The organism is Alcanivorax sp. VBW004 (assembly GCF_009718865.1).
GTDB lineage: Bacteria > Pseudomonadota > Gammaproteobacteria > Pseudomonadales > Alcanivoracaceae > Alcanivorax.
Genome location: NZ_WNHC01000001.1, coordinates 1,975,984 through 2,031,848, shown reverse-complemented (window position 1 = coordinate 2,031,848; position 55,865 = coordinate 1,975,984). Strand labels below are relative to the sequence as shown.

Genomic DNA, 55,865 nt, shown 5'->3' with positions numbered 1-55,865 from the left:
TCCCCAACAACAGCGCCGTTGGCCGGGTGTAATCCACCTCCCGGTAGGGAATTGCATCATCGGACAAATGCGCCGCCAGCACCTGCACGCCCTGGCCCTGCAATTCACGGATCACGTCGGTGCTTTCATCACGCTTGTGTACCTGTACCCAACGCTGTGATCCCATGGCCGTGCCGGCGGCCATACGCGCCCGGTTTTTGGGTAACACTGCATGCACATCGAGAATCCCCACCGCGTCGCAGGTACGCACAATGGCAGCAATATTATGGGGTTTGTGTACGCCATCCATGATCACAGTCAGGTCAGGCTGGCGGCGGTCCAGGGTCTCGCAAATGCGGCGGTAACGTTCCGGGGTCATGGCTTTTCCTCGTAGCAGGCCGCGGATTGTATAGGGCGCAGCCCGGATGGCAAAACTTCAGCCCCTCGCTCTGTACCGGCGGCTGCCACTGTTGTCCCCATGACTGTTACGCCAGACTGACGCCAAACGACCGGGCGCGGGCACTTTGGACACTGCCACTCCCCTGCCCAATCCGCTAGGCTTGTGGGCCTGAAAAAACACTCTCTGGAGGCTCCATGACTCAACCCTCATCACGCCGCCTGCCCCTGGACGGGGTACGCGTTATCGAACTGGGACAGCTACTCGCCGGGCCTTTTACCGGCACCCTGCTGGCCTACTTCGGCGCCGATGTGGTGAAAGTGGAACCCCCCGGTGGCGACCCGATTCGCGGTTGGCGCAAACTGGATGAGGACGGCACCTCGTTCTGGTGGCGCAGCCTGGGACGCAACAAGAAGTCGGTCACCCTGGATCTGAAAACCGACCAGGGCAAGGCGCTGGCTCGCAGGTTGATGGTGGGTGCCGATGTGGTCATCGAGAACTTCCGCCCGGGCACCATGGAAACCTGGGGACTGGGCCCGGACAGCTTTGCCACTGACAACCCGGGGCTGATTTATACCCGCATTTCCGGCTACGGCCAGACCGGCCCCTACGCCAGCAAACCCGGCTACGCCTCGGTGTGCGAAGGCATTGGCGGCCTGCGCTACGTGAACGGCTTTCCCGGCGAGCGCCCGGTGCGCCCCAACCTCTCATTGGGCGACACCATTGCCGGACTGCACGCAGCGCTGGGCATTTTGCTCGCACTGTTCGAGCGACAAAACAGCCAGCAAGGCCAGGTTGTCGATGTGGCCTTGTACGAGTCCGTGTTCAATCTTCTCGAGGGAGTCATACCGGAATTCGACGGGGCCGGAGTCATTCGTGAACCCGCCGGCTCCACCGTCACCGGCATTGTGCCCACCAATACCTACCGCTGCGCCGATCGCAAGTTCGTGGTGATCGGCGGCAATGGCGATTCCATTTTCAAACGCTTGATGACCGCCGCCGGCCGCCCCGATATGGCCGAGGATTCCGCCATGGCTAACAACGCCGGTCGCGTGGAGCACGAAGAGGCTATCGACGCCGCGCTGGACAGCTGGTGCCGCAGCCTGCCCAGCGATGAAATCCTGGCCATTCTCGAAGAAGCCCGAGTGCCATCCGGCCCCATCTATTCCGTAGCCGACATGATGCAGGACCCACACTTCCAGGCCCGCGGCCTGTTCCAGCAGGTGGAAATCAACGGCAAACCGCTCAAGGTCCCTGCCATTACGCCACGGCTGGCCGACACCCCCGGCGAAACCCGCTGGCCCGGTGGCGAGGTGGGCAGCCATAACCACGCCGTGCTCCGTGATGAGCTGGGATTGAGTGACGCAGAATTTGCAGACCTGCAGGCACAGGGCATTATTGGCTAACGCCCACGGCATTATTGACGGCGACATAGCCACAGCGTTAAAAATAAAAAACGTCATCGAAAGCAGGACATCACCATGACCCAGATTCTCTGGATTGGCGTGTGCGTTGTTGCGGTGGGCTTGCCAGGGCCTGTTAACACTACCGAGATGACACCTGTTGAGCCCCAAAAGCCGTCAATCTAGGCATGAGGAGTGATGTTTGGTGGCTCCAAATGAGTGACGAATAACAACGAGTGACGGCTTTTGGGGCTCAACCCAAAGGGCTGGTCCCTTTTTCCGCCCAGCAGCGCCATCCGTTGTTTATGTAGAATGACTACACGGCACACCGGCTGACACCACTGGACGAAAAAATGCATCCAGCAGGCGTTATCTCGGTAGTGTTAACAGGCCCTAGCCTCCGGCCTGTATTTTCATCTCCGGCGCCAGGCTCTCGGTTCCGACCCCATCCTGATCGGGAGTTGCTACCTCAGCGGCGCCGGCCTGTTGGCCGGCAACATCGTGCTGCCGCTGTTCTAATCCGCTTGCTGGCGCCCGGCACCGAATGCCTGATGAGAAAGGCCAAAAGCCTGGAATCGGCTCATCACCCCATTCCGCGGTGAGCCCACTTTTCAGCCCTCTCCAGAGCCATGGCCCCGTCGGGCACTGAGCTGCATATACAGATTATGCATGACACGCTGGGCGATCAGCCGAGCGCGGTCGGTCATCGGCCCGGCAAAGCGCCCCTCCAGATTCGCCATAAAATGGCCCAGCCACCGCTCGTGATGCTCCCCGGTAAGCGGCTCGCGATCATCCAGTGCCCGGTGTTTTGCCATCATATGGCGCTGATAGTCCTGCTCACCCAACAACATTTTGTACCAATATTGGCAGATGGTGGGCAGGTGCTGTTGCAGATCAATCCCCGCCACCTCCAGAAACACCGGCGCCATGACCGGATCCTTCAGCAAGCGCTGATAAAACCCGTGCACCATGGCGTCAATATTTTCCCGGCAATCCAGGTCAGGCAGGTCACTATCCTTGGCGAGCGATTCACCCGGCCGAAAAATCCCAACCGCGGTCATTACTCCCTCCGCGTGTCAGCGTGAAGCGTGGTGCGTGATGCGTCTCCTGCTACCACTCAATCCGCCCGATGAGGATATCCTTGAACATGACAAAGTCACCGGCGAGGCTATACCAAGGGTGCTTGAAGGTAGCTGGGCGGTTTTTTTCAAAAACATAGTGTCCCACCCAGGCGAAGCCATAGCCCACCACCGGTAACAGCAACAGCCCCCACAGGTTGCCGGTCATGAACACACCGGCCAGCACGCCAAACAGGCCCAGGGTGCCGAAGAAGTGCAGCCGGCGACAGGTGGGGTTGCCATGCTCCTGGAGGTAATAGGGATAAAACTCCGCGAAGCTCTGAAAGTCAGATTGCTTGATGGTCTCCATGGGACCTCCTGTTAAATGCTCTTGTTCTCAGTATTAAGCTTGCCACAGCGCTCAGCCCCATTCTTGTAACCAGCGGCTGACGGGTAAACATTCCGTTCCAGTGTAACGCAATGGCAGGGTTTCAACGGGTCAATTTATTGTGATTTGACGCCAATCGGATGGCACAGCCAGCCATTGCAGTCCCCCCTTGATCATGGACAATGGCGTACTTTCACAATAAATATAGTGTCGACCTTTATACTCGGCGCCCTGCACTCCCCATTTTTTTGCGAGACTTTTATGGCCCTTCGCCCGCGTGTACGCCGCCTGATCAGCAAGCATGGCAACCCCATTCCCCGCAGCCTCGACGGGCTGATTCAGCACGGTGATGAAGCGCCACTGGACAAGACCGGCATGGGCTCCGAACAGGTTGAGTCTATCTGGCGAGCCACACGCAAGCTCTATCGCAGCGGCATGAGCCCGGCGATCAGCCTCTGCCTGCGCCGCCACGGCGAGATCATGCTAAACCGCAGCATCGGCTATGCCGACCCGACCACCCAGCGCATCATGACACCGGATACCCCCGTATGCCTGTTCTCTGCTTCCAAAGTGGTCAGCGCCATGCTGGTACATCATCTGGTGGAACAGGGTCAACTTGATCTGGACGACCCCGTGACCCGCTACCTGCCCGCTTACGGGCAGAACGGCAAGGGCCGTACCACGCTGCGCCACCTGCTTACCCATCAGGCCGGAATTCCCCGCCCGCAGGAACCGGTGGAAGCCGACATTCTCTATCGGCCCCAGGAGATTATCGACATCCTCTGCGCCGCCAAGCCCAGCGGATTCAATACCCAAGCCTACCACGCGATAACCGCCGGTTTCATTCTTGGCGCCGTGGTGGAAGCCGTAACCGGAGAATCGCTGAACGCCACCCTCGACCGGGTCATTCGCCAGCCCATGGGAATGAAGTATTTCACCTTCGGGAACACCGGCGCCGAACGGGCCGTCGATGTATCCACCGGGCTCCCCCTGAAACTGGTGGACCTGTTCCTCAGCTACGCGGTGGGCGGCAGTATCGATGAAGTCGTGGAAGTGACCAACGACGACCGTTTCCAGGAAGCCACCGTACCGGCAGGCAACCTGTATGCCACCGCAGAAGAAGCCAGCCGCTTTTTCCAGATGCTGCTGAACGGCGGCCGCTATGGCGACCAGCAGATTTTCCAGCCAGACACCGTGGCTCGCGCCCTGGAGCCAGCCTACCATCGCCCCCGCTTCGACCGGACGCTGATGCTGCCACTGAACTTCTCCAACGGCTTTATGCTCGGCAACCGGGGCATGGGCATGTTCGGCCCCGGCGCCCCAAAATCCTTCGGGCATTTGGGCTTTATCAGCATTTACTGCTGGGCGGATCCGCAACGGGCGTTAAGCGGCGCCCTGCTGACCACGGGCAAAGGCGTGATTGGCCCGCACCTGCCGGCCCTGTTTGGCTTGCAGCACACCATCAACCGGCATACCAAGTTACGCTGAACGCCTGACGCCTGACGATCGCGAGCCTGCACGAGGGGAACAGACAGTTTCGAACTACGAGTTTCGAAAGGCAAAACCAGCCGCCTAATTCATGGGGTAGGGTTTTGATCTTCGAAACTCGTTACTCGCAACTCGCTTCTGCTATTTCGCTGTCGCTCGGATCACTTGCAGCCAAGCTCCTACAGCGGCTTCGCCCCCCGCGTTTGCGCAAGGGATCTCCGCCTAAAGCATCGCGGTGGAACCACCGCTCCTAGAGGGCGTACCGGCTTTCACGGGTTTTACGTGTTGCGTGAAGCGTGGTGCGTGCAGCGGCTCATTCCGGCACCGGCATGCCCCGCTGACACTGGGTGCAGGTCACCACCATATCCAGATGCTGCCGGCGGCCCTCCTCGCTCACCGCCCAGGGGCGGTTAATAAAGGGCGGCTGGTGACGAACGTGCTGGCGGTGGCCGCAGGACAGTAACATGACCCAATCCCCCACCTCGTCCTGTTCAAACCCGTTGACCGTTACCTGAAAAGACATGCGTGCCTCCTCTGTCAGTCTTCCCGTCATGCGCTCGGCATTCGCATATGACACCCAAAAAAAATGCCCGCATCAGCGGGCATTTTTAGGGATCAACAGAACGGGATCAAGCCAGTTTAAGACGCTTGCGTTCCGCCGACAGGGCAATAAACAGGCTGACGCACATCAACAACAACACGATGGTGAACGGCAACCCGGTTGTGACAGCCCCTGATTGCAGAGCCTTCAGGGCTTCCTTGCCACCGCCATACAGCAGTACACCCGCAATCAGGCCTTCCATAACGGCCCAGAAAATGCGCTGAGGCACCGGTGCATCCACCTTGCCACCCGCCGTAATGGAGTCGATCACCAGAGAGCCGGAGTCCGACGAGGTCACGAAGAAAATCAGGACCAGTGCAATCGCCATAAAGGAAATGATGCCGGTCCACGGCAGATGCGCCAGCATCTGGAACATGGCCAGCGATGCATCACTCACCCCGTTGGCCAGTTCACCCACGCCGTTGATGGATTGCTCCAGCCCTGTGCCACCAAAGGTGCTCATCCAGATAATGGTAATCACCGTGGGCACCAACAACACCGCCACAATGAACTCACGCACGGTACGTCCCTTGGAAATGCGGGCAATGAACATCCCCACAAACGGTGACCAGGAAATCCACCAGGCCCAATAGAACACGGTCCAGCCATGCATCCACTCACTGTCTTCACGGCCAAACCAGGTACTCAGCGGAATGATATTACTGATGTAATCCACCGCAGTGGTGCCAAAGCCGGTGATGATCAGCATGGTAGGCCCGGCAACAATCACGAAAAGCAGTAAAAAGACAGCCAGGCTCATATTGATGTTACTGAGCAGCTTCACGCCGCCATCCAGACCGCGCACCACCGAAAGCACCGCGACAGCAGTAACACCGACAATAATACCGACCTGAACATTGATCGCATTGGGCGTATCAAACAGGAAATGCAGGCCACCGGCAGCTTGCTGAGCACCCAGACCCAGCGACGTCGCCAGACCGAAAATGGTGGCCAGCACCGCCAGGATATCGATGATATGGCCCGGCCAGCCCCAGCACCGTTCACCCAGTAGCGGGTAGAACGCAGAGCGGATCGTCAGGGGCATGCCCTTGTTATAAGTGAAGAAGGCCAACGACAACGCCACTACGGCGTAAATCGCCCAGGGGTGCAGCCCCCAGTGATACATGGTCGCCCCCATGGCCGTATGCCGCGCCGCTTCCGACCCGGCTTCCACCGCCAGCGGCGTGCCGTACCACTGGCCATTCAGGTAGGCCACCGGCTCCGCCACACTCCAGAACATGAGACCAATCCCCATGCCCGCCGCAAACAACATGGCGAACCAGGAAAGCGTGGAAAATTCCGGTTTGGCACTCTGCCCACCCAGGCGGATTTTACCCAGCGGCAGCACCGCCAGCAGCAGGCAGAACAATACAAAGAAATTGCCACTGACCATGAACAGCCAGTCGAAATGCTCAATCGCCCAGCCCTTGGAGCCATTCAGCAAGGCGTTGGCCTGTTCCGGGAAGATCAGCGTGCCAATCACAAAAGTAAGAATCAGTACAGCACTGATAAAGAAGACAGGATTGTGCATGTCCATTCCCATGACCTGCACATTGTCCTGGCCGACGTCATAGTCGGTCTCGTAATCAATTTTCATTTAAGCTCCGTATTCCGTCTTGCTTCGAGGGGCAGATTATCTGCCTTTCAGCCAGTCGGTCCGGACGATGCGAGGAGACCGGGTTGGGCTCCTCTATAGCTTCACAGCCAGACATCACCTGAACGCGAAGCGACCCTTCTGGTCGCAGCCTTGATCAGATCGTCAACAATACAAATACGCTGCAATCCCTTGGACAAGGGAGCCATACGGGGCCCCGGTAACGTTTGGCGTCGCCAATAACGATGCTTTCATCAGTCTCTCCCTTCTTTGTCGTCTTTAAACAGACTAAATAGTGGTCGACCAATGTCAAATACCTCTCTGTGGCTATGCACCAGCACGCACAAAGTTCGGATCAGCAGAGAGCAAGACATCAGTCAGGGGTTGGCCGGGAAGAATCCAGCCAGGGCATGGGCGCAGTCAGCCCAGAGAGGAGGTGTTACACGTAGGTGGTTTCAGTAATCTCGACACCGGGTCGTCGTTCCTTTCGCCACAAAAGAGCGCGCATGGTAGCACATCGTGACGATGCCTGCCTTTTCCCCGCGTATCCCTGCAGGCACCAGCGGCAGAGATAACCATAAAAAAACGGAGCCGAAGGCTCCGTTTTTTTATTACGCCTGAAGCGATCAGGACATGTTGGACAGGATCGCGCCTTTCACCGCATCCAGATCCGCATCGATGGTGACCATGCGGCTGTCCTGGCACTGGGCAATGGCGGTATCCGGGTCTTTCAGGCCGTTACCCGTCAAGGTGCAGACGATGGTAGAGCCTTCCGGAATCTTGCCGGCCTTGATGTCGCGCATGGCGCCACCGATGGAGGCCGCAGAGGCGGGCTCACAGAAGATCCCTTCTTTCTCGGCCAACAATTTCTGTGCTGTCAGGATTTCGTGATCGCTAAGCTCGTCGAACCAGCCTTTGGATTCTTCCTGCAGTTTCCAGGCCTTGTCCCAGGACTGCGGGTTGCCGATACGAATGGCCGTTGCCACGGTTTCCGGATCGCTCACTCGCTCGCCACGCATGAACGGCGCGGCACCTTCGGCCTGGTAACCCACCATTTTCGGGGCGGCATTGACGATGCCAGACTTGTGGTATTCGCTGTAACCCATCCAGTGCGCGGTGATATTACCGGCATTGCCCACCGGCAGGCAGTGGTAATCCGGGGCGCGGCCCAGCTCTTCGACGATTTCGAAAGCGGCGGATTTCTGCCCCTGCAGACGGTACGGGTTAACCGAGTTCACGATGGTCACCGGCGCCTTCTCGGCCACCTGTTTCACCAGTTCCATGCCCTGGTCGAAATTACCACGGATCTGCATGATCACCGCACCGTACATCATTGCCTGGGCCAGCTTGCCCATGGCAATTTTGCCTTCCGGAATCAGTACAAAAGCGGTAATCCCGGCACGGGCGGCATAGGCAGCAGCGGCCGCAGACGTGTTGCCGGTGGAGGCACAGATGATGGCATTGCTGCCTTCTTCCACGGCCTTGGTCACCGCCATGGTCATGCCCCGGTCCTTGAAGGAACCGGTGGGATTAAGGCCTTCGTATTTGACGTAGATATCCACGTCCTTGCCCAGCAGCTTGGGGATATTCTTCAAGCGAATCAGCGGGGTATTCCCCTCGCCCAGGCTGATGATCGGCGTGTCATCATTCACCGGCAGGTGGTCACGGTAACGGTTGATCAGGCCGGTGTAACGGTCACGAAAAGGCATGGTTTTGGTCTCTCTTCATTAGCTTACACGCAACACGCTAACACGCATCACGGTTTTGGCGTGCAGGCGTGCTGCGTGCAGCCTGCAAGCGTTATTTATTTAGGCATCAAGCGTCTCTACCCTGATACGCATTATATCGCTATTCACGGCTTCAAGGGCACCGATCTTGGCGAGCGCGGCGCTCATGTCCCCTTCGCGCACCACGTGGGTCATCATCACGATGGGCACCAAGCCCTGGTCCACTTCACGCTGTACCAGTGCATCAATGCTGACATTGTTATCACTGAGGATGCGAGTCACGTCGGCCAGCACGCCGGTCTTGTCCTGCACGTGCAGGCGCAGGTAGAAGCTGCAGGACACGTCATCGATGGTCAGAATCGGCTCATCGGACATCTGGTCGGTGTGGAAGCCCAGATACGGTACACGCTCGTCGTGGTCCACGGTCAGTGCGCGGCCCAGTTCAATGATGTCAGCCACGACAGCGGAAGCCGTCGGCTCGGCACCAGCGCCGGCGCCGTAGAACAGGGTCGGCCCCACCGCATCGCCATCGATCATGATGGCGTTCATCACGCCATTCACGGCAGACAGCATGGTTTCCTTGGGAATCAGGGTCGGGTGCACACGCAGCTCGATGCCGTTACCGGTGTCCTTGGCAATCCCCAGGTGTTTGATGCGGTAACCGAAATGCGCGGCGCTGGCCACGTCTTCGGTGGTAATCCGGCTGATCCCCTCGGTGTAGACCTTGGAAAACTGCAGCGGAATACCGAACGCAATGGAGGCCAGAATGGTCAGCTTGTGGGCTGCATCAATACCTTCTACGTCGAAGGTGGGGTCCGCTTCCGCGTAACCCAGCGCTTGCGCTTCTGCCAACACGTCATCAAAGGCCCGGCCACCCTCTTCCATTTCGGTGAGGATGAAGTTGCCGGTGCCATTGATAATGCCCGCCAGCCAGTTCACATGGTTCGCGGCCAGGCCTTCACCCAGTGATTTGAGGATCGGGATCCCGCCGGCCACAGAGGCTTCGAACGCCACGTCCACGCCATTATCCTGGGCCGCCTGGAAGATTTCGTTGCCGTGCTCGGCGATCAGCGCCTTGTTGGCGGTGACCACGTGCTTGCCGTTCTTGATAGCGGTAAGTACCAACTCACGTGCAGTATCAATGCCGCCAATGAGCTCTACCAGAATGTCGATATCCGGGTCTGTCGCCACCGCAAAAATATCGCGGGAAAGACGAATATCACTGGTATCACAGGCCGCATTGTCGCGGCGGGCACCGATATGGGTAATTTCAATCGGACACCCCACGCGGCGGGCAATATCCCGCGCGTTACGCTTCAGTACATTCACGGTGCCTGAACCCACCGTGCCCAGACCAGCAATACCCACCTTCACCGACTTCACGTCATTTCCTCTCTTTATGCAGGGGCGCACAAGGCGCAGCCTGTTAGCCCAGCAGCCCATCCTGACGGAACATCTTCTTGATGCCGCGCATGGCCTGCCGGGTACGTTGTTCGTTCTCGATCAGCGCAAAACGCACATGATCGTCACCATAGTCGCCAAAACCAATGCCCGGCGACACTGCTACACCCGCTTCGGTGAGCAGCTTCTTGGAAAACTCCAGCGAGCCCATGGCCCGATAGGCTTCGGGGATTTCAGCCCAGACAAACATGGTGGCACGGGGTTTTTCCACCGGCCAGCCAATGTCGCCCAGCCCTTCCACCAGCACATCCCGGCGCTGGCGATACATCTCGCAGATCTCGGCAACGCAACTCTGGTCCCCTTCCAGCGCGGCAATGGCCGCCACCTGAATCGGGGTAAAGGTGCCGTAATCCATGTATGACTTGATGCGTGCCAAGGCGTGGATCAGCTCTTTATTGCCGCAGCAGAAGCCCACCCGCCACCCGGGCATGTTGTAGCTCTTGGACAGGGAAAAGAACTCCACCGCCACATCCTTGGCGCCTTCCACCTGCAGAATGGAGGGGGCCTTGTAGCCATCGAACACGATGTCCGCGTAGGCGATATCGTGCACCACCCAGATCTGGTGCTCACGGGCAATGGCCACCACTTTCTCGAAGAAATCCAGCTCCACACACTGGGCCGTGGGATTGCCGGGGAAATTCAGCACCAGCATTTTCGGCTTGGGCCAGGATTCCTTGATCGCCCGTTCCAGCTCCACAAAGAAATCCACCCCTTTCACCATGGGTACGTGGCGAATATCCGCATTGGAAATCACGAACCCATAGGGGTGAATCGGGTAGCTGGGGTTCGGCACCAGCACGGTGTCCCCGGGGCCCATGGTCGCCAGTGCCAGATGCGCCAGGCCTTCCTTGGAACCAATGGTGACAATGGCCTCGGATTCCGGATCCAGCTCCACGTCATAACGGCGCTGGTACCAGTCCGTCATGGCCTTGCGCAAGCGAGGGATCCCCCGGGACTGTGAATAACGGTGGGTATCGCCCCGCTGAGCGGTTTCTGTCAGCTTATCGACAATATGTTTTGGCGTGGGCTGATCCGGATTGCCCATGCTGAAATCGATAATATCCTCACCCCGCGCTCGCGCTGCCGCCTTCATCTCTCCAACAATGTTGAAGACATAGGGCGGCAAACGACGGATTCGCTGGAAATCGGTTTCCACGACAGCACCTTGGGTAGGAGTAAAAGAAGGCCGACACATTAACGGCGCAACCCCGCGTCGTCAATGTGCCGGCACCGTGTTTACGGCAGCAAAGCACCGTAATACGGGGGATACAGGCGAATCAGTCCAGCCGCTTGAGCATATCTTCAGGGGTCAAATAGCCACCCAGCTGCCTGCCTTCGGTGGTGTAGATCGCCGGTGTACCGCGAACCCCGAATGTCAGGCCCAGCTCATATTGCTCATCAACCGGCTTGGCACACTCGCCCAGCTCTGCATTGTTGATCTTGTCATTGAGTTTGGCATCCGACAGCGCCTGCTGGCGGTCTTGCGCACACCAGATATGACGCATGGAAGCCGCTGCCTTGGTGGTCGGGCCACCGCGGGGGAAGGCCAGGTAGTGGACCGTCACGCCGGACGCCATGTATTCGTCGATATGACGATGCAGCTTGCGGCAATACCCGCAGGTAATGTCGGTGAACACGTACACTTCCACTTTCTCGTCTTCAGCAGCGTAAGTGATCATGTCGTCCTTGTTCAGCGTCTTGATACCTTCAGCGCGAACCTTTTCCAGGCGCTGCTCCGCCGGGTTGACCACCTCTCCGTCTTTCAGCTCAAGCAACTTGCCGATCATGATAAAACGGCCGTCTTCGCTCATGTAAACGGTTTCACTCCCGTTTACTTCCAGCGCCAGCATGCCCGCCATGGGCGCAGCACGCACATCACTGACTTCAACAGCAGGAAAGGCTTTCTCGAAAGCCGCTTTCGCCTGTTCACCATCGATCTCGGCGTTACCCTTGGCGCTTTCAGAACTGGCGCCACATGCGGTCATCAGCCCCAACAATACAAACAGCAAAACCTTTTTCATTGTGTCGTTACTCCTTCTCTTACCTGTGAGAACCCGCCAGCTGGCTCAGGTTCCCGATCGGGGGTGATGTTTCTGGTAGACGTCTTGTAACCGCTGTTGTGCCACATGGGTGTAGATCTGGGTCGTCGACAGATCCGAGTGCCCCAGCAGCAGCTGTACCACCCGCAAATCCGCGCCGTGATTCAACAGGTGCGTGGCAAATGCATGCCGCAGTGTATGGGGAGAGAGCTTTTTTTGCACCCCCGCGACCACTGCCAACTGCTTGATTCGATGCCAGAATGTCTGCCGTGTCATACAGGTGCCACGGCGGCTGGGAAAGAGCAGCTCCTGATTGCCACCCTGCTGATCCGCGGCCAGCAATTGGGGGCGCCCCTCCTGCGCATAGCGGCCCAGCCAGTGCAGCGCCTCTTCCCCCAGCGGCACCAGTCGCTCCTTGTCGCCTTTGCCGATCACCCGGATCAGCCCCTGGCGCGGATTGATCTGGCTCTGGGTCAATGTCACCAGTTCAGTCACCCGCAGGCCCGTGGCATAAAGCACCTCCAGCATGGCACGGTCACGCAGGCCCAGCGGCGTGGACAGGTCCGGCGCCGCCAGCAGGGCTTCCACATCCGCTTCGCTCAGGGTCTTTGGCAACGGCCTGCCCAGCTTGGGTCGCTCGATCAGCAGTGCCGGATCCTCCGCAATGCGGCCTTCCCGCTTGAGCCAGCGGTAAAAGCTTTTCACCGCCGACAGCTGCCGGGCAACGGAGCGTGCACTAAGGCCTTGCTGGTGGCGGGCGGCAAGGAACTCCAGTAATTGATACCGTTCGCAGGCCAGCAAAGTCGCCTGTTGATGCTGCAACCAGACAGCGAGCTGGCTAATGTCCCGGCGATAATTGGACAGGCTGTGCTCACTCAGGCCTTTCTCCAGCCACTGCTGGTCCAGCCAGCTATCAATCAGCCGACCATGCGCATCCGTTGGTTGCCCGTCCGTTTCCGTTCCCATTACGTCATGAAGCCTTATTCAAAGAGAAAAAACAATGAGTTACCCAGCATCAGCGCCTTTCCGCCCCTGCCGCTCTTTTACCAAATATTACGCATAGCGCCGACGTCATTAACGACAAACACCGCGATTTAGGGCAACAATGGAGACCAGCAAAATTTCAAGAAATCGTCACCAAGGAGAGGAATCGTGGGAATTTTATCCTGGATTGTATTCGGCCTGATCGCCGGCATCATCGCTAAATGGATTATGCCGGGGAAGGACCCGGGCGGCTTTATTGTTACTACTCTGATCGGTATCGCTGGTGCCGTGGTCGGCGGCTGGCTGGGCTCTATTACCGGCCTGGGCGGTTCCGTCAGCGGTTTCAGCCTGGGCAGCTTCATCACCGCCATCGTCGGCGCGCTGGTGCTGCTGGCCCTGTACCGGATGGTGAAGAAAGGCTAGAAGCCTGATGCCAATGATGGAACCGTAGGGCGGAAATACCCTGTCGGAGATGGGCTCACGCCCATTTCCGACCTACGACGCAGCGGGAGACGTCTTGCGTGAGGCAGCCGCAAAGCGACCAACAAAAAAGCCGCTTCCCGAAAGGAAGCGGCTTTTTTGTTGGAGCAATCTACCGGGCCAGAGGTTGATTTCGCATGCCCTACAGCAAAGGCTAAACCAACATTCGCTCGCGGTAGAAGGAATCCGCAATCTACCGGATTTTTTCTTTGATCCGTGCGGACTTACCAGAGCGATCACGCAGATAGTAAAGCTTGGCGCGGCTCACATCACCACGACGGTTCACCTGGATGGAATCGATCAGCGGGCTATGCAGCTGGAATACACGCTCAACGCCCACACCGTGAGAGATTTTGCGCACGGTAAATGCAGAGTTCAGGCCACGGTTACGACGAGCGATAACCACACCCTGGAACGCCTGCAGACGCTCACGGGTACCTTCCTTTACTTTCACTTGCACGGTAACAGTGTCACCGGCGCCGAATTCCGGTACTTCGGTTTTCAGCTGGGCATTTTCGATGCCCTGGATAATAAGGTTCTTGCCACTCATGGCAGTGCTCCTAATCAGAGTTTTTTGCTGTATGCGACGACTGCTCGGCGATGTATTCGTCCAGCAGTTGTTGCTCTTCGTTGCTCAAGCCCCGCGCCCGGCGGGCCTCCAGCAGGTCCGGACGCTGTTGCCAGGTCCGTCCCAACGCCTGCTTAAGGCGCCAGCGGCGAATCAGCTCGTGATTGCCACTGAGCAGTACCGGTGGCACTGCCTGCTCGCCATACACCTCCGGGCGGGTGTAATGCGGGCAATCGAGCAGGTTTTCGAAGTCACCCGAAAAAGAGTCCTGCTCGGCGGAATCCTTGTGACCCAGCACTCCGGGAATCAATCGGCTGACCGCATCGATCAGCACCAGCGCCGGCAGTTCGCCGCCGCTTAGCACGTAGTCGCCGATGGATATCTGCTCATCCACCTCAGCATCAAGCAACCGCTCGTCTACGCCCTCGTAACGCCCCGCCAACAAGATCAGGCCGGGCTGCTCCGCCAACGCCGCGGCCTTGGCCTGGGTCAGCGGCTGCCCTTGCGGGGACAGATAAACCACTTTCGCTGCCGGGTTGGCAGTGCGTGCAGCCTGCAGGGCTTTCGCCAAGGGCTCCACTTTCATCACCATGCCGGGGCCGCCACCAAAAGGGCGATCGTCCACGGTGCGGTGGCGGTCTTCAGTGAAATCCCGAGGATTCACCGTTTCCACCTGCAGCTGGCCGTTTTCCACGGCCCGCCGGGTCACGCCGAAGTCAGTAATCGCCTGCGCCATCTCCGGAAACAGTGTTACCAGAGTGACGGCAAACGGAGGCTTCGTCGCCATCATTTAAAAGTCCGGGTCCCAATCCACTGTCATCTGCCCTTCTGCAAGGCTGATGGCAGTAATCACGTCATCCGGTAGCCAGGGAATCAGCCGTTCACGCCGATCCAAGCTATTGCTGTCACCGCGAACCACGACAACGTCGTTGGCACCGGTTTCCAGCATTCGCGTCACCTTGCCCAGGTCCATGCCATTCACATGTTTTACCCGCAGGCCAATCAGGTCACGCCAGTAGTACTCGCCTTGCCCGGATTGTGGCAGCAAATCAGCGGGTACGCCGATCTCCTGCCCCACCAGGGCCGCTGCCGCTTCCCGGTCGGTAATCCCTTCCAGTTGCGCAATCAGGCCTTTCCCCTGAGGGCGGAATCCGGTCACTTTCACCGGTTTCCACTCTCCACCTGAAGGCTGACCACTTGAATGCGGGCCACCCTGTTTCAGGTGCCAGGGCTGGTACTGCTGGAGGTTGTCCATCGGATCGGTATGGGAATACACCTTTACCCATCCTTTGACGCCGTGCACCCCGAGGATGCGGCCGACGACCTCCAGCCTGGAGGACGCGCCCTCTTCAGAAGAGGATTGTCCTCGCTCTGCCATCAGGCTGCCTTACGGGCCTGCTTGGCGAGGGTCTTAACACGGTCAGACAGCTGTGCACCCTTGGCAACCCAGGCATCCAGGCTTTCCAGGTTCAGCTTGAGAGGGATTTCACCGCCACGGGCGATGGGGTTGTAGAAACCCAGTTGCTCAATGAAACGACCATCACGTGAGTAACGGCTATCAGCAACAACGATGCTATAGAACGGACGCTTCTTGGAACCGCCACGAGCGAGACGAATAACTACCATGGTTTACGTACCTTTTTATCAATCCGGTTTCCCGGCCGGACTATCGGGAAAGACAGCCAGACCATCGTATCCGCTTGAAAGCCACCCGTGAAAAGCACGGAGAGGCCGCGAAGGGCGCGAATTATACAGGGAGATGCACCACGCAACAAGCTCCACGCAACACGGTTTCACAGCAGCGACCCCAAACGCAACGCGGGCAGAGAGGTGGAATCCCACCCGCTCTGCCCGCGTTGTTGCGTGAAGCATGCCGCGTGATGCGTGCGCAGCCTCACATCGGCGGCATGCCGCCTGGGCCGCCCATGCCGCCCGGGGGCATGCCGCCACCCGGACCACCCTGGCCGCCACCGCCCATCATGCCTTCCATGCCTCGCATCATGTTCTTCATGCCACCCTTGGTGCGCATCTTCTTCATCATCTTGGCCATCATCTTCTGCTGCTTGATGAGGCGGTTCAGGTCCTGAATCTCCAGGCCGGCACCGGCGACAATGCGTTTCTTCCGGGAGCCCTTAAGCAGATCCGGGTTACGGCGCTCTTTGGGGGTCATGGAATCAATCAGGGCTTCCATGTGCTTCATCTGTTTCATGGCGGCCGGATCCTGGGCCGCTTCCATCATCCCGCCCATGCCCGGCAACTTGTCGAGCAGGCCGGCCATGCCGCCCATATTACGCATCTGCTGGAACTGGTCCTTGAGATCCTCGAAGTCCATCGCCTTGCCTTTCTTGAACTTCTTGGCGATTTTTTCGGCTTTCTTCTTGTCCAGCTTGCGCTCGGCTTCTTCCACCAGGGAGAGCACGTCGCCCATGCCGAGAATCCGGCTGGCGATACGATCCGGGTGAAACGGCTCCAGGGCGTCGGTCTTCTCACCCATACCGATGAACTTGATCGGCTTGCCGGTGAGCTGACGCACAGACAGCGCCGCACCACCGCGGGAATCACCGTCGGCCTTGGTGAGGATCACACCGGTGAGCGGCAGCGCTTCATTAAAGGCCTGGGCGGTGTTGGCCGCATCCTGACCGGTCATGGCGTCCACCACGAACAGGGTTTCCACCGGGCTGATGGCCCCGTGCAGGCGCTTGATCTCGCTCATCATGTCTTCGTCGACATGCAGACGGCCCGCGGTATCGACGATCAGCACGTCCATATAACGACGGCGGGCTTCTTCCAGCGCCGCATTGGCAATATCCACCGGGTCCTGGTCGCCGGTGGACGGGAAGAAGTTGGTCTCCACTTCCCCCGCCAGGGTTTTCAGCTGCTCGATAGCCGCCGGGCGGTAGACGTCAGCGGACACCACCATGACTTTCTTCTTCTCACGCTCCTGCAGGAAACGCGCAAGCTTGGCCACAGAGGTGGTTTTACCGGCACCCTGCAGGCCCGCCATCAGAATAATGGCCGGCGGCTTGGTGGCCAGATCCAGGGCGTCGTTGGCATCGCCCATGGTGTGAACCAGCTCGTCGTTGACGATCTTCACAAACGCCTGGCCCGGGTTCAGGCTCTGCAGCACTTCCTGCCCCAGGGCCTTTTCCTTTACCTGCTCGACAAACTCTTTCACCACCGGCAAGGCCACATCGGCCTCCAGCAGTGCCTTGCGCACTTCGCGCAGGGTGTCGCGGATATTGTCTTCGGTCAGGGAACCCTGACCTGCCAGGCTTTTAAGCGACGATCCCAACCGATCGGTGAGATTCTCGAACATGGGTCTACCTCCAAATGCACCATGTCTGCGGCCGGGCGTGCCTGCCGCAGTGACAGGGGCGCGATTATAGCCCTCCTTGGGCACCAACGTCATGGGCCCCGGCCGCAGTCTTCCCTTTCACGGCACAAAATGAGAATGATTGTTGATAGATAACTGGCGGCTATGCCAGACTTCAGCGGGCTTGGCCCGCCATTTTATGCTGGGCGCCTACTTCGGATAACAACGACTTATGAACTTTTCCGTGATCAACGGCTTCGCGGCGTTTGTTTTGTATCTCGCCGCCTGCCTGATCCTCTATCGGCAATTTCGCGGCCAGACAGTCCCGTCCCGGGCCAGCATTCTGATCCCCGGCACCCTGGCCGTTATCGCCCATGCCGCCAGCCTGTGGCAGGTGATGATCACCACCAGCGGACTGCAACTGGGGCTGTTCCCCGTCGCCTCCGCCGTGGCCATGACCGGGGCCGCCGTGGTCGTCGTGTCCAGCCTGTATCGCCCGTTCGAGTGGATTTCAGCGCTCGTCTATCCCTTTGCCGCGTGCACCATTCCCGCCATGCTGTGGGTCAGCACCGGTTACACCGCCCACCCGCTGGCCCACGGCCTGGGCGTACATGTCCTGTTTTCCATCGTTGCCTACGCCGTGTTGGCCCTGGCCGCCTGCCAGGCGATTCTGCTCTGGATTCAGGACCGTCAACTCAAGAGCGGCCATATCCGTGGCGTCATGCGGCTTTTCCCGCCGATCCAGGTGATGGAATCCATGCTGTTCGAGGCAATCTGGCTGGGCGAAATCCTGCTCACCGTTGCCATCTTCAGCGGCTTCCTCTACGTGGACAATCTGTTTGCCCAACACCTGATGCACAAAACCGTGCTGACCCTGGTGTCCTGGGTGGTGTTCGCCATCCTGCTGGCGGGACGCTACGTCCGTGGCTGGCGAGGGCGTACCGCCATTCGCTTTACGCTCAGCGGTTTTGCCGTATTACTGGTGGCCTTCTTCGGCAGCCAACTGGTTCTGGAATTCATCCTGAAACGCTAACGCGCTTAACGTTAAAAGAGCCCAAACGCGGCCTCCAGCCTTTGAGTGACCCCCAACCCTGGGCCCGCGTTTCAACTTTTAACTTTCAACTCGCTCCTGCTCTCCTTGACACCCTAACCCCCCGGCCCGAACAATAGCGGGCCGACTGGCGGATAAACGATATTTCCTTTGGATACCTACTCTGACGGGTGGCTGATTGGCGCCCTGATTATTCTGATTCTGGCCTCTGCCTTCTTCTCCAGCAGTGAAACCGGCATGGTGGCTATTAACCGCTACCGCCTTCGACATCTTGCCCGTCAGGGACAAAAAGCGGCCAGCCGGGTTGAAGCCCTGCTCAAACGCACGGACCGGCTGCTCTCCGTGATCCTCATCGGCAACAACTTCGTCAATAATTTTGCTGCCACCGTGGCTGCGATTCTGGCGATTCGCTGGCTGGGCGACAGCGGTGCCGCCGTGGCCCCGGTGGTAATCACCATCATCATGCTGGTCTTCGCGGAAATCACGCCAAAGACCTACGCCGCCATGCGCCCGGAGCGAGTCGCGTTTCCTGCCAGCCTGGTGCTCAAGCCGTTGCAGGTACTGTTGGCGCCACTGGTGTGGATGGTTAACGGCGTCAGCAGCATGCTGCTGCGTCTGGGTGGCATTCGCCCCAATGAACAGGACGACGATCACCTGAGCCCGGAAGAGCTTCGCACTGTGGTGAATGAAGCCGGCGGACTGATTCCCGAAAATCACCAGAAAATGCTGCTTAACATCCTCGATCTGGAAACCGTGACCGTGGAGGACATCATGGTCCCGCGTAACGAGATGGTTGGCATTGATCTGGATGACGACATGCACGAAATCCTTACCACCTTGCGCGCCAGCCAACATACCCGGCTGCCGGTCTTCAATGGCGATCCCAACAACATGATCGGCCTGCTGCACCTGCGCAAACTCAGCCGCTTGCTGCTCAAGGAAGACATCAACAAGGCTGAACTGATGCAGTACACGGTGGAGCCCTACTTCGTACCGGAAGCCACCTCCCTGCACCAGCAGCTGATCAACTTCCAGAATGCCAAACGCCGCATCGGCATTGTCGTGGATGAGTATGGCGACGTGCAGGGCCTGGTCACCCTGGAGGATATTCTCGAAGAGATTGTCGGCGAGTTCACCACCGATCTGGCCGCCACCAGCCAGGACATCCACCCCCAGGACGATGGCAGCTTCGTGATCGACGGCTCCTCCACCCTGCGTGACATTAATCGTGCGCTGCACTGGGAGCTGCCCACCGATGGCCCGAAAACCCTGAACGGCCTGATTCTGGAATACCTTCAGGATATCCCCGACGCCAACATTTCGGTGAAAATCGACCAGTACCTGATCGAAATTCTGCAGGTGAAAGACAATATGGTGAAGGCGGTAAGAGCCAGGAAAGCAGAGCAAGTTGACAGTTGATAGTGGACAGCTGACAGCGCCGCATCCCTGGTTATCTTAAAATCCAAACGAAAGAGGCCGCTTCCAAAGCATGGAGGCGGCCTCTTTCGTTTCAATCCAAACCACAGCTTATCGAGACGCTGTCAGCTGCCCACTATCAGCTGTTTTCAAACCCGATCCGCGATCGGCGACCCAACCCAGGCGAGAATATCGGCCTCGTAGCGTTTCACCAACGCACGCCCTTCGGCGATGGCTTCCTTGGCACGGTGAAAATCCATCAGCGCGAAGTCTTCCAGCATTGGCACCAGCGTCACTTCAGGCGGATCGCCAGCCATACGCGAGCGGGTAATGCGGTCCTGCATGATATTGATGCTGGACGCCACCACATCGAAAAAGCCCGGATCCTGACCGTCTCCTGAAGCGAAGTAATCCATCATTTTCTGCCAGATACTGCGCTCTTCAGCGGTGCCTTCTTCTCCCTCTGCCTGGCTGCGGGTGTCCCGGGACAGGTGGGCGCCCACCAACTGGGCATTGAGATTCACCGCGATCACCACATCTGCGCCCATGGCGCGAGCGGCAGAAACAGGAACCGGATTCACCAGGCCACCATCGAGCATCCAGCGCCCCTGCATCTTCACTGGAGAAAACAGCCCCGGCAAGGCACAGGATGCCCGCGCGGCATCCAGCATCCGCCCTTTGGTTATCCAGACTTCACGGCCACTTTTCATGTCTGTGGCCACGGTGACCAGCTTCTTGTCCAGGGTCTCGATTTCCGGGTTTTCATGGTGGTCCTGAAAAAAGCTGAACAGCTTCTCCCCTTTCACCATGCCGCCGGAAAAGCTGATATCCAGCAGACCAAACACATCCTTGACCGTGAGGGATTCCACCCAGTCGGCAAAGGCATTGAGCGTGCCGGTCACATAGGCGCCCCCTACCAATGCGCCAATGGATGTTCCGGCCACCACCTGTGGCTGCACACCGATTTCTTCCAGCGCCTGGATGATCCCGATATGCGCCCAGCCGCGGGCGGAACCACTGCCTAACGCCAACCCGACAACGGGCCGCACCGGCTCCTGGCTACCAATCTGTGTTGTCATGGCTTTTTCTCCTTGCGCACCACACAGGGGGCCGGCTCGCCGTTCATTCGCTGATCAATACGGCGAAACACCTCTCGCTTTTCATCATCCGAGAGCAAGCCCCAGATGGAAATTTCCCCGCCGGTACGGAAGCAGCCCACACAGATATCCTCTTCATCCAGTGCGCAGATCGATACACACGGCGACACCAGTTGCCTGTCAGTCATGGAACCGTTCGTCCACCTCCAGGTGTTGATCGAATTCTTTGGCATGGGCCACGTAATGCATGCTGCCCATGGTCAGCATGGCCTTGTGCCCTTCACCAATTTCCTTCACCACCTTGGCCGGCGATCCCATCACCAGGGAGTTGTCTGGAATTTTCATTCCTTCCGGCACCAGCGAATTGGCGCCGATAATGCAGTTATTGCCAATCACGGCTTTATTGAGCACCACCGCATTGATACCGATAAGGCTGTTATCGCCCACGGTGCAGCCATGCAGCATGACCTTGTGGCCCACGGTCACGTCGCGGCCCAGTTTCATGGGTACGCCCGGGTCCACATGCAGCACAGCACCGTCCTGAATATTGGTGTTTTCGCCGATTTCGATCACATCGTTGTCGGCCCGCAATACCGCGTTGAACCAGATGCTGCTGTTGGCTTCCATGATCACCGAACCAATGACGGTGGCATTGTCTGCAATCCAGTGGCCACTACCACGCTGCTCCAGGCGGCGCTCACCGATCTTGTAAATCATTCGACTCCCCTTTGTTTTCTCTTGCCAGGCAGAGCGTGACCGGCCGAAGGCTAGCCCTTCACCTCAAACTCAATGCCCGCATCATAGACGTGGTTGATCAAATCCAGAATCATGAAGGCCGTCAGGCCCCAAATGCGTTTGTCTTCATAGTAATAGCTGGGAATACGGAACTGGCGACCAAACACATCAATGGGGCTGGACAGCTCCGGAACCTCATCCAGAAAGAACTGCAGGGGCACCTGGAAGATGGTATCGATTTCGCCAGGCTCGGCTTGCAGCTGTGCCTCCGGGCGAACGATGCCCACAAAAGGCGTTACCTTCATACCATACCGGGAAGCCAGCGGAGACAACTGCCCCAATACATCCACGTAATCCGGCGACAATCCCACCTCTTCCTGACTTTCACGCAAGGCTGTCATCAGCAGGTTTTTATCGCCCGGATCCCGCTTTCCACCCGGGAAGGCCACCTCACCGGCATGGGTCGGCATGGAATTGGAACGCACCGTCAGGATGACCCGGGGCTCCGGCACATCGACCAACGGCATCAGAACGGCGGCCTCGGGCAACGCCAGGGGCAATTCTGTGCGTCTGTAATCAGGCAAACGCTGCCTGAGCTGCTCAAGCACACCCTTCTCCAATTCTGAAATTCAAACGGTAGTTTGAACAGCCCGGGCGCCCTGGGCAAGCCTTGTCAAAGCCCATCGCCGACCACCGGTCACAAACTCGCCCTCCTTTCCTGACGCGGCAAGACATTGGCTTACACCAAACGAACTAACTGCCAACAGGCTCTCAAACCCTTGCTCTACAAGCATTCCGCGGTTTTTTCTGAAAACCGCCCGGCCCAAAAACGCAATCTCTCCGCTTTTTATTACCCCACCGACTAGTCACGGCCTGAAAAATTCAGCACCGATGGCGAATGTCACTGCAGGAAAAATCGCGCAAGACTGAGTGCGTGAGGTTCAATTATCAGGGATGAAAATGATGACAGGGCAAACCATAGCCCACCTTGTTCTTGCAGGACTCTTGTTGATTCTGGGAACACAGGCGAACGCTACCGACCTTTCATTTTTCGATGAAATTCCCGCCGGCAATAGCGCGGACATTGCCCAGGACGGTGCGGATCTCAATGCCTCCATAACCCAGCAGGGAAAAAACACCGGCACCCTCCAACAGGAAGGCCTCAGCCATACCGCTTCACTTCAGCAAAAGGGTTACGCCAACCAGGCTGACATCATTCAGCACGGCACGGCGCAACAAGCGGACATCACCCAGCTCGGCTGGGAAAACCTGGCAGTGGTAAGCCAATACGGCACAGGCAACAACGCCTCTCTCTTCCAGAAAGGCAGCCACAACACAATCTCGCTCGATCAAAACGGCGATTACAACCGCGCCACCATTGCCCAATACGGGGTCGGCAATAACGCCGATGTGGCGCAATACGGTAACGCCAACGCTGTTTCGGTTACCCAGATCGGGGCCGGACTCCACGTCTCCATTCAGCAATGGGATTGAAATGGACGACGTTATTTTGCCTAAGACCTAGCCTAAACCTTGAGGAGATACACCCATGAAAACCTTGAAACCGCTTGCCGCTGCCATTCTGGCAACCCTGGCAACTGCATCCTGGGCTGCGAACAATTCAGCCACCACCAACCAGACCGGCGCCGGCAACACCGCCAGCACTGTGCAAAGCAGCACCGACGATGCGGTTGCCACGGTTGATCAAACCGGCAACAACAACAGCGCCGACGTCAGCCAGGCCAACAGCGTCAACATGATGACTGCCGACATCGACACCGTAGGTGACGACAACGCTGCCACCATCACCCAGGATGACAGCTGGTTCGCCACTGCCACGGTTGAGCAGGACGGCACCCTTAACACCGCCACCATCACCCAGGTTGCCATTTCCGACAACACCAATGGCACCATTCAGCAAATCGCAGGTAACGAAGACTCCGTTGCCAGCATCACTCAGACATCCGCCTTCTCCAGCGACGCAACCATCGTTCAAAGTGCCAGCCTGAACGCGGATGCTTCCATCACTCAAACCGGCGTCGACCATCTCGCCAACATCACCCAGAACAATCTGATTGGGTCTACGGCCACGGTTAACCAGTCCAACGTCAACAACACCGCCGACGTGCTGCAGGATGATTCCTGGTTTGCCACCGCTACCGTAGACCAGACCGGTGCAGACAACATTGCCAGCATCAGCCAAGTGGCCATTTCCGACAATGCCACCGCCAGCATCACCCAAAGTGGCGATAACAACAACGGCCTGATCAGCCAGGATTTCTCGTTCAACTCTGACGCAATGATTGATCAGTACGGCACCAACGGCGATGCGGATATCATCCAGGACGAATCCACTAGCAGCTATGCAGAAATCGTTCAGGGTGGCGACGCCAACATTGCACAGGTTGACCAGGGACTGGGCGACCGTAATACCGCCTATGTGAACCAGTCAGGCACAGCCAATGATGCGGAAGTGGACCAATCCGGCTCCGACAACCTGGCTAACGTGGACCAACACGGCAACGCCAACGTAGCAGTGGCACACTCCCACGGCGGCAACAGCGTTATCGATGTGGACCAGCTGGGTGACAACAACCTGGCCAACGTAGAGCAGGACGCCATTTCAGAATACGGCATCGCAACCATTACCCAGCCTGGCTCTGACAACGAAGCCTTTATTACCCAGTTCGGCATTGGCGCCTCAGGCAATGAAAACGTGGCCACCATCCTGCAGGAAGCCACGCTGGACTCAGCCACCATCACCCAGATGGGCGGCGGCGGTAACAACGCCTTTATCCACCAGAACTGATCACCCCGTGATCACGTCGGGGCCACACTGTGGCCCCGACCTCGTTGTGCCCACCCATAATACCAACGCCTAACCCGGGGGCCGGACCCAAGAGGACAATGTCATGGCGCTGCCGCCTGCACTGCGGATGATTTTTCCCGCGCTTATGCTGCCCCCCTGTCTTCTGCTTGCAGACAGCAGCACCCCGCAAATTAAACAACACAGCAATATTAATACCGCCAGCCTCTATCAACAGAGCAGCACCGCCAGCCTTGCAATCATTCGGCAATCCCTAAGCCATGACGCCAATGCCATAATCAGCCAGCAACACAGCCACCGCAATGACGCCAACATTGATCAGACGCAGTCTCATCATAGCGAGGCACGCATATCACAAGACCACACCGATAGCGCCACAGGCAGCATCCAACAGAATCAGTCACCGTCCTCTCGAGCTGATATAGAGCAGTCAAACGGGTCGGATATCGACGCGAGCATCGCACAGTACGGCACGGGTAACGACGCGCTGACAGCGCAGAGTCATATGGACAGCCGGGCATCCATTGAACAGCACAGCCCGCTTCGCGATATCGAGGGAAGCACCGCAACAATCCTGCAATCAGCGGGCAATAGTTCGGGGAAAATCATCCAGTTTGGAGTGGGCAATCATGCAACGGTACATCAGTTCTAATCGGCAACGGTGCCTCGGCACCCTCACCCGCGCAGCGGGGCTTACCCTGTTACTCATCGGAGCAGCGACACCCATGGCCGCCCATTCTTCACCCTGCACTGTGGACATCATTGCCACTGCTGAAAAACAGCAACACCGTTTCCACCTGCTGCTCCAATGCGAGGCAGCCGACAGCAATCTTCATTATGAAATCGGCATTGAGAAAAAAGGGCCCAACGGAAGCAGCCGCACCCGTCAATCCGGTCATCTTTCAGCGCATGCAGGAAAAAATCAGGCTGGGAATATCGCCATCAACATCATGCCAACAGATACCGTTACGGCCACCGCCACCATCCGTCGGGGTGACACGCTAATGGCCAATACCACGAGCATCTTTGCGCCTGGTTCGCTTTAGTCACCAACTCATCGTTCCTAGCAACAGATAGGCAAGTCTGCAGCAATCCGCCCCGGCTAACCGGCGGTGTTTTATTAGCGATCACGCCGGCCAGAGGTTTCTAATGTCTCGCCCCTCAAGGCCAGGCCGTACTGCTGAATCACCTCGGAATCCATATCAGCGGGGTTCTCAAGCTGCCAGTTGCCGTCCATAACCCCCTTGACGATAAGGTGTGCCACTGCGGCTTCGATCGCCAGTTTGACACATTGCTGAACCGGCTCGTTGGTGGTGACCCCGGCTTCGGTTTCCAGTAATTCCTTGAAGTCGATATACCGGTACACACCGACCTGCAGCTCTTTACTATAGATAGTCTTGCGTGTTGAGACCGTGTTGATGATCCGCCCTGTGCGCACATCAACAGCCCGCAGATTCACTGTTACCTGGTCCGTTCGGTATTGCTCCGATGCGCCGACCCCCAGATAACGCGCGCCCAGCCCACCGGTCTTGATATTGGACTCATAGGCAACAATGCCACCCTGAAAAAGAATGTCCGAGGAAAACAGGTCAGGGACATCCGCCACGCGCACGCCTTCCTTCTGGCGCTTTTCTACCACGGCACGGGCAATCTTGCGCTCAGTCAGCAGGTCTTGCAGTCCTTCCCGTTCCAGAGTGAGGAACCAACCAGAGCGATTAAGGGCATCAATAAGAAACGCCGCAGCGCCCTGGGTGACCGCCGTGGAAAATGACGAAGACGGCGCCGGCCGATATTGCCCGGTCAAATCCCGAAAGCTGTATACCGAGGCCATGATTCGACCTTTGGGGGGCGGCATGCTTTCAAGATCCAGAGCCACATCGGATTTTTTCACCAGCTCAGGGGCTTCCGGCTCCAGAGGCGGAGTCACACACCCAACCAACAACAGGATCGGCAAGACCAGCATCACTAGCCCGCAACGGTTGTAACGATTCATCCTTGAGTTTCCCAGCGTAGAGCGTCTAAAAGGTATCAGGGACCAGGCCATCGACCGCAATCTGGGTGACTTCGCCGGTATTGATGTCTTCAATAATGATGGACAACACACCCTGGTCATCGATGATGTTAATAGCAAAATCATCGGTCACGATGCTGCCTTCGTTGCCCGCCCCCACATCCGCCAGCAGCTGGCTCAATAGCCGGGACTGCAACGAGGATGTCAGGCGATCCAGATCAGAAGGCCTTTCATACGCAGACGAAGACGCTTCCGGATCCTTGTAATCGTTTTGCGCCTGGGCATTGCCCAGCAGGTGGGAACCGTTAAGGGGGTTGCCTCCAAAGTTTGGATTGACCGGCTGGTAAATCAGCTCACTGGCCGCAACAGGGCCAGCAACAAGAACAAACAGACAATAAAGCGTTTTCATTAGTAGCCGTCCTTGGCCAGATCAGGGTTGCCTACCAGAGTATCCAGCACTTTCATGCGCCGGACCCTGAATTCAATGGATTGCACCATCTGCTGTACCCGAGCATCTTCCCAGTTGGACGCAAACGACAACACAAAGCGCTCCAGCGTCGTATCGTCCGATTTCACTGTAATAATGCTGCCACTGCGGGCGGAGGGTTGCTCATAAATGCTGATACTGAAAGGCGAGTCGGGAAACAGGTAATGACGTTGATAGGCAAACTGCTGATAAAACCGTTTGCCGATAGGGGTAATCGTCTGATCGACAACCACCCCCATGTCTTTTTCATTCAGGGCGGCCGCTGTCCCGGAAAATGCGAGGAGACTGCAGATGAATGGCACCCACGCCAATCGCAGCCCACACACAGCTACTCTCCGCTCTCTTCCAGGTGGTTCTCATGCACCCAGCGCATCACACCCACCCGATTCTTCACGCCCACCTTCCGGTAAAGGCTTTGCAAATGAGCCTTCACCGTATGCGTACTCAGGCAAAGGGCATCAGCGATTTCATGGTTACTCATGCCACGCACCACATGATCCAGCATCTGCCGTTCACGACTGGTGAGGCTTTCAAAGACATGCCCGCAACTGGTTGGGGTTTTGCGGTGACGGACCAGGTAATCCATGTAACTGCGCGGGAACCAGCTGCGCCCCTTGCAAACCACATCCAGCGCCTTGGAAATAAGGGCGTCGTTGTCCTGCTGATAAATAACGCCTTTAACCACCGGCCAGTTAAGCAGGAAAAAAATATTATCGCCCCGATCAGCATTAACTAGGATAACCCTGCAAAGGGGCATATTTTCCTGGACACGGCCAAGCAACTTTTCCATTTCCGGAGTCGAAAAGTCCAGCACATTAATAAGCACCAGATCATCCTGGATATGATCACAAAAGAGATCATCACGGCTGATTGCGGTGCAGGATACGCCTCGCTGGTTCTCAATGGATTTTGCTAAAAGCCGGATTGCAAGATTGTTGCAATGTGAAACCACCAAATAGGTTTTGCTTTCGTCACGCGCCCCGTGCGCCATCGACACATCCATATCAATGTCCCTTTCCCCAAGTTCATGGCCAATGGACCACGAAATATCGCTCCCTTCACGTTACCAACACAGACATTATCAACCTGGTCTGTCGGCAGGCTGGCATCTGCCAACCGGGATCGTTAGTCTATGTCCACCATTTTCCAGTAGCACTAGTTCTATCGGCTATATTTTAAAATATGTAAAATGGTGATGTTTGTCACAAAAAATATCACTTTATTTTTATATTCACTATTGCCATATCATTCATACCCAAAGTGGGCAATTACCTTTGTGGCGTTATTTTGGGGGCTTTTCATACCGCTTATAGTGAGTTTTCCATGAAATTCTGTAGCCATTGCGGCAATCCCAACCTGCAATTCAGTATTCCGGAAGGAGATAATCGCCCCCGTTACTGGTGCCCGGATTGCGAAACGATCCATTACCAGAATCCCAAGATCGTGGTGGGCGCCGTGCCAATATGGGAAGGAAAAGTGCTGCTCTGCAAGCGGGCCATCGAACCGCGCAAAGGCTATTGGACGCTACCTGCTGGCTACATGGAAAACGGCGAAACCCTGCAGGAAGGCGCGGCCAGAGAGACATGGGAAGAAGCCTGCGCCACGGTGGCCATCGGCGACCTGTATACGGTTTTCAACCTGCCCCACATTAATCAGGTATACGTCTTCTTTCTGGGGGACGTGGAAGACGGCAAATACGGCGTCGGCGAAGAGAGCAGTGACGCAGGCCTGTTTGCTCTGGATGACATCCCCTGGGATGAGCTGGCCTTCCCCACCATCGGGCGCACGCTGCGGTTTTATATTGATGACCTCGCCCGCAACGATTTTCCCGTGCGCACTCAGGACATCCAGCCGCTCAAGCGTCGCCCGAAAGACGAATAAGCGAAGCCCGGCAGCGACTCTCAGTGCGTACCCGGCAGCGGCTCCAGCTTCCACAAATCGATGGCAGGTTCTTCATAGGGGTGCGACAGGCGTAACGCACTGATGACCGCTTGCAGGCACGCGCCCAGGCAAAGCGTCTCCACCCGATACTCTTCCACCACCTCCACCTGGTCATGCTGACCGAGAAAGGGCTGGCTCCCTGACAGGGGCCGGAACTGCCCCTGGCCCAGCGTCTGAAAGCTGCAATGATCATAATCGCCCAGGTGCCCGGCACCGGCCTCGAAAATGGCCGTTTTCACCTGTTCCACATGGCTCACGGGCACGTAAAAGCACAACTTGTAATGTTGATCACTGGCTTCTGTCATTCTTGCCTCCCGGTGCGTTGAACGTTACGACGCCACCCCGGTATCCGACGGTAGCGCAGACGCGAATTCCGGTTTCAACGCATACTCACCATGGGCCGAAATCCAGATCCCTTCTGCCGAAACCGTTTGCTCACCGTTCACCCAGACACGGCCTTCACAGCGTAATTTGCGGCGTTCCAGCGAAACCAGCCGGGCTTCGAAATCCACCGGCGTGTTCAACGGCGTGGCCGCCAGATAGCGGATATTCAAAGTGCCAGTCATACCGATCTGGCGGACATAATCCTGCGTCTTGGCCATCAGCATATCCAATGCCAGGGCCAGCACGCCACCGTGCACCCGCCCGGGCGGCCCCTGAAACACCGAGCCAAACGTGGCCCGGCCACGAATACGGTCACCATCGATCCACAATTCCAGTGGCGGCGAAAGAGGCGAGGCTTTACCGGTAAGAATTTCAAAATCCACCAGGTCGGTCACGTCATCGCCACTGCCCTGCCCGGCCAGCAGTCGCTGCAAAATCTCGCTGTAATCGCGCTGCCCTTCCTGCTGCAATGCCTGACGCAACTGCTGCACCTGGGCGATATAGTCCTGCAATTTATCCTGCGACGCATCCAGCCTCAGCACCTGTTCGGTAAGGCCAGCCAACTCTTTGCCCAGCTGACGATGCAACTGTGCCCGGGTTGAAGGTTCCGGCGTTTCCGCCACACGAATATCGCGAAAATGGTAGGTGGTTTCCGTCATCGATTACCCCAGACTCTTGGGTGTCAGCCAGACACCTTCTGCGCTGACGGTCTGGGTGTCCCCGTGCCAGATGCCGCCCTCTACAAAAATTTTCCGCCCTTCCTGGCCGGTAATGTGCGCCCGACATTCAATCGGCGCTTCTATCGGTGTCGCGGCCAAATAACGAATATTCAGCGTACCGGTGACGCCCAAACGAAACGCGGCATGCAGCGCACGGGAGAGCCCCGCATCCAGCAGCCAGGCGATCACCCCGCCGTGCACCCGTCCCGGCGGCCCCTGATACTGAAGCCCCAGGCTGACTTCTCCACGGATACCATCCTGATCTTCATGCAGCCACTGCACCTGAGGAGCGATCGGGTTGGACGGGCCGCCCACCGGGTCGTAGTCCATCATGTGATAGATATCGTCCGCGGTGGCCTTGCCGGTAAACAGTTTTCGATTCGCTTCACGGGTATCACGACGTTCCGGTATGCCCACTGTCTCCACCATGGCTTCCAGTTGCGCTGCCCAACCGGCGAGGGTTGCTTCATCCGCTTCTGCACGAATCAACCGCTCGGCCAGTAATTGCATGGCCGCACTGATACGGCGGCGCTGTGCAAAATCACTGGGCACAGGCTCGGTTTTATAGGCCTTTTGCAACTCAAAAGGCCCGAAGGTTTTTTCAGACACAGATCACCAATGAATAATTAATAACGAAAGGATTCAAACAATCGTTTGATTTTGAGGGGAGAGACTCTGTAGCTCAAGCTCATAAAAGGACATAAAAAAGGCGGAAATGGCCACCCCATTTCCGCCTTTATGTTTCGTTATTAATTATGAGTTATTCATTATTAATTGCTGTTCACCCCACCCACTTGCGGGCGTTGGCAAACATCCGCAACCAGGGGCCATTCTCGTGGCCACGCCAGTCGTCCGGAATCCAGCTGTTCTGCAACACCCGGAACACCCGCTCCGGGTGCGGCATCATGATGGTGACACGCCCGTCAGTGGTAGTAAAACCGGTTACCCCCTGCGGAGAGCCATTGGGGTTGGCCGGGTACTGTTCGGCCGGATTACCCAGGCCGTCCACATAACGCAGGCTCACCAGGCGTTGCTCGATATTGCGGTTCAGGGCGTCATCCGCCAGCTCCACTCGGCCTTCCCCGTGAGCCACGGCAATCGGGATGCGCGTGCCAGCCATGTCTTTCAACAAGATGGACGGGGAATCCTGCACTTCCACCAGGGAAGTACGCGCCTCAAACTGCTCAGACAGGTTACGCACAAAACGCGGCCAGTGTTCCGCACCGGGAATCAGGTCTTTCAAATGCGACAGCATCTGGCAGCCGTTACAGACCCCCAGCGCAAAGGTGTCTTCACGGAAGAAGAAACGGTTAAACGCTTCGCGCATTGCGTCGTTATAGAGCACGGTCTTGGCCCAGCCACCGCCGGCACCCAGCACGTCCCCGTAGGAGAAACCGCCACAGGCCACCAGCCCCTTGAAGTCATCCAGTTTCACACGGCCTTCGAGCAAATCACTCATGTGCACATCAACGGCGGAGAAGCCGACGCGATCAAACGCCGCCGCCATTTCTGTCTGACCATTAACGCCCTGCTCGCGCAGGATGGCCATTTGCGGCTTGCTGCCAGTATTGATGAACGGCGCCGCCGGATTTTCCGTCATATCAAAGGTCAACCGCACATTCAGGCCCGGGCCATTACTGTGCGGAATCGCATCGAATTCCTGACGGGCACAGTCCGGGTTATCCCGCAGGGACTGCACCTGATAACTGGTTTCCGCCCAGATACGCTGCAATTCACGGCGCGGGGTTTCCAGCAGAATTCCGCCCCCCAAACGCAGGCGAATCACATCGTCACCATCCGGTTGCCCCAAACGGTGAACGCACTGCCCGAGACCCGCTTCGGCATAACGAGCAACCACTTCTTCCGCCTGGGATTTTTCCACCTGCAACACCGCGCCCAGCTCTTCGGTAAACAACGCCGCGATGGCTTCCGGGGTATCGCCGGCCAAGTGATCCAGGGAAATATCCAGCCCCGTACGAGCAGCAAAGGCCATTTCCACCAGGCTGGTGAACAGACCGCCGTCGGAGCGGTCGTGGTACGCCAACAGTTTGCGTTCGGCCAGCAACTGCTGGGTCACCTCGAAGAAAGCGATCAGGTCTTTGGCATCGTCCAGGTCCGGTGCGATATCACCGACCTTACCGTACACCTGCGCCAGTGCGGAGCCGGCCATGCGGTTCTGACCACGGCCCAGGTCCAGCAGCAGCAGTTCGCTGTCCACACCGGTTTTCAGCTCCGGGGTCACCGTCAGGTCGATGTCGGTCACCGTAGAGAAGGCAGAAATCACCAGCGACATGGGCGCGGTGACGCTTTTATCGATACCCTTGTCGTTCCAGACCGTACGCATGGACAACGAATCCTTGCCCACCGGAATGGCGATACCCAGCTTCGGACACAGGTCCATGCCCACCGCTTTCACCGCATCGAACAGAGCCTGGTCTTCACCCGGGTGACCCGCCGCAGCCATCCAGTTGGCCGACATGCTGATCTGGCCCAGATCGCCCAGATGGGCGCCGGCAATATTGGTGATTGATTCAGCCACCGCCATCCGCCCGGACGCCGCTGCGTCCACCAGTGCCACCGGGGTACGCTCCCCCATGGCCATGGCTTCGCCGGTGGTTTTGTTTTCTGCGTTGGGGTTAAAGCCGGTAGCGGTCACCGCGCAATCGGCCACCGGCACCTGCCAGGGGCCAACCATCTGGTCCCGGTGCACCAGCCCGGTAATGGAGCGGTCACCAATGGTAATCAGGAAGCTCTTGGAGGCCACGGACGGCAGGCGCATCACCCGCTCACCGGCTTCTTTCAGGTCGATACCCTCGGTGGTGAACGCCTGACGCACAAAATCTTCGCGCTCGAAGCTGCGCAGCATTTTCGGCGGTTTGCCGAACAGCAGATCCATGGGCAGATCCACCGGCGCCTTGCCGAAATGCTCATCGCTCACGGTCAGGTGCTCGGCATCGGTGGCTTCGCCCAGTACGGCGTAGGGGGTGCGCTCACGCTGACAGATGGCGTCGAAGTCCGGCACATCGTCTGGCATCACGGCCAGCACATAACGTTCCTGGGCTTCATTACACCAGATTTCCACCGGGCTCATGCCGGGCTCGGAACTGGGCACTTTGCGCAGCTCCAGCTGGGCGCCCATATCATGATCGTGGACCAGCTCCGGCAAGGCGTTGGACAAACCGCCGGCGCCCACATCGTGGATGGATACGATCGGGTTATCGTCCCCGCGGGCCCAGCAGCGATCGATCACTTCCTGCACCCGACGTTCAATCTCCGGGTTCTCACGCTGCACGGAAGCAAAATCCAGCGCTTCCGCAGACTGGCCGGAGGCCATGGAACTGGCTGCCCCGCCGCCCAGCCCAATCAGCATGGCCGGGCCACCCAGCACAATAATCTTGGCGCCGGCGGGAATCGGATTCTTTTCCACATGGCCATCACGGATGTTGCCCAGACCACCGGCAATCATGATCGGCTTGTGGTAACCGCGCATCTCGTCACCGTTCACACCCGGTGCATTAATTTCCAGGGTACGGAAGTAACCGCACAGGTTGGGGCGACCAAATTCGTTATTGAAGGCAGCAGCGCCAATCGGCCCTTCGATCATGATGTCCAGCGCGGAGGCGATACGCCCGGGTTTACCGTAGGGCTGCTCCCAGGGCTGGCCAAAACCAGGAATGTTCAGATTAGACACGGAAAAACCGTTCAGCCCGGCCTTGGGCTTGGAACCACGCCCGGTGGCGCCTTCGTCACGGATTTCACCACCGGAACCGGTGGCGGCCCCCGGATGCGGCGCAATCGCCGTGGGGTGGTTATGGGTTTCCACCTTCATCAGCATATGCACCGGTTCGTTCACGAACTGATACTGCTGACTGCCCGGCACGGGGAAAAAGCGATCAGCCACCGGACCGGCCACTACCGACGAGTTATCGCTGTAAGCGCTTAGCACCCCTTCCGGCGCATGCTTGTAGGTATTGCGGATCATCCCGAACAGGCTCAGATCCTGCGCTTCGCCATCGATGGTCCAGTCCGCGTTGAAAATCTTGTGGCGGCAGTGCTCGGAGTTGGCCTGGGCAAACATCATCAATTCCGCATCGGACGGGTTACGCCCCAACGCAATGAACTGTTCCACCAGGTATTCAATCTCATCCGCCGCCAGGGCCAGACCCAGCTCACCATTGGCCGCTTCCAGCGCCCCACGGCCACCGCCGAGAATATCCACGGTGGTCAGTTCACGGGGCTGGTGATGGGTAAACAAGGCCTCGGCATCATCCAGCTCCGGCAGCACCACCTCGACCATCCGGTCGTGCAGGGCGGCAGCCAGAGCGTCGCGATCGCCGCCTCCGTCCAGGCGATATTCAATCCCGCGCTCGATCCGCTCCACCTGGGTGAGGCCGGCGTTATGACAAATATCCGTCGCCTTGGATGACCAGGGCGAAATGGTACCCGGGCGCGGCACCACTACGAAACGCTGCCCCTCAACCCGGGCTTCTTCAACACTGGGGCCATACTCGAGCAGGCCTTCCAGCACCTGTTGCTGCGAGGCGTTCAGCGGCGCAGACAGCTCCACAAAATGCACATAGCGCGCCGACAGGGCCGATACGCCGTTCAGGGACTCAAGCAGTTTTTCCTTACGAAATGCGGACAGGGCCGGGCTTCCGGAGAGGATCAGCATAGTGCGCCTTATATGATTACCAATGGGGATTGAGGGGTGCCAGATGTTCAGGGCATTTATTCAGGTTGGCAATGATACGGGATTTGCTCGCCGCTCGCAGCCTCTCAAGCCGCCGATTTACTCCGCAATTTGCGCCCGGCGCAGGCCCGCTGGCCCTGTCATCAGGCAGTAGCAAAACGCCTACGAATGACGCCTGATACGCAATTTAATGCTCTTTTCCTGACTTTTAAAAATTGTGCAAAAAAGGAGCAATTGTTCGACAAAGCTTTACAGAACAGCCATTTGCCGATGATAGAGTTGCGCCGCAATTTCGTGATATAGATCACAAGTAAGGAACAATAGCGAAGGCATAGGGCCTTCCACCGGTCGGCGGTAAGCAGTATCGACCTGTCTGGACAACCTGACAGAGGTACCACCAAGTGACGGTATTCTTTCGACACAGCAAGCATTTGCTCGCCCCGCTGGCGCTGTTCAGCGTACTGGGGCTAATGCTGGCCATGCGTCCCACTCCCTCTGCCATGGAGCGCGTTATCGCCCGTGGCGAGCTGGTAGTGCTAACCCGCCCGTCCAACACGACCTATTATGAAGATCAGCACGGCTTCACCGGCATGGAATACGAACTCGCCAAAGGGTTCGCTGACAGCCTGGGGGTAGAGCTGCGCATCCTCGAATCCGACGACCTCTCCTACATCCGTTACGCTATCCGCAAGGGCACGGCAGACATTGCAGCCGCTGGCCTGGTCGCCACCGCAGAGCGCAGCGAAAGCCTGCGCTTCAGCACTCGCTACCAGAATATCGACACCCTGCTGGTACGCCGCCTGAGCAGCCCGCGAATTAGCGATCTGAGCGAGCTGAACGACCAAAAAGTGGCAGTGAGCGCCGGCTCCAGCCACGCCGAGCTGCTGATCAAGGCACAGCTGGACAATCCCGAGCTTGAATTCCGGGAAGTGGAAAACGCCACCCCGGAGCAGCTGCTGGCGCTGGTGGAAGACGGTCAGGTCGACTACACCCTGATCAATTCCAACAGTTACGCCCTGCAGCGTGCGCTGTGGCCCGACCTGATTGCCGATTACACCGTGGCCACCGATATGCCGCTGGCCTGGGCCTTCAACCCGAAAGATGACAAAAGCCTGTATATGGCAGCGCAGCGCTACCTGACCCAGGCCAAGGCCGACGGCACCACCGCCAAGCTGGAAGACCGCTTCTACGGGCATGTGGAACAGTTCAACCTGTACGCCGCGCGCAGCTTTATGCGCCACCTAGACGACCGTCTGCCGCTGTATGAAGGGTTGTTCAAGGAAGCCGAGGACAACAGTGGCTTTGACTGGCGCCTGCTGGCTGCCCTCGCCTACCAGGAATCCCTGTGGGATCCCCAGGCCATCTCCCCCACCGGGGTCAAGGGCCTGATGATGCTCACCAACGATACCGCTCGCCAGATGGGTATCAGTGATCGCACCGACCCGTCACAGAGCATCAGTGCCGGCGCCGCCTACCTTCGCCGCACCCATGCGCGGATTCCCGACCGCATTCCCGAGCCAAGCCGCACCTGGATGGCGCTGGCCGCCTACAACGTGGGCTTTGGCCACCTGGAAGATGCCCGCGTGCTGACCCAGCGCCAGGGCGGCGACCCGGACAACTGGCAGGATGTGAAACAGCGCCTGCCGCTGCTGGCCAAATCCGCCTACGCAGACCAGCTTCGCTACGGCAATGCCCGGGGCGGTCAGGCAGTGGTGTACGTCCGCCATATTCGCCGCTACTACGATCTTCTGGTGTGGGCGGAAAACTCCCGCCGCCGCGATGGCACGCTCATCGCTCTGAATTAACAGACAGCAGCGAGACGCGAGTGACGCCCCCGCCGGGTTCTGCGCCTCGAAACTCGCAACTCGCTTCTTTGTCATCGCAGAGAGAGTCATCTCAGCGTTATCTCAGAACAAACCTGGCTGACTCACCTGCTGCCCCAACGCCAACGGTGCAAGCCACGGCAAACGTTCCGCCAGCATCTCGTGCCATAGCGCAGCCAGAGCCAGCGCATCACCATTATCCGGCATGTGAATAAACACATAGGGCTGCTTGCCCGCTTCGATCCAGCACACCACCCGTTCAACCCAGGGCGCGAGAAAGAGCCGGTTGGCCTGCAAATCCGGGTGGCCCACGTACCGAATCACCGGCGCCACTTCACCCGGCAACACATGTACCGGCAGCCGGGGCTTCTTGCGCTGGGCATCCCGTGTTGCCGGGTCCTCAGCAGGGGCAGCAAACAATGCCCGACTGTCAAAACAGACCCGGGCAAGCTGACGCTCCCGCAAACCACCGTTAAGTGCCTTTTCCGCTTCGCCCTTGGCGAAAAAATCCCGGTGGCGCACCTCCACCGTACAATCCAGCGATGCCGGCAACGCCTCCAGAAATCGCCACAGATCCGCCAGATTCGATGGACCAAAGGCCGCAGGCAACTGCAGCAGGAATGGGCCCAGCACATCGTTCAGCGGAGCCAGTCTGTCCACAAACGCCCGTACCGGCTCCTTGCCGCCCCGTAACAAATCATCATGGGTAATCTGTCGGGGAAATTTGAACAGGAACCGAAACCCCGCCGGTACCTGGGCACGCCATTGCTCACACTGACGGGCTGAGGGCGTAGCATAAAAAGACGTATTGCCCTCGACCGCATTGAACACCTGGCTATAACGCCCCAAGGGGCTGTTGCCAGCAGGTAAACGCCCATCCCAGGCAGGATGCTGCCACTGCGGGCACCCCAGAAAATAAGGCCGCTTCATGCAACACCTGGGTAGAAATGGTGCTCCCGGAGAACCCTGCGCACCTGTTCTACACGGGCATTACTGAGCTGGCGATAGTCAGGGTAAGGGGTTAACAGCAAGCGTCTTTGCGGGTCCACAGCAATCTCCGCAGCGCCGTGCAATGGTCGGGCGTGGTGCCGCAAGCCGGTAAAGCGCAGCAGGTTTTCCTTGCCACCAATCCAGTGCCAGCAAGGCCCCTGAGCCAACACCGGCGCAAAACACAGCGCCGTCTCCTGAAACAGCGCTTGATCCCGGTAGCGCCGCCAATCCTCCGCCACCGGGCACGCCACCTTGGCCAGCAGATTCAGGATCTTTCGCCAGTGATTGGAGTTGGCCGCCACCAACGCGCCCACATCCGGGACCATTCCCATGGGCCGGTGAGGCAGATACAGCATCAGTCCTGGCCGGGCAGCACCCAGGTAATCCGAGTCAGGCATTGCAACCCTCTCCTGCTTGAGACGTTGATATTCTACCGGGCGCGATACTGAAGGAGCGAAAACGAAAAAGGGCCTGCCGCACCGCTGCGACAAGCCCTTTTCGTTTGTATCTGGTAGGCACGAGTGGATTCGAACCACCGACCCCCACCATGTCAAGGTGGTGCTCTAACCAACTGAGCTACGTGCCTAAAGAGGGTGGCAATTCTATGCAGCTTGATCCGTCAGGGCAAGACCCTCGTTGCAGATTGATGGTCATCCCTCAAATGCCATTATCCCAACGCCGCATTACTTGCGGCGGCGCGAGCCCCAGGCGGTTTCAATCTGACGTGCGCGGGTGATGGACTCTTCCACCAAATCCGACTGATGCTCGGCAAACTCGCGGATAATCTCCAGGGCCGAACGCACATCACGACGGAAAATGGTTTCCACCAGCGCCTTGAAGAACGACAGGCACTCCTTGATTTCATCCGGCTCCAGATGCAGGGCCATAAAGTAAGCCCGCTGCATGGCCGGCTGCATATTGATCAGAACATCTTCCACGAAGACATTGCGGGCGAACGGATAGACATGCTCCAGAAAGCGAAAGCTGAGGGTAAAGAAAACATCGTGGTCGCGCTCCTCCGCCGCCACTTGCAACCCGTGAACCAGCTCAATGAACGAATCCAGGTCTTCTTCGCGCACCACCTTAATGGCCTTGCGAATCACCAGCCCCAGCAACACCTGCATGACTTCATACAGGCTGCGCACATGGGCTTCGGACATTTCTTTCACCACCGCACCCCGGCGCGGCAAAATGTCGATCAGCTGGCGGCGCTGTAAAATCAGTAGCGCCTCACGCACAGATCCCCGGCTGACATCCAGCTCCCCTGCAACACGCAGTTCCTGAATGCGATCACCGGCCAACATGTCGCCATGGATGATTTGCTGAGCGAGATGCTGGGCAATTTGCTCAGAGAGGCTTTCCTTCGCTTTGAAGCTCACCGAACCCCCGGTACTTGTTGAACAATCCAATTAGGTTTGTCCGACTATAGTACACAAGAAAGCCACCACCAAGTACTGGATTTGCCAACCATCCCCCGCCAGTATCAAATGCATCAGTGCCATACTGACCAAGCCACAGCACGGATTCACCCACAATAAGAACTGTGACCACACCCAATACCGGGCGGAGCTGCATGAACAAGGAATTGATCACCCAGTTACCCAGAGTCGAGCAACTGTTTGACCAATACGCAGAGCGTTTTGGCAAACAACAGACGGCATACCGCAACCATGTTTATCGGCTGGTAAACCTGGTCATGGCGCAACGCCCCGTCAATGACGAAGAGCTCGGCAAGCTGCAAGTCGCCGCCTTTTTCCATGATGCCGGCATCTGGCTGGCCGGCACCTTTGACTATTTACAACCCTCCGCCCGGCTCGCTGAACACTACCTTCAGGAAGAAGGCCTGGAAGATTGGAGCCAGGATGTGCGCACCATGATCATGAACCACCACAAAATCAGCCGCTTCAGCCGCAACCATCTCGACCTCACCGAAGTGTTCCGCCGGGCTGACTGGGTTGATGTGAGCCTGGGGCTGCTGCGTTTCGGCATTCCCATGGCGCGGATCCGCTTGATCAAACGGGGCTTCCCCAATGCGGGCTTTCATCCGCTACTGCTGAAGCTCAGCGGCCAGCAACTGCTCAGCCAGCCCTGGCGCCCCTTGCCCATGCTCAAACGATAAAACAGCCCCCGCCAGAACCCTAGGGCGCCGCAAAAAAGTTACTCACAACTTCTGTGGATAACTCTGTGCATAGACTGTCAGGAACTGCCGCCACCGCCTGTCGTGCCTGCCATGTCATTAGAATGATGAAAAAATGGCCACAATATTAAACCGTTTAAAATCAGTAACTTACAAATACGCACTGCAAATCAATAGCTTAGCCTCCAACGTTCACGCATCGGGTGAAATCAGCGTGTTCGCTGTGCAAAACTGTTGCCCGCCAACAGGGCATAAGGGGAAAAAGCAAGAGAAAGGCATGGCTGATTAACGAAAAATCGGGCTTACAGTTTTTACCCGGCGCGGCAGGCAAGCGAAGTGATCAGAACGAGAAAAGCCGCTCAATAAGCGGCTTTTCCATAAAACGGTGATTTCGGGCTCAGCAGCAATCAGCGGCGCAGACTGAAACTCACCCCCAGCACGACCACCGGTTCGATATCCAGATCATACCGATCCCGCTCTTCCTCGCTATCGCAAGCCCTGATGCCACGGTACTCGCCGCACTCCAGCGCTTCCAGCACCCCCACCGCCGCGCTCACGGTCCAGCGCGAGTACGGTTTCACCCACTGGTGGCCCAGTTCAACGCCAGCACCCAGCCGCTCATAGTGGCGCTCGCCACCCAGATCGCCCGCCATCAGGCCCGTGTAGAAGCCCTTCTCTGACATGAGTCCACGCTCCATCTTGCGGCGCCAGCCCGCTACCCAGCGGAACTCTTCCGTATCCAGGCCACTGGAATCCACATAATAGGCAGGCATGCCGTAGAAACTGTTCTTTTCGGTAGCCCATTCGAGGTTAAGCCCGACCAGACCATTGAGATAGCCGATACCGATCAGGGCATCGTCCGCCGCCGCCGACAGAGGCAGCAACGCAAGGAAGGAAAGCAGCCAGCGACGCATGGCAAACTCCAGTTTATTGTTGTTATATCGGGCAAGCCCCGGCAATAAGAGCCTGTATTTTTCACAACCCCCTGGCCGATTACAAGCGCCAGGGCGTCACCCGTAGCCGGCGCAAACGCCGGCCGGGGAAAATTCAGCGTGGATCAGAGCGGGATTTTATCGATACTGTCCGCGGTCCCATCAATGGCCCCGTCGACCTTTTCCAGCGCTTCATCAGCGGCATTACCCGCCACCGGAATAATCGACAGCACCGCCCCGACCACGGAACCGGCCGCCCCCACTAAACGCATGGGCGTAGTCGCCAGCTTGGTGAGGAAACAGCCACTGAGAACCGCGGCCAACAGGCCAATAACGGCCAGACGCATTACGGATTTCATACCTTCTCCTTTTTTTTCTACTTATTATTGGGAGCCTGCCGGCACCGGTCGGCCCGGCAAGCTCATGTCGTTGATCAGTACTCGAACGTCATCCCCAGACGCTTGCCCACTTCTTCGTAGGCTTCTACCACGCCGCCCAACCCCTGACGGAAGCGGTCCTTGTCCAGTTTTTCGCGGGTGTTCTTGTCCCACAGGCGACAACCGTCCGGGCTGAATTCATCGCCCAGCAGCACTTCACCATTAAACACGCCAAATTCCAGCTTGTAATCCACCAGCAGCATTTCACCGTCCAGAAACAGCTGCTTGAGCACATCGTTCACCTGGAAGGTAAGCACTTTCATCTGCGCCACCTGTTCATCGGTGGCCCAGCCAAAGCTCTGAATATGGAAATCATTGACCATGGGATCCCCCAGGTCGTCATCCTTGAGGAAGAATTCAAAGGTGGGCGGGTTCAGCTCCAGCCCTTCTTCCACCCCCAGACGACGACAAATAGAGCCGGCGGCGATGTTACGCACCACACACTCTACCGGGATCATGTCCATCTTCTTGACCAGGGATTCCGTGGCGGACAGGGTTTTCTCGAAGTGGCAGGGAATGCCCGCCGCCTTCAGCTTTTCCATGATGGCTGCGTTGAACTGATTGTTCACCGCTCCCTTGCGTGCCAACGCCTCCTTTTTCTTGCCGTCGAAGGCGGAGGTGTCGTCACGAAACAGCATGATCAGCTTGTCCGCGTCATCGGTGGTGTACACAGACTTGGCTTTGCCGGCATACAACTCGTCGCGTTTTTCCATGGAAAGGCCTATTACTCAGGTCAGTATTAATGTACTTGCAGCCAGTCAAACCCTTCCGTCTGGCTGGCAACGCCAATTCGCTCACGCCCCTGGGTAATCACCCGTTCGACCGCATCCAGTGCGTGCCGGGACGTGTTGTTCTGTTCGCTCAGGTGCGACAGCACCAGATGTTGCAGGCGATCCACATTGGCCTGGCGCAGCAACGCCGCCGCCTGATCATTGCTCAGATGCCCTAACATACCACCCACGCGCCGTTTCAACGATGACGGATAGGGGCCAGACGCCAGCAACTGCGGGTCGTGATTGCATTCCAGCACCAGTGCATCGCATTCCCGGTAGGCATCCACCACGTGAGGAGTAATCGCTCCCAGGTCCGTCAGCACCCCCACGGTGCGTTGCTGCCAGGAGAAACGGTACTGGCAAGGTTCGCGGGCATCGTGGGGCACCAGCACCGGCAGTATTTCCATGGCTCCCAGGCCGAATGTGCGGCCGGGGCGGATTTCCTGCCAGTCGGCACCTTTCAGCGTCGCGCGCTTGTCGTGCACAGCGCTGGCCGTGCCAAAGGAGCTATACACCGGACAGCCCACCTTGCGGGCCAGCGCCCCGGCGCTGCGAATATGATCGCCGTGTTCATGGGTGACCAGAATCGCGCTAAGCTGTGCCGCCGTCAGGCCCAGCCTCCCCAGCCGCGCCTCGGTTTCTTTCACCGTGAAACCGCAATCGATCAGGACCAGGGTATCGTCAGCCTGCACCAGCGTGGCATTGCCTTTACTGCCACTGCCCAGTGACGCCAGCTGCATTAATCGAGCTCGTCGTAGATTCGCTCGAGAATGGCCAGCCCCGGGGTTTTCTCCACCAGCGCGGTGCCTTTCTCGTTCAGGACCGCCACCTGGATACCGTTGGTGGTGTGGCTCAGTTTCAGCTGTGCTTCACGGGCCCCGAGTTCATAACGGTTGGGTACCTTGAGATAGAAAATACCCACTTCGCGATCACGGTCACCCACCTTCAAATCGGTTTTCTTCAAGGCATCGCCCACATATTCCCACGCCCAGGCGTACCGGGTGGACATCATGATGATCGGGTAGCCGTTGCCGTCACGGCCCAGCAGCGCCCTGGCAGACTCCCCTTCCGGAGCGGGCTCATCGTTTTCCTTGTCCGGCGCATTCCCCAGCACCACCAGTTGCGGCGGGCGTGGCGGCTCGAAACGGTCTTCATCTTCACGGGGAGCGGTCAACCGCTCATCCTGCCTCGGCACCGCGTAGAGCGGCTGCTCACCAATAAAGACATCACCTTCCGGGACCTTTATCGGGTCCGTCACGTCCGCTTTACGGTATTCCAGGCTGCTGTCCGGTAACCAGCTACACCCGGTAACCAGCAGGGCGAGCGCAAGGGGGGCAAGCAACGCCGCTTTCTTCATTTAACCTCCAGCAGGCCGCATTGGCGCATGGTTTCACGCAACCGCGGCTGGGCCGCTTCTGACAGCGACACCAGCGGCAGCCGGATGCCTGCGTCAATCAGCCCCATTTCAAACAGTGCCCATTTCACCGGGATCGGATTCGCTTCAATAAACAGATCACGGTGCAGGGGTTCCAGTTCCGCATTCAGTGCACGGGCTTTATCTGCATCACCGGCCAGGGCCGCCTCACACATGGCCGCCATTTTCGCCGGAGCCACGTTGGCAGTCACAGAAATATCGCCATGGCCGCCAGCCAGGATAAAGTCCAGGGCGGTGGCGTCATCGCCGGAGTAAAGCATGAAGTCGTCGCCACAGCGCTCACGGATTTCGCGGGCCCGCTCCAGGTTCCCGGTGGCTTCCTTGATGCCCACGATGTTAGGCACCTTGCTCAAACGCTCCACGGTTTCCGGCAGCAGGTCGCAGGACGTACGCCCCGGCACGTTATACAGGATCTGGGGGATATCCACGGCACGAGCCACTGCCAGAAAGTGCTGATACAAACCTTCCTGGGGGGGCTTGTTGTAATAAGGCGTCACCAGCAGACAGGCATCCGCGCCATCACGTTTGGCGTCGCGGGTCAGGCGAATGGCTTCTTCGGTATTGTTGGCGCCGGTACCGGCAATCACCGGAATGCGCCCCTTGGCCAGTGCCACCACTTCACGGATCACGCTGTCATGCTCTTCAAAGCCCAGCGTGGCGGATTCACCCGTGGTGCCCACAGCCACGATGGCGTGGGTGCCCTGCTCTACATGCCAGTTAACCAGCGAGCGCAAACGCTCCCAGTCCACGGACCCATCTGCACGCATGGGGGTCACCAAGGCCACTATGCTGCCGCGAATCATGCCTGTCTCCTGTTCTGCGCAAACGCTATGCGCCAATTAACCGCGACGCTTCCTGCCAGCAGGCGCTATCGTCGACCGAAGGGCGCTATGGTAAACCTCGCCCCCAAGGCGGACAAGACGCGAGTCCTTCGTTTCCCCCTGCAAAAGCAAGAGGAAGCGAAAAACGGCAACGCCTTGAGGGCCCAGGGTTAAGACCACCCACACCGGCAAGTGTTCAGTACTGGATGAACTGGGTAGACTGATTGGCCATACACGCCCCTGCAGAGGGCGAATGCAGCCCGGCATGCCGATGTCTATCCCCCGGTATTGCAGGGCCATAAACAAATGGCCACCACTGATGGAGAGCAGCCATGGACCAGTTGATTGTCATTTCTGCCCTGGGCACGGACCGGCCCGGCATAGTGCAGGCCCTGTCCAAGGCCGTGCTGGAATACGATGGCAGCATCATGGATTCGCGCATGACGGTGCTGGGCGGCGAATTTGCCGTGCTGATGCTGGTCGCCGGCAACGCAACCACCCTGGACAACCTGGAAGCCGGGCAGCAGCAACTATCCGAACAACTGGACCTGCTGATCACGCTCAAGCGCACCCGCGCCCCGGATGCTCGCCCTGCCGCCCTGCCCTATGAGGTAGAGGTTGTCGCCATGGACAACCCCGGCATCGTCCATGAAATCGCCAATTTCTTTTCCGCGCGCAATATCAATATTGATGATTTGCATACCGGTACCTACGCTGCGCCCCATACAGGCACCCGCATGTTCAGCCTGCAGCTGGTCCTGAGCATGAGCGCGGAGCACTCCGTGGCCCAGTTGCGCGATGCGTTCCTGGATTTCTGTGAAGCGCGCAACCTGGACGCCACCATGACACCGAAGCGTTAAAATCCGCAGCACGCTTCACGCAGCAAGCAAAAGACATCAACCAAAACAAGGGAAATAGACACAGACATGGCACACCCCAAGATTGGCAATCTGGCCCCCAACTTCAAACTGCCGGATCAGGACGGCAACCTGATTGAATTGCGATCCTTCAGGGACAAGAACCCGGTGGTGATTTTTTTCTACCCCAAGGCCCTCACCCCGGGCTGTACCACCCAGGCCTGCGGCATTCGCGATACCAAGGCCGAGCTGGAAAAGCGTGGCGTGGTTGTGTTCGGTATCAGCCCGGATGCGGTTGCTCGCCTGCCCAAGTTTATCGACAAGCATGACCTGAACTTCACCTTGCTATCCGACGAAGATCACGCCACCGCCGAAAAATACGGGTGCTGGGGCATGAAAAAGTTCATGGGCAAGGAATTCATGGGGCTCATCCGCACCACGTTTATCGTCGGCAAGAATGGCAAGTTGCTGAAGGTGATGGACAAATTCAAAACCAAGTCTCATCACGAGGATCTGCTGGCAGAACTGGATGCGCTGGGGATTACGCCTAACGCCTGATGCCCAACGCCTGGCGCTGCAGTGACGGAAGCGTGTCGTCTTCCGGCGTCAGGCGTCAGGCGTTTATCAAGCCTCTGGCTGCGCCTCCAGCTTCCCGGGAGAATAATCCGCCTGCCGGGGCCAGGCGTTGATCACCGCCTTGATCAGCGTGGCCAGCGGGATGGCGAAGAACACTCCCCACAACCCCCACAACCCACCGAACAACAGAATCGCGGTAATAATCGCCACCGGGTGCAGGTTCACCGCCTCGGAAAACAGCAGTGGCACCAGGATATTGCCGTCAATGAACTGGATAATGCCGTACACGATCATCACCAGGGCGAAATCGCCGCCCCAGCCAAACTGCACGTAGGCCACTGCGGCCACCGGCAAGGTCACCACGGTGGCGCCGATATACGGCACCACCACCGACAACCCCACCAGCACCGCCAGCAGCACCGCGTAATTCATGTCCAGCAGCACAAAGGCAATAAAGGTCGCCCCGCCCACCAACAAAATCTCAATGGCCTTGCCCCGCACATAGTTGGCAATCTGGCCGTCCATTTCCTGCCATACATGGGAGAGGATCCGCCGCTTGCGGGGCAGAAAACCCAGCATCCAGTTCACCAGGGTTTCCCGGTCCTTCAGAAAGAAGAACACCAGCAACGGCACCAGCACCAGGAACACCATGATTTCCACCAGGTTCGGGATCGACGCCAGCGACAGAGTCAGCACCCCTTGCCCGGCTTCCGCCACTTCCCGCTGAATCACCGCAACAATGGAATTCACCTGTTCCATGGAAATGATTTCCGGGTAATGCGCCGGCAACCCCCGCAACCAGATTTCCCCGTTCTTGAGCACATGGGGCAACTGGTCCTGAACCAGCAGCACCAGCTGCCGCCAGACCATGGGCAACAACACGACCAGCGTGGCAATTAACAGCCCCATAAACAGCGTGAACACCAGCCCCACCGCCAGCATGCGTTTCACACCCCGGCGCTCCAGCGCCCCCACCAGCCCCTGCATCAGGTAAGCGACCACCATGGCCGTGAACACCGGAGCCAGCATGCCGCCGAAGAACGCGATGGTCAGACCAATGACCAATAGCAGGACAACCAGATACACCGCTTCTTCATCCGAGAAGTAGTTATCGGCCCAGTTTCTCAATATGCGTAGCATCAAGGCTCCTGTGTGCCGCAGCGGATAACAAAACAGTAGCGGCCTTTGCTTTCCTGCATGCGAACTAGCTCATGACAGGATTGTCTCAGATAGGCAGGGATATCACTGGCTGAGCCGGTGTCCGTGGCGATCACTTCCAGTACTTGCCCGGCGCGGAGTTGCCGTAACGCCTGCCGGGTTTTCAATAACGGCAGTGGGCATTGTAACGTGGAGGCATCCACATGGAGATCAACCATTTGTTCGAATACAGGGTTTTCAGTCATTGTAATCGCTTCATTCATCGCCGCCCTGACGGCATTATAGTCACAAGCCGGGCATTGAATCAGTGCCCGCATAGCGATACCCGGAATTTCATGACCCGTTACTCGTCGCTGGACGGAGCCACAATTTGTTGACGCTGTTTTTACGTACTTTTTTGCTGTTCGGCTGCTGCTGGCTGGCCAGCCCGTCCGCCGCCGATGACAACCTGCCGGTACTCGGGGACCCCACTGCCGCGCTGATGTCTGCCGATCAGGAATACCGCCTGGGTCGGGCCTGGCTGCGCGGCCTGCGCGGACAGACCTCCATCATGTCTGACCCCATGGTGCAGGAGTACGTGGAAAGCCTGGTCTATCGCCTGGCGTCCTACAGCGACCTGAAAGAGCCGAACCTGGATATCGTGGTCATCAACAGCCGCCAGATTAACGCCTTCGCGGTGCCCGGCGGCGTCATCGGACTCAACGCCGGCCTGTTTCTGAATGCAGACAGCGAAGACGAAGTGGCCGGGGTGGTTGCCCACGAAATTGCCCACGTGAGCCAGCGGCACTTTGCCCGCCGCTATCTGGATTCGAAAAAAATGAACACCGCCGTGCTGGCCGCCATGCTGGCCAGCCTGGCCGTGGCCATTGCCGGTGACGGGGAAGCGGGCATGGCCGGCATTGCCGCCACCCAGGCCGGCGCCATTCAGGCCCAACTGGCCTACTCACGCCAGAATGAGCGGGAAGCCGACCGCGTGGGCATGCAGACCCTGGCGGCCTCCGGCATGGACCCTGGCGCCATGCCACGCTTTTTCGAACGCATGCACGATAGCCAACGTTTCTCCGGCGATCCGCCGGAGTTCCTGCTCACTCACCCGGTGACCGAAAGCCGTATTGCCGACAGCCGGGCACGGGCTCGCACCCTGCCTCCGGCACGGCTATCAGTATCCACCGGCTTTCTGCTGGCCCAGGCGCGGCTCAAGGCGGGCTTCATCACCTCTGATGATCAGGCCATTGAATACTTCAAACGCTACAGCAACGAGCGCAGTGCCCTGGGCCTGAAAGCGGCGCGCTATGGCCTGGCCCTGAGCTATCTGCGAGCCAACCATTACGATCAGGCCCGGGAGTTGATGCAGGGGCTGGCCGACCAGTATCCCGACGAACTCTGGTTCCGCCTGGGGCTGGCAGAGGTGGCGCTGGATGAAGGTAACTACCCACTGACCATTCAGGAAACCGAGTGGGTACAACGCATTTCTCCGGACAACTACGCGGCGTCCATCCTGCAGAGCAAGGCTTATCTGCGCAGCAAGCAGCCGGAGAAGGCCCTGCCGCTACTCAAACCGCTTGTCCATGAGCACGCCAATGATCCGCACATCTGGGACCTGGCCGCGGATGCCTACGGCAACAGTGGCGATACCGTGCGCGCCCTGCATGCCCGCGCCGAAAGCCAGTTTCTGCGCGGCAACGACCCCAAGGCCCAGCAACAAATGCGTTATGCCCTGCGCGATGCAGAAAATGACTTTGCCCTGTACAGCAAACTGAACGGGCGTTTACGGGAAATGAAGCGGTTATCCGAAGAGGAATTTTGATGAAGAGCGGGAATGAAGAACGAGGCACGAGAATCCGCCGGGCTTTCGCCTGTCGCCACTCGCACCCCGTAACCGCCTGACCCAGCAACCTGTTACGCAGATCACCTGGTCAGGCCCGGGTTATTCTACCCTTTCAGGGATTGGCCGAAATCGAGCATGCGGTTCAGCGGCACCATGGCTTTCTCTGCCAGGTCCTCGTCCACAAAAATCTCCTGGCCCATGCCGTTTTCATCTTCCAGCACCGCCAGCATGCTCTGCAGGCCATTCATGGCCATCCACGGGCAGTGGGCGCAACTGCGGCAGGTGGCGCCGGCCCCTGCGGTCGGCGCTTCAAGGAAGGTTTTTCCCGGCGCCAGTTGCTGCATCTTGTAGAAAATGCCTTTGTCTGTAGCAACAATAAAGGCGTCATTATCCATTTCGCAGGCAGCCTTGATCAGCTGCGACGTGGAGCCCACCACATCCGCCATGGCCACCACTGACGCGGGAGATTCCGGGTGCACCAGAATGGCGGCATCCGGGTACGCCGCTTTCAAGTCGTGCAAGCCTTTGGCCTTGAACTCTTCGTGCACGATGCACGCGCCGTCCCAGCACAGCACGTCGGCGCCAGACTTGTCGCGCACATAGCCACCCAGGTGCTTGTCCGGCGCCCACAGGATTTTTTCACCGTTGCTGTCCAGGTGTTCGATCAGTTCCACTGCAATAGAGGAAGTGACAACCCAGTCAGCACGGGCCTTCACTGCAGCAGACGTATTGGCATAAACCACCACCGTACGGTCCGGGTGCTGGTCACAGAAGGCAGAGAATTCGTCTTCCGGGCAACCGATATCCAACGAACAGGTGGCTTCCAACGTCGGCATGAAAACGCGTTTTTCCGGGCTGAGGATCTTGGCGGTCTCACCCATGAACTTAACCCCGGCCACAATCAGCGTGGACGCAGGGTGGTCTTTACCGAAACGGGCCATTTCCAGGGAGTCGGAAACACAGCCACCGGTTTCTTCCGCCAGAGACTGGATCTCGGGATCTGTGTAGTAGTGCGCCACCAGCACCGCATCGCGCTGACGCAACAGCGCCTTGATCCGGTCACGATAGGATGCACGCTGCTCATCGCTGAGCGTGTCGTCCGGCTCCACCTTGGCCAGGTGTGCCTGGACCCGTGCTTTTGCCTCTGCAGTCATTGCCTTACCGCCCGGGGTTCCCCCCTGATATCAACAACTTGGAAAGTTAATACGAAAAATAAGGCGGGCATAATACCACAACATCAAAGAACCGCTGAATCGCGGTCAATGACTCGCCCTGTAGAGACAAAAATGGGCGCGTGAGCGGCGCTTTTCAAGCCTTCCTTAAGCCTGCGAGGGAGACTTACAGGAAGGCCTGTAGGCGGGACCGGCGGCCAACAGATGTACCGTGCTGATCGCCCGTTCCAGGAAAGCCCCTTCGCAATAGCACAGGTAGTACTCCCACATACGCACGAACCGCTCATCAAACCCCAGCTCCCGAATGCGGGGCAAGGCACCATGAAAACGTTGCCGCCAGTGATTTAGGGTCAGGGCATAATCGTGACCGATGTCATGCAACTCCGTGGCCACCAGGCGAGTATGGCGGGTCAGGTTATCGCACATCACCGACACGCTGGGCAGGAAGCCGCCCGGGAAGATGTAACGCTTGATGAAATCCACCTGCTTGAGCGCGTAGTCAAAACGCTGATCCGGCACGGTGATCGCCTGAATCAACAACAGCCCTTCCGGCTTCAAACGTTTGCCGAGCACATCAAAGTATCCCGGCAGAAATTCTGCTCCTACCGCTTCAATCATTTCCACCGACACCACACGATCGTATTGGCCGGTGAGTTCACGGTAATCCTTTTCCAGAATGCTGATGCAGTCATCCAACCCGGCATCGGCCACCTGTTGGCGGGCATAGCGGGCCTGCTCACGGGAGATGGTTGTGGTGGTAACGGTGACGCCATAATGCTGTGCCGCATGCAGGGCCAACCCACCCCAGCCGGTGCCAATTTCCAGCAGGGTCATTCCCGGCTGCAATTGCAGGCGCTGACAGATCAGCTCCAGCTTGTGCACAGACGCTTCTTCCAGAGACGCATCCGGGCGGGGAAACACCGCACTGGAATACATCATGGTGCGATCAAGAAACAGGCTGAAAAAGTCGTTACCCAGATCATAGTGGGCAGAAATATTCCGGCGGGAACCTTGCAGCGAATTACGGTTGTAGCGATGCAGCATTTTCAGCGCCGGCTTGGACAGGGCCGCAAAGCCGCCTTCCAGGGCTTGCATTGCATCCACATTGGCCGCGAAATAGCGAATCACCTTGATCAGGTCCGGGCTGGACCAGCCTTGCTCCATAAACGCTTCCGCCGCCCCCAGCGCTCCACCGCTCATCATCATGCTGTAGGTGCGCCAGTCGGCCAGCACGATGTGCCCCAGGTCATTAGCCTGAGCATTATTGCCCCGCACCGCGGAGCCAAGCATGACCGTATTGCCATCCGGCTCATCGATACGCAGGCCACCCCGGGGCAGTTTCTCAAGCTGATTCAACACCAGCGTGCGCGCCACCGATTGCGGCCAACTCAGTGTGCCGGCCTGGTCACCTTTATTGTCAGAAGCTTTATCGCCAGACAGCATGTGTCTCACTCCCTGTTTCCTTGATCTCAGTCATCGCGCTTGCCAGCGGGGTGGCCATGGAAGACCGCCCCCTTGCGCCACAGTTTGAAGGCCTGCCAGTAAATGCGTTTCAGCGTGGCCAACCCCTGTGCACCAAACCGGAAAATGCCCTTGCCCATCATCGCCGGTTCTGACGCAAATAATTGCAATTTCACCCCGGCCTTGAAGACGGGAACCTGGTTATCCCGGTCCTCTAACCCTATTCGCAGATCGGGTAAGGCAACGTGAAGATCCCAGTGGTATTGCAGCAACATGGGCAGGAACGGCGAGACATGAAAGGCTTTGGGGTGATCGACCACCAGGGCGTCGTTATCACCACGAGAAAAGGTGAGCGGGTAAAAGTGGCGTTCCCGCCAGGGCGTATTCTGCACCTCGGCAATCATGCTGTCGGGCTGGCTTTGCCCTTCAGGAAAATGCAGGTACAGCACCAGAGGATTGAACAGGGAACCAAACGTACGCCACTGCCCCAGCATAAAGGTGCGCCCCCGGGACCAGTCCAACCCCAGAGTGACCGCTTTTCCCCGCACTTTTTCCGCCAACGGAATGCAACGGCCATCCAGGTAGTCCCGGTCACGAAACGTCACCGGTCGCCAGGCGCGGCCCCAGGCCCAGTGTCGCCCCAGCAGCTCATCAATTTTTTCCAGATCGCACCAGACCATCCACAGCGGGTAGTCAAAGCGATGCGTAAAGGGTTGCAAGCGCTGATGCCAGACCCGCCCCTGGGCAATGGCACTGGACATCACCGCCTGCTCTGCCGAGGCACGCATTACGCAGCGCTCCCCGGCTGCGCTGCGCCAGCAATGCCTTCCACCACGTTCAACGCAGACACCACGCCATCTTCATGAAAGCCATTGCGGCACCAGGCACCGGCAAACCAGGTACCCTGTTTGCCGTTTTCTTTCAGCAATTGCTCGCGGGCCGCCACGGTATGCGGAGTGAACAGCGGGTGCGCAAAACGGTAGCGGGCCAGGATCTGCTCTTCATCAATAAGATCGGTGGCATTGAGCGTCACACAGAACGTTTCCGGGGCGCGGATGCCCTGCAGGATATTCATGTTGTAGGTCACCTGGACCCGCTCCTGATCCTGTTCAAACAATAGAGCATTCCAGCTGGACCAGACCCGCTCGCGACGGGGCAAAAGCCGGGCGTCCGTGTGCAAGACCACCTCGTTATCCTGATAACCCAATTGCGACAAGGCGTCTTTTTCTCGCGCATCCGGATCATCCAGCAATGCCAAAGCCTGGTCGCTGTGGCAGGCCAGCACCACCTGGTCAAAGTGCTGCTCTTTGCCCTGTGCGGTGACGTGCACTCCGCCATGATCTCGACGTATCCCCTGCACCGGTGTGGCGACATGGAACGCGGCATCACAACCGTCCACCAGCGGCTGCACATATTGATTGGAGCCACCCGGCACCACAAACCACTGCGGGCGATCATTCAGCGACAGCAGGCCATGGTTCTGGAAAAACTGAATAAAGAACCGGGCAGGAAACACCTCCATCTGCTCCAGCGAGCAGGACCAGATAGCACCGCCCATGGCCAGAATATAATCCCGGGAAAAGCGCTCACCGTAACCGTGCTCGCGCAAATATTTCCCCAGCGGAATGTCTCCCTCTGCGCTATTGAGCAAGGCCGGCGCCTGCTTGTTGAATCGCAAGATGTCACCAATAAAGCGCCAGTGTGATGGGCTGAAAAGATTGCGTTTCTGGGCAAACATGCCCCCCAGCCCATCGCCACAATATTCCAGCCCGTTCTTCTGGTCACTCACCGCAAAACCCATGGGCGTCGGCTGCCCCTGTATGCCCAGCTCATCCAGCAGGCGCAGATAGTTCGGATAGGTGCGGTCATTGAAGACGATGAATCCCACATCAATCGCGTACTCCCCGTGGGGCCGGGAAACCGGCACCGTACAGGTATGGCCGCCCAGATAGTCATTGGCTTCAAACACCTCAACCTGATGGCCCGCTTTGGACAGATACCAGGCGGCGGTCAGCCCACTGATCCCGGCTCCGACGATGGCGATACGCTGACTCATGCTTTTCCCTTTCCGTTGTTATCCCTGTTGTCATCCATAGCCGAGCCCATGGATTGCTCCTGATCAAACTGTGTCTTTGCTGCCTTGAACGCGGTGGTCACCCGCTCACGCACCCCGGCATGGGGCACGATGGGCGGCGGATAATCCGGCGCCAGTAACGGTTGCTTCCAGGGCTCATGGATTTGCTTGCTATCCAGGCCTCGCAATTCAGGTACCCAGCGGGCAATGAAACGGCCCTCGCTATCAAAGCGCTGCCCCTGACGCACCGGGTTGAAGACCCGAAAATAGGGCACCGCATCCGTGCCCGCCGATGCGCTCCACTGCCAGCCACCATTGTTGGCGGCAAAATCCCCATCCATCAGGTGGGCCATAAAGAAGGCTTCTCCACGACGCCAGTCCAGCCAAAGATGCTTGCTGAGAAACATGGCTGTCACCATACGCAGCCGGTTATGCATCCAGCCGGTGGCAACCAGCTGACGCATGGCCGCATCCACCAGCGGGTAACCGGTACGCCCTTCGCACCAGGCGGCGAAGCGTTCGTCATCCTGGTCCCATTGCAACAGATCGGTCTCAGGACGAAATGCCTGTCCGCGGCTGACACGGGGAAACTGGGCCATGATCTGCCGATAGAAATCCCGCCAGGCCAATTCGCCGATCCAGCACGTGGCGCCGTCACGGCTCCCCGCATCCGCCATGGCCTGGCTTGCCGCACGGTAGCAGCTGGCCACGGACAAGGCCCCTGCGGATAACGCTGCCGACAAACCACTGGTGCCTGCAATATCGGGAAAATCCCGCTGGCGGCGATAACCCGCCAATGCCTGTTCCACAAACTGGTCGAGCTGCTGCCAGGCGGCCTCTTCTCCGGGCTGCCACTGCTGCGTTAGGGCCTCAGGGACGCTCAGGGCTTTCAGGGCCTTGTCCACCACCGCAGCCCCGACAAAGTCACCGCGGTGATCAGATTGTGGCGGAGCCGGCGTCACCTCCGGGTGATGGTCCGCCATCCAGACATCCCAGCGTTTCTTGTAGGCACCAAACACCGTATAGGGCGTGCCTTTTCCGGTACGCAATGCTGCCGGCGGCACCAACACCCCGTCGTCGAATCCTTGCAGGCAAACACCCTGCCCACGCAACCGCTCTGCCACCGCTTTGTCGCGCTGTTTTTCGTTCAATGGGTACTCACGATTGCAGTACAGATGCGTCACACCGTGCTCTTGGGTAAACCGGGCCAGCACCTCCGGCACCGCAGCAAAGGTATCCGCCTCCAGCACATGCAGATCAATCCCCCGGCGAGCCAGCGCCTCCCCCAGCTCACGGACACTTTCCAGCACATACCAGCGCCGTAACGGCGCCACTTGATGGCGGTCCCATTGCCCCTGGCACAGACAGTACACCGCCAGTGCACGTGGCCCGGACACGGCTTCCCCTGAGGATTCCGACAGGGCGGCCTGCAAGGGCGAATGCGCGGCCACACGCAGGTCATTGCGATACCAGACCAGGTTCATGTCGTGCTCCAGGTGTGTTGTAGCCGATCCAGTTCGCTCAGCAGCGCCTGCCGGCGGCCGGTGAGCAGTGATACCTCTGCCGGCAATGGCAGCTGAGAAACATCCATTCCCCAGCACGCTTCGGCAAGTCCGCGAGCGGACGCGACGCCCATTTGCTGGCGCTCTGCCGCCGTCGGCCAACGATCCAGCACCCACAACACGCCTCCACCCCGCTCGGCCAGCCCTTCGAACACGCTGCGCAGCTCGCCGGCAGACAGATTTGCCCCCAAACACCAAAGCGGACGGTTCAATACCATCGCCAACTCCAGAGCCGGCAAGGCGCCGCCCACCGGCACCAGCAGCCAGCCCGCTTGCCGGCGGCGTGGCGCCAGCGACAACGCCCGCGACGACCACTTAGCCACCAGCACGCTATCCAGCACGGTCAACAGCCCGCCCAGCGACGGCGTGGCCGCCAGTTGCGCCCGCAACGGATCACAAAACTGCTCCAGCACCAGTGCATGGCTGTAATCGTTCAACAGCCCGTTCAGCAATTGCTCCAGACGGCGGGTATTAAGCGATTCCAGCGCTGCCATAGCCGCAGTGGCAGCCTCCTGCCAGGGGCCATCGCTCGACTCATAGCGAGCACTGTCCGCCGTGTCCGGCTGGGCCAGCAAGCCGCTCACCTGACTGATCGGCACGCCCCGCTCCAGCCACTGCTGAATCTGCTGGATACGGGCCATATCAGCCTCGCTGTAACGCCGGTGCCCCTTCTCGGTCCGGCCAGGGGACAGCAAGCCATAGCGGCGCTCCCAGGCCCGCAGGGTGACCGCCGGAATACCGCAGCGCGTGCTGACCTGCTGAATACTGACGCCATCGGCTTGCGGAGCAAGCAGCGGGGAAACCTCCACCGAGTCACTCATACCCGGTTTCTCAGGCCCAGCGGATCGGGGTACGGCGACAGATAACGCTGCTGGGCCAGGTACGGCTGGTCCGTTTTGCGCAGCGCCCCGCGCAGCAACGTCATCGGCACCACCAAGGGCACCTCTTCACGCAGGTAAGCATCAATCTGCTCGTTGATCAGTGCCCGGTC

At 58.4% G+C, this 55,865-nt stretch carries 60 protein-coding genes and 1 tRNA gene (2 of these 61 only partly in view); 15 read left to right on the top strand and 46 right to left on the bottom strand.

Annotation, left to right across the window (positions count from 1 at the left end; translation table 11 throughout):
- Window positions 1-358 carry the 5' portion of a tRNA (guanosine(18)-2'-O)-methyltransferase TrmH gene (gene trmH / locus F1529_RS09340; RefSeq protein WP_007150788.1) on the bottom strand. 335 nt of this gene lie to the left of the window's left edge, so only the first 358 of its 693 coding nucleotides appear in the window; it begins with the start codon at window positions 356-358; its stop codon lies off the left edge, out of view.
- Between the two features lie 215 nt (window positions 359-573).
- Between trmH and F1529_RS09335 the strand changes: the two genes are divergently transcribed.
- Window positions 574-1,782 carry a CaiB/BaiF CoA-transferase family protein gene (locus F1529_RS09335; protein WP_155134060.1) on the top strand — a complete coding sequence of 403 codons (1,209 nt, stop codon included), beginning with the start codon at window positions 574-576 and terminating at the stop codon, window positions 1,780-1,782.
- A 608-nt stretch (window positions 1,783-2,390) separates the two neighbouring features.
- Here the strand turns inward: F1529_RS09335 and F1529_RS09330 are convergent.
- The gene (locus F1529_RS09330; protein ID WP_155134057.1) at window positions 2,391-2,840 is read right to left on the bottom strand and encodes a group III truncated hemoglobin; all 450 of its coding nucleotides are present in this window, start codon (window positions 2,838-2,840) and stop codon (window positions 2,391-2,393) included.
- A gap of 49 nt (window positions 2,841-2,889) precedes the next feature.
- Complete coding sequence (locus tag F1529_RS09325; RefSeq protein ID WP_007150782.1) at window positions 2,890-3,207, bottom strand: DUF962 domain-containing protein; 318 nt, start codon at window positions 3,205-3,207, stop codon at window positions 2,890-2,892.
- 279 nt (window positions 3,208-3,486) lie between these two features.
- Between F1529_RS09325 and F1529_RS09320 the strand changes: the two genes are divergently transcribed.
- Complete coding sequence (locus tag F1529_RS09320) at window positions 3,487-4,713, top strand: EstA family serine hydrolase (RefSeq protein WP_007149425.1); 1,227 nt, start codon at window positions 3,487-3,489, stop codon at window positions 4,711-4,713.
- A 313-nt stretch (window positions 4,714-5,026) separates the two neighbouring features.
- Here the strand turns inward: F1529_RS09320 and F1529_RS09315 are convergent, their stop codons facing one another.
- The 7 genes from F1529_RS09315 to xerD all read right to left on the bottom strand — a co-directional run bounded on the left by F1529_RS09315 (window position 5,027) and on the right by xerD (window position 13,101).
- Window positions 5,027-5,236, bottom strand: coding sequence for a DUF3565 domain-containing protein (locus F1529_RS09315; protein WP_155134054.1), 210 nt, complete (start codon window positions 5,234-5,236; stop codon window positions 5,027-5,029).
- 106 nt (window positions 5,237-5,342) lie between these two features.
- Complete coding sequence (locus F1529_RS09310; protein WP_007148772.1) at window positions 5,343-6,911, bottom strand: BCCT family transporter; 1,569 nt, start codon at window positions 6,909-6,911, stop codon at window positions 5,343-5,345.
- A 623-nt stretch (window positions 6,912-7,534) separates the two neighbouring features.
- Complete coding sequence (gene thrC, locus F1529_RS09305) at window positions 7,535-8,617, bottom strand: threonine synthase (protein WP_007150588.1); 1,083 nt, start codon at window positions 8,615-8,617, stop codon at window positions 7,535-7,537.
- Window positions 8,618-8,716: 99 nt separating this feature from the next.
- Window positions 8,717-10,018 (bottom strand): homoserine dehydrogenase, encoded by a 1,302-nt coding sequence (locus F1529_RS09300; RefSeq protein ID WP_370456993.1) that lies wholly within the window; start codon window positions 10,016-10,018, stop codon window positions 8,717-8,719.
- Window positions 10,019-10,061: 43 nt separating this feature from the next.
- Window positions 10,062-11,252, bottom strand: a complete 1,191-nt coding sequence (gene alaC / locus F1529_RS09295; protein WP_370456992.1) for an alanine transaminase — start codon at window positions 11,250-11,252, stop codon at window positions 10,062-10,064.
- Window positions 11,253-11,373: 121 nt separating this feature from the next.
- Window positions 11,374-12,117 (bottom strand): DsbC family protein, encoded by a 744-nt coding sequence (locus F1529_RS09290; protein ID WP_155134045.1) that lies wholly within the window; start codon window positions 12,115-12,117, stop codon window positions 11,374-11,376.
- A gap of 45 nt (window positions 12,118-12,162) precedes the next feature.
- Window positions 12,163-13,101 carry a site-specific tyrosine recombinase XerD gene (xerD, locus tag F1529_RS09285; RefSeq protein ID WP_155134042.1) on the bottom strand — a complete coding sequence of 313 codons (939 nt, stop codon included), beginning with the start codon at window positions 13,099-13,101 and terminating at the stop codon, window positions 12,163-12,165.
- A gap of 186 nt (window positions 13,102-13,287) precedes the next feature.
- Between xerD and F1529_RS09280 the strand changes: the two genes are divergently transcribed.
- Window positions 13,288-13,542, top strand: a complete 255-nt coding sequence (locus tag F1529_RS09280; RefSeq protein ID WP_007148494.1) for a GlsB/YeaQ/YmgE family stress response membrane protein — start codon at window positions 13,288-13,290, stop codon at window positions 13,540-13,542.
- Between the two features lie 250 nt (window positions 13,543-13,792).
- On the opposite strand, the gene rplS is transcribed toward F1529_RS09280, so the two are convergent.
- The 5 genes from rplS to ffh all read right to left on the bottom strand — a co-directional run bounded on the left by rplS (window position 13,793) and on the right by ffh (window position 17,483).
- Window positions 13,793-14,149 carry a 50S ribosomal protein L19 gene (gene rplS / locus F1529_RS09275; protein ID WP_007150853.1) on the bottom strand — a complete coding sequence of 119 codons (357 nt, stop codon included), beginning with the start codon at window positions 14,147-14,149 and terminating at the stop codon, window positions 13,793-13,795.
- 10 nt (window positions 14,150-14,159) lie between these two features.
- Window positions 14,160-14,957: a tRNA (guanosine(37)-N1)-methyltransferase TrmD gene (gene trmD, locus F1529_RS09270; RefSeq protein WP_155134039.1), complete on the bottom strand. Its 798-nt coding sequence runs from the start codon at window positions 14,955-14,957 to the stop codon at window positions 14,160-14,162.
- Window positions 14,958-15,545 (bottom strand): ribosome maturation factor RimM, encoded by a 588-nt coding sequence (rimM, locus tag F1529_RS09265; protein ID WP_039926972.1) that lies wholly within the window; start codon window positions 15,543-15,545, stop codon window positions 14,958-14,960.
- A complete protein-coding gene (gene rpsP, locus F1529_RS09260; RefSeq protein WP_007149040.1) occupies window positions 15,545-15,793 on the bottom strand; it encodes a 30S ribosomal protein S16 in 249 nt (82 codons plus the stop codon). Before rpsP ends, rimM begins: the two co-directional genes overlap by 1 nt.
- A gap of 268 nt (window positions 15,794-16,061) precedes the next feature.
- On the bottom strand, window positions 16,062-17,483 hold the full coding sequence (gene ffh / locus F1529_RS09255; protein WP_155134036.1) for a signal recognition particle protein: 1,422 nt from the start codon (window positions 17,481-17,483) through the stop codon (window positions 16,062-16,064).
- Between the two features lie 229 nt (window positions 17,484-17,712).
- Between ffh and F1529_RS09250 the strand changes: the two genes are divergently transcribed.
- A complete protein-coding gene (locus F1529_RS09250; RefSeq protein ID WP_007149614.1) occupies window positions 17,713-18,513 on the top strand; it encodes an inner membrane protein YpjD in 801 nt (266 codons plus the stop codon).
- 168 nt (window positions 18,514-18,681) lie between these two features.
- Window positions 18,682-19,950 (top strand): HlyC/CorC family transporter, encoded by a 1,269-nt coding sequence (locus tag F1529_RS09245; RefSeq protein WP_007148558.1) that lies wholly within the window; start codon window positions 18,682-18,684, stop codon window positions 19,948-19,950.
- Window positions 19,951-20,096: 146 nt separating this feature from the next.
- Here F1529_RS09245 and rssA read toward each other — a convergent pair whose 3' ends face one another.
- From rssA to F1529_RS09225, 4 genes are read right to left on the bottom strand one after another with little or no spacing between them, the layout of a single operon-like run.
- Window positions 20,097-21,026, bottom strand: a complete 930-nt coding sequence (gene rssA, locus F1529_RS09240; protein WP_155134033.1) for a patatin-like phospholipase RssA — start codon at window positions 21,024-21,026, stop codon at window positions 20,097-20,099.
- Window positions 21,023-21,232 carry a DUF1289 domain-containing protein gene (locus F1529_RS09235; RefSeq protein WP_007151189.1) on the bottom strand — a complete coding sequence of 70 codons (210 nt, stop codon included), beginning with the start codon at window positions 21,230-21,232 and terminating at the stop codon, window positions 21,023-21,025. Before F1529_RS09235 ends, rssA begins: the two co-directional genes overlap by 4 nt.
- Window positions 21,225-21,761 (bottom strand): gamma carbonic anhydrase family protein, encoded by a 537-nt coding sequence (locus F1529_RS09230; protein WP_007149553.1) that lies wholly within the window; start codon window positions 21,759-21,761, stop codon window positions 21,225-21,227. The genes F1529_RS09235 and F1529_RS09230 overlap by 8 nt, the downstream gene beginning before the upstream one ends.
- A 50-nt stretch (window positions 21,762-21,811) precedes the next feature.
- Window positions 21,812-22,387 carry a CoA pyrophosphatase gene (locus F1529_RS09225; protein ID WP_039926967.1) on the bottom strand — a complete coding sequence of 192 codons (576 nt, stop codon included), beginning with the start codon at window positions 22,385-22,387 and terminating at the stop codon, window positions 21,812-21,814.
- 322 nt (window positions 22,388-22,709) lie between these two features.
- Between F1529_RS09225 and F1529_RS09220 the strand changes: the two genes are divergently transcribed.
- From F1529_RS09220 to F1529_RS09205, 4 genes are all read left to right on the top strand, one after another.
- Complete coding sequence (locus F1529_RS09220) at window positions 22,710-23,273, top strand: hypothetical protein (protein WP_155134030.1); 564 nt, start codon at window positions 22,710-22,712, stop codon at window positions 23,271-23,273.
- Between the two features lie 55 nt (window positions 23,274-23,328).
- Window positions 23,329-24,588, top strand: a complete 1,260-nt coding sequence (locus F1529_RS09215) for a hypothetical protein (protein WP_155134027.1) — start codon at window positions 23,329-23,331, stop codon at window positions 24,586-24,588.
- A 103-nt stretch (window positions 24,589-24,691) separates the two neighbouring features.
- Window positions 24,692-25,258, top strand: coding sequence for a hypothetical protein (locus tag F1529_RS09210; protein ID WP_155134024.1), 567 nt, complete (start codon window positions 24,692-24,694; stop codon window positions 25,256-25,258).
- A 73-nt stretch (window positions 25,259-25,331) separates the two neighbouring features.
- Window positions 25,332-25,652: a hypothetical protein gene (locus F1529_RS09205; protein ID WP_155134021.1), complete on the top strand. Its 321-nt coding sequence runs from the start codon at window positions 25,332-25,334 to the stop codon at window positions 25,650-25,652.
- Window positions 25,653-25,726: 74 nt separating this feature from the next.
- Here F1529_RS09205 and F1529_RS09200 read toward each other — a convergent pair whose 3' ends face one another.
- The 4 genes from F1529_RS09200 to F1529_RS09185 form a co-directional block, all read right to left on the bottom strand.
- Window positions 25,727-26,599 carry a CsgG/HfaB family protein gene (locus F1529_RS09200; RefSeq protein ID WP_155134018.1) on the bottom strand — a complete coding sequence of 291 codons (873 nt, stop codon included), beginning with the start codon at window positions 26,597-26,599 and terminating at the stop codon, window positions 25,727-25,729.
- Window positions 26,600-26,624: 25 nt separating this feature from the next.
- Window positions 26,625-27,026, bottom strand: coding sequence for a curli assembly protein CsgF (locus F1529_RS09195; protein WP_063520160.1), 402 nt, complete (start codon window positions 27,024-27,026; stop codon window positions 26,625-26,627).
- Window positions 27,026-27,343, bottom strand: coding sequence for a CsgE family curli-type amyloid fiber assembly protein (locus F1529_RS09190; RefSeq protein WP_063520161.1), 318 nt, complete (start codon window positions 27,341-27,343; stop codon window positions 27,026-27,028). Before F1529_RS09190 ends, F1529_RS09195 begins: the two co-directional genes overlap by 1 nt.
- Before the next feature lie 89 nt (window positions 27,344-27,432).
- Entirely contained in the window at window positions 27,433-28,107 is a 675-nt protein-coding gene (locus F1529_RS09185; protein ID WP_155134015.1) for a helix-turn-helix transcriptional regulator, read from the bottom strand.
- Window positions 28,108-28,427: 320 nt separating this feature from the next.
- On the opposite strand from F1529_RS09185, the gene F1529_RS09180 reads away from it, so the two are divergent.
- Window positions 28,428-28,985, top strand: coding sequence for an NUDIX hydrolase (locus F1529_RS09180; protein WP_155134012.1), 558 nt, complete (start codon window positions 28,428-28,430; stop codon window positions 28,983-28,985).
- A 20-nt stretch (window positions 28,986-29,005) separates the two neighbouring features.
- Here the strand turns inward: F1529_RS09180 and F1529_RS09175 are convergent, their stop codons facing one another.
- From F1529_RS09175 to purL, 4 genes are all read right to left on the bottom strand, one after another.
- Window positions 29,006-29,350, bottom strand: a complete 345-nt coding sequence (locus F1529_RS09175; RefSeq protein WP_063520164.1) for a hypothetical protein — start codon at window positions 29,348-29,350, stop codon at window positions 29,006-29,008.
- A 24-nt stretch (window positions 29,351-29,374) separates the two neighbouring features.
- On the bottom strand, window positions 29,375-30,088 hold the full coding sequence (locus F1529_RS09170) for a PaaI family thioesterase (protein ID WP_155134009.1): 714 nt from the start codon (window positions 30,086-30,088) through the stop codon (window positions 29,375-29,377).
- A gap of 3 nt (window positions 30,089-30,091) precedes the next feature.
- Window positions 30,092-30,757 (bottom strand): PaaI family thioesterase, encoded by a 666-nt coding sequence (locus tag F1529_RS09165; protein WP_007149182.1) that lies wholly within the window; start codon window positions 30,755-30,757, stop codon window positions 30,092-30,094.
- 172 nt (window positions 30,758-30,929) lie between these two features.
- The gene (purL, locus tag F1529_RS09160; RefSeq protein ID WP_155134007.1) at window positions 30,930-34,820 is read right to left on the bottom strand and encodes a phosphoribosylformylglycinamidine synthase; all 3,891 of its coding nucleotides are present in this window, start codon (window positions 34,818-34,820) and stop codon (window positions 30,930-30,932) included.
- A 419-nt stretch (window positions 34,821-35,239) separates the two neighbouring features.
- Here purL and mltF point away from each other — a divergent pair, with 419 nt between their 5' ends.
- The gene (gene mltF / locus F1529_RS09155; RefSeq protein WP_370456991.1) at window positions 35,240-36,643 is read left to right on the top strand and encodes a membrane-bound lytic murein transglycosylase MltF; all 1,404 of its coding nucleotides are present in this window, start codon (window positions 35,240-35,242) and stop codon (window positions 36,641-36,643) included.
- Window positions 36,644-36,745: 102 nt separating this feature from the next.
- Here mltF and F1529_RS09150 read toward each other — a convergent pair whose 3' ends face one another.
- The 4 genes from F1529_RS09150 to F1529_RS09135 form a co-directional block, all read right to left on the bottom strand.
- Window positions 36,746-37,591 carry a DUF72 domain-containing protein gene (locus F1529_RS09150; protein WP_155134004.1) on the bottom strand — a complete coding sequence of 282 codons (846 nt, stop codon included), beginning with the start codon at window positions 37,589-37,591 and terminating at the stop codon, window positions 36,746-36,748.
- Window positions 37,588-38,049, bottom strand: coding sequence for a hypothetical protein (locus tag F1529_RS09145; RefSeq protein ID WP_155134001.1), 462 nt, complete (start codon window positions 38,047-38,049; stop codon window positions 37,588-37,590). Before F1529_RS09145 ends, F1529_RS09150 begins: the two co-directional genes overlap by 4 nt.
- Before the next feature lie 111 nt (window positions 38,050-38,160).
- A tRNA-Val gene (locus F1529_RS09140) sits at window positions 38,161-38,237 on the bottom strand.
- A gap of 97 nt (window positions 38,238-38,334) precedes the next feature.
- Window positions 38,335-39,030: a GntR family transcriptional regulator gene (locus tag F1529_RS09135; RefSeq protein ID WP_063521337.1), complete on the bottom strand. Its 696-nt coding sequence runs from the start codon at window positions 39,028-39,030 to the stop codon at window positions 38,335-38,337.
- Between the two features lie 194 nt (window positions 39,031-39,224).
- Here F1529_RS09135 and F1529_RS09130 point away from each other — a divergent pair, with 194 nt between their 5' ends.
- Window positions 39,225-39,770 carry a hypothetical protein gene (locus F1529_RS09130; RefSeq protein WP_155133995.1) on the top strand — a complete coding sequence of 182 codons (546 nt, stop codon included), beginning with the start codon at window positions 39,225-39,227 and terminating at the stop codon, window positions 39,768-39,770.
- A 425-nt stretch (window positions 39,771-40,195) separates the two neighbouring features.
- Here the strand turns inward: F1529_RS09130 and F1529_RS09125 are convergent, their stop codons facing one another.
- The 6 genes from F1529_RS09125 to dapA form a co-directional block, all read right to left on the bottom strand.
- Entirely contained in the window at window positions 40,196-40,702 is a 507-nt protein-coding gene (locus F1529_RS09125) for a hypothetical protein (protein ID WP_196220385.1), read from the bottom strand.
- Between the two features lie 143 nt (window positions 40,703-40,845).
- Window positions 40,846-41,079, bottom strand: coding sequence for a DUF6726 family protein (locus tag F1529_RS09120; RefSeq protein ID WP_007149847.1), 234 nt, complete (start codon window positions 41,077-41,079; stop codon window positions 40,846-40,848).
- A gap of 74 nt (window positions 41,080-41,153) precedes the next feature.
- Window positions 41,154-41,870 (bottom strand): phosphoribosylaminoimidazolesuccinocarboxamide synthase, encoded by a 717-nt coding sequence (gene purC, locus F1529_RS09115; protein ID WP_007149062.1) that lies wholly within the window; start codon window positions 41,868-41,870, stop codon window positions 41,154-41,156.
- A 26-nt stretch (window positions 41,871-41,896) separates the two neighbouring features.
- The gene (locus F1529_RS09110) at window positions 41,897-42,670 is read right to left on the bottom strand and encodes an MBL fold metallo-hydrolase (RefSeq protein WP_155133989.1); all 774 of its coding nucleotides are present in this window, start codon (window positions 42,668-42,670) and stop codon (window positions 41,897-41,899) included.
- A complete protein-coding gene (gene bamC / locus F1529_RS09105) occupies window positions 42,670-43,287 on the bottom strand; it encodes an outer membrane protein assembly factor BamC (protein WP_155133986.1) in 618 nt (205 codons plus the stop codon). The genes F1529_RS09110 and bamC overlap by 1 nt, the downstream gene beginning before the upstream one ends.
- Window positions 43,284-44,168 carry a 4-hydroxy-tetrahydrodipicolinate synthase gene (gene dapA, locus F1529_RS09100; RefSeq protein ID WP_039926965.1) on the bottom strand — a complete coding sequence of 295 codons (885 nt, stop codon included), beginning with the start codon at window positions 44,166-44,168 and terminating at the stop codon, window positions 43,284-43,286. Before dapA ends, bamC begins: the two co-directional genes overlap by 4 nt.
- 350 nt (window positions 44,169-44,518) lie before the next feature.
- Here dapA and F1529_RS09095 point away from each other — a divergent pair, with 350 nt between their 5' ends.
- Window positions 44,519-45,046: a glycine cleavage system protein R gene (locus F1529_RS09095; RefSeq protein WP_155133983.1), complete on the top strand. Its 528-nt coding sequence runs from the start codon at window positions 44,519-44,521 to the stop codon at window positions 45,044-45,046.
- 66 nt (window positions 45,047-45,112) lie between these two features.
- Window positions 45,113-45,601 carry a thioredoxin-dependent thiol peroxidase gene (gene bcp / locus F1529_RS09090; RefSeq protein ID WP_155133980.1) on the top strand — a complete coding sequence of 163 codons (489 nt, stop codon included), beginning with the start codon at window positions 45,113-45,115 and terminating at the stop codon, window positions 45,599-45,601.
- Window positions 45,602-45,667: 66 nt separating this feature from the next.
- Here the strand turns inward: bcp and F1529_RS09085 are convergent, their stop codons facing one another.
- Both F1529_RS09085 and F1529_RS09080 read right to left on the bottom strand, forming a co-directional pair.
- Window positions 45,668-46,759 carry an AI-2E family transporter gene (locus F1529_RS09085; protein WP_007148403.1) on the bottom strand — a complete coding sequence of 364 codons (1,092 nt, stop codon included), beginning with the start codon at window positions 46,757-46,759 and terminating at the stop codon, window positions 45,668-45,670.
- Window positions 46,759-47,040: a sulfurtransferase TusA family protein gene (locus F1529_RS09080; RefSeq protein ID WP_196220436.1), complete on the bottom strand. Its 282-nt coding sequence runs from the start codon at window positions 47,038-47,040 to the stop codon at window positions 46,759-46,761. The genes F1529_RS09085 and F1529_RS09080 overlap by 1 nt, the downstream gene beginning before the upstream one ends.
- Before the next feature lie 107 nt (window positions 47,041-47,147).
- On the opposite strand from F1529_RS09080, the gene F1529_RS09075 reads away from it, so the two are divergent.
- Entirely contained in the window at window positions 47,148-48,584 is a 1,437-nt protein-coding gene (locus F1529_RS09075; protein ID WP_230457748.1) for a M48 family metalloprotease, read from the top strand.
- Window positions 48,585-48,709: 125 nt separating this feature from the next.
- On the opposite strand, the gene nadA is transcribed toward F1529_RS09075, so the two are convergent.
- The 7 genes from nadA to F1529_RS09040 all read right to left on the bottom strand — a co-directional run.
- Window positions 48,710-49,759, bottom strand: coding sequence for a quinolinate synthase NadA (gene nadA / locus F1529_RS09070; RefSeq protein ID WP_155133977.1), 1,050 nt, complete (start codon window positions 49,757-49,759; stop codon window positions 48,710-48,712).
- Window positions 49,760-49,924: 165 nt separating this feature from the next.
- Window positions 49,925-51,220, bottom strand: a complete 1,296-nt coding sequence (locus F1529_RS09065) for a cyclopropane-fatty-acyl-phospholipid synthase family protein (protein ID WP_155133974.1) — start codon at window positions 51,218-51,220, stop codon at window positions 49,925-49,927.
- Between the two features lie 26 nt (window positions 51,221-51,246).
- Complete coding sequence (locus F1529_RS09060; protein ID WP_155133971.1) at window positions 51,247-52,026, bottom strand: DUF1365 domain-containing protein; 780 nt, start codon at window positions 52,024-52,026, stop codon at window positions 51,247-51,249.
- Entirely contained in the window at window positions 52,026-53,294 is a 1,269-nt protein-coding gene (locus F1529_RS09055; protein WP_155133968.1) for an NAD(P)/FAD-dependent oxidoreductase, read from the bottom strand. Before F1529_RS09055 ends, F1529_RS09060 begins: the two co-directional genes overlap by 1 nt.
- Entirely contained in the window at window positions 53,291-54,796 is a 1,506-nt protein-coding gene (locus F1529_RS09050) for a deoxyribodipyrimidine photo-lyase (protein ID WP_155133965.1), read from the bottom strand. Before F1529_RS09050 ends, F1529_RS09055 begins: the two co-directional genes overlap by 4 nt.
- On the bottom strand, window positions 54,793-55,695 hold the full coding sequence (locus F1529_RS09045; RefSeq protein WP_155133962.1) for a MerR family transcriptional regulator: 903 nt from the start codon (window positions 55,693-55,695) through the stop codon (window positions 54,793-54,795). Before F1529_RS09045 ends, F1529_RS09050 begins: the two co-directional genes overlap by 4 nt.
- Window positions 55,692-55,865: the final stretch of a DUF523 and DUF1722 domain-containing protein gene (locus tag F1529_RS09040; RefSeq protein ID WP_230457747.1), read on the bottom strand. The gene runs 837 nt beyond the window's last position; the window shows 174 of its 1,011 coding nt (coding positions 838-1,011); its start codon lies beyond the right edge, outside the window; it ends in the stop codon at window positions 55,692-55,694. Before F1529_RS09040 ends, F1529_RS09045 begins: the two co-directional genes overlap by 4 nt.

What these genes read in the sequence shown, in the direction of transcription:
- purC (WP_007149062.1), bottom strand. Translation starts at nt 41,870, where the DNA reads ATGGAAAAACGCGACGAGTTGTATGCCGGCAAAGCCAAGTCTGTGTAC.
- F1529_RS09080 (WP_196220436.1), bottom strand. Translation starts at nt 47,040, where the DNA reads ATGAATGAAGCGATTACAATGACTGAAAACCCTGTATTCGAACAAATG.
- F1529_RS09175 (WP_063520164.1), bottom strand. Translation starts at nt 29,350, where the DNA reads ATGACAGAAGCCAGTGATCAACATTACAAGTTGTGCTTTTACGTGCCC.
- F1529_RS09230 (WP_007149553.1), bottom strand. Translation starts at nt 21,761, where the DNA reads ATGATTTACAAGATCGGTGAGCGCCGCCTGGAGCAGCGTGGTAGTGGC.
- F1529_RS09205 (WP_155134021.1), top strand. Translation starts at nt 25,332, where the DNA reads ATGGCCGCCCATTCTTCACCCTGCACTGTGGACATCATTGCCACTGCT.
- bcp (WP_155133980.1), top strand. Translation starts at nt 45,113, where the DNA reads ATGGCACACCCCAAGATTGGCAATCTGGCCCCCAACTTCAAACTGCCG.
- F1529_RS09055 (WP_155133968.1), bottom strand. Translation starts at nt 53,294, where the DNA reads ATGAGTCAGCGTATCGCCATCGTCGGAGCCGGGATCAGTGGGCTGACC.
- rssA (WP_155134033.1), bottom strand. Translation starts at nt 21,026, where the DNA reads ATGACAACACAGATTGGTAGCCAGGAGCCGGTGCGGCCCGTTGTCGGG.
- F1529_RS09065 (WP_155133974.1), bottom strand. Translation starts at nt 51,220, where the DNA reads ATGCTGTCTGGCGATAAAGCTTCTGACAATAAAGGTGACCAGGCCGGC.
- rplS (WP_007150853.1), bottom strand. Translation starts at nt 14,149, where the DNA reads ATGAGTGGCAAGAACCTTATTATCCAGGGCATCGAAAATGCCCAGCTG.
- F1529_RS09110 (WP_155133989.1), bottom strand. Translation starts at nt 42,670, where the DNA reads ATGCAGCTGGCGTCACTGGGCAGTGGCAGTAAAGGCAATGCCACGCTG.
- F1529_RS09235 (WP_007151189.1), bottom strand. Translation starts at nt 21,232, where the DNA reads ATGACTGACAGGCAACTGGTGTCGCCGTGTGTATCGATCTGCGCACTG.
- F1529_RS09200 (WP_155134018.1), bottom strand. Translation starts at nt 26,599, where the DNA reads ATGAATCGTTACAACCGTTGCGGGCTAGTGATGCTGGTCTTGCCGATC.
- F1529_RS09145 (WP_155134001.1), bottom strand. Translation starts at nt 38,049, where the DNA reads ATGCCTGACTCGGATTACCTGGGTGCTGCCCGGCCAGGACTGATGCTG.
- F1529_RS09210 (WP_155134024.1), top strand. Translation starts at nt 24,692, where the DNA reads ATGGCGCTGCCGCCTGCACTGCGGATGATTTTTCCCGCGCTTATGCTG.
- F1529_RS09045 (WP_155133962.1), bottom strand. Translation starts at nt 55,695, where the DNA reads ATGAGTGACTCGGTGGAGGTTTCCCCGCTGCTTGCTCCGCAAGCCGAT.
- purL (WP_155134007.1), bottom strand. Translation starts at nt 34,820, where the DNA reads ATGCTGATCCTCTCCGGAAGCCCGGCCCTGTCCGCATTTCGTAAGGAA.
- F1529_RS09320 (WP_007149425.1), top strand. Translation starts at nt 3,487, where the DNA reads ATGGCCCTTCGCCCGCGTGTACGCCGCCTGATCAGCAAGCATGGCAAC.
- F1529_RS09050 (WP_155133965.1), bottom strand. Translation starts at nt 54,796, where the DNA reads ATGAACCTGGTCTGGTATCGCAATGACCTGCGTGTGGCCGCGCATTCG.
- F1529_RS09215 (WP_155134027.1), top strand. Translation starts at nt 23,329, where the DNA reads ATGAAAACCTTGAAACCGCTTGCCGCTGCCATTCTGGCAACCCTGGCA.
- bamC (WP_155133986.1), bottom strand. Translation starts at nt 43,287, where the DNA reads ATGAAGAAAGCGGCGTTGCTTGCCCCCCTTGCGCTCGCCCTGCTGGTT.
- F1529_RS09290 (WP_155134045.1), bottom strand. Translation starts at nt 12,117, where the DNA reads ATGAAAAAGGTTTTGCTGTTTGTATTGTTGGGGCTGATGACCGCATGT.
- dapA (WP_039926965.1), bottom strand. Translation starts at nt 44,168, where the DNA reads ATGATTCGCGGCAGCATAGTGGCCTTGGTGACCCCCATGCGTGCAGAT.
- F1529_RS09170 (WP_155134009.1), bottom strand. Translation starts at nt 30,088, where the DNA reads ATGACGGAAACCACCTACCATTTTCGCGATATTCGTGTGGCGGAAACG.
- F1529_RS09060 (WP_155133971.1), bottom strand. Translation starts at nt 52,026, where the DNA reads ATGCGTGCCTCGGCAGAGCAGGCGGTGATGTCCAGTGCCATTGCCCAG.
- F1529_RS09190 (WP_063520161.1), bottom strand. Translation starts at nt 27,343, where the DNA reads ATGGGGGTGGTTGTCGATCAGACGATTACCCCTATCGGCAAACGGTTT.
- F1529_RS09130 (WP_155133995.1), top strand. Translation starts at nt 39,225, where the DNA reads ATGAACAAGGAATTGATCACCCAGTTACCCAGAGTCGAGCAACTGTTT.
- rpsP (WP_007149040.1), bottom strand. Translation starts at nt 15,793, where the DNA reads ATGGTAGTTATTCGTCTCGCTCGTGGCGGTTCCAAGAAGCGTCCGTTC.
- F1529_RS09195 (WP_063520160.1), bottom strand. Translation starts at nt 27,026, where the DNA reads ATGAAAACGCTTTATTGTCTGTTTGTTCTTGTTGCTGGCCCTGTTGCG.
- trmD (WP_155134039.1), bottom strand. Translation starts at nt 14,957, where the DNA reads ATGATGGCGACGAAGCCTCCGTTTGCCGTCACTCTGGTAACACTGTTT.
- F1529_RS09085 (WP_007148403.1), bottom strand. Translation starts at nt 46,759, where the DNA reads ATGCTACGCATATTGAGAAACTGGGCCGATAACTACTTCTCGGATGAA.
- F1529_RS09095 (WP_155133983.1), top strand. Translation starts at nt 44,519, where the DNA reads ATGGACCAGTTGATTGTCATTTCTGCCCTGGGCACGGACCGGCCCGGC.
- F1529_RS09180 (WP_155134012.1), top strand. Translation starts at nt 28,428, where the DNA reads ATGAAATTCTGTAGCCATTGCGGCAATCCCAACCTGCAATTCAGTATT.
- F1529_RS09120 (WP_007149847.1), bottom strand. Translation starts at nt 41,079, where the DNA reads ATGAAATCCGTAATGCGTCTGGCCGTTATTGGCCTGTTGGCCGCGGTT.
- F1529_RS09150 (WP_155134004.1), bottom strand. Translation starts at nt 37,591, where the DNA reads ATGAAGCGGCCTTATTTTCTGGGGTGCCCGCAGTGGCAGCATCCTGCC.
- thrC (WP_007150588.1), bottom strand. Translation starts at nt 8,617, where the DNA reads ATGCCTTTTCGTGACCGTTACACCGGCCTGATCAACCGTTACCGTGAC.
- F1529_RS09185 (WP_155134015.1), bottom strand. Translation starts at nt 28,107, where the DNA reads ATGGATGTGTCGATGGCGCACGGGGCGCGTGACGAAAGCAAAACCTAT.
- F1529_RS09325 (WP_007150782.1), bottom strand. Translation starts at nt 3,207, where the DNA reads ATGGAGACCATCAAGCAATCTGACTTTCAGAGCTTCGCGGAGTTTTAT.
- xerD (WP_155134042.1), bottom strand. Translation starts at nt 13,101, where the DNA reads ATGGGAACGGAAACGGACGGGCAACCAACGGATGCGCATGGTCGGCTG.
- F1529_RS09125 (WP_196220385.1), bottom strand. Translation starts at nt 40,702, where the DNA reads ATGCGTCGCTGGCTGCTTTCCTTCCTTGCGTTGCTGCCTCTGTCGGCG.
- F1529_RS09250 (WP_007149614.1), top strand. Translation starts at nt 17,713, where the DNA reads ATGAACTTTTCCGTGATCAACGGCTTCGCGGCGTTTGTTTTGTATCTC.
- F1529_RS09330 (WP_155134057.1), bottom strand. Translation starts at nt 2,840, where the DNA reads ATGACCGCGGTTGGGATTTTTCGGCCGGGTGAATCGCTCGCCAAGGAT.
- F1529_RS09315 (WP_155134054.1), bottom strand. Translation starts at nt 5,236, where the DNA reads ATGTCTTTTCAGGTAACGGTCAACGGGTTTGAACAGGACGAGGTGGGG.
- F1529_RS09310 (WP_007148772.1), bottom strand. Translation starts at nt 6,911, where the DNA reads ATGAAAATTGATTACGAGACCGACTATGACGTCGGCCAGGACAATGTG.
- F1529_RS09335 (WP_155134060.1), top strand. Translation starts at nt 574, where the DNA reads ATGACTCAACCCTCATCACGCCGCCTGCCCCTGGACGGGGTACGCGTT.
- rimM (WP_039926972.1), bottom strand. Translation starts at nt 15,545, where the DNA reads ATGGCAGAGCGAGGACAATCCTCTTCTGAAGAGGGCGCGTCCTCCAGG.
- nadA (WP_155133977.1), bottom strand. Translation starts at nt 49,759, where the DNA reads ATGACTGCAGAGGCAAAAGCACGGGTCCAGGCACACCTGGCCAAGGTG.
- ffh (WP_155134036.1), bottom strand. Translation starts at nt 17,483, where the DNA reads ATGTTCGAGAATCTCACCGATCGGTTGGGATCGTCGCTTAAAAGCCTG.